53 protein-coding genes (1 of these 53 only partly in view) are annotated in these 55,356 nt (G+C 60.3%); 12 read left to right on the plus strand and 41 right to left on the minus strand.

Going from position 1 to position 55,356, the window contains the following annotated elements:
- The 7 genes from AC515T_RS28845 to AC515T_RS28875 form a co-directional block, all read right to left on the minus strand.
- Positions 1-121, minus strand: the start of a protein-coding gene (locus tag AC515T_RS28845; RefSeq protein WP_496530917.1) for a hypothetical protein. The gene continues 2,030 nt to the left of window position 1, outside the view; only the first 121 of its 2,151 coding nucleotides appear in the window; the start codon lies at positions 119-121; its stop codon lies beyond the left edge, outside the window.
- Positions 108-1,301: a DUF3142 domain-containing protein gene (locus AC515T_RS28850; RefSeq protein ID WP_496530918.1), complete on the minus strand. Its 1,194-nt coding sequence runs from the start codon at positions 1,299-1,301 to the stop codon at positions 108-110. Before AC515T_RS28850 ends, AC515T_RS28845 begins: the two co-directional genes overlap by 14 nt.
- A gap of 163 nt (positions 1,302-1,464) precedes the next feature.
- Entirely contained in the window at positions 1,465-2,277 is an 813-nt protein-coding gene (locus tag AC515T_RS28855; RefSeq protein WP_496530919.1) for a class I SAM-dependent methyltransferase, read from the minus strand.
- On the minus strand, positions 2,271-3,425 hold the full coding sequence (locus tag AC515T_RS28860; RefSeq protein ID WP_496530920.1) for an acyltransferase family protein: 1,155 nt from the start codon (positions 3,423-3,425) through the stop codon (positions 2,271-2,273). The genes AC515T_RS28855 and AC515T_RS28860 overlap by 7 nt, the downstream gene beginning before the upstream one ends.
- Positions 3,422-4,294, minus strand: a complete 873-nt coding sequence (locus tag AC515T_RS28865) for a class I SAM-dependent methyltransferase (protein WP_496530921.1) — start codon at positions 4,292-4,294, stop codon at positions 3,422-3,424. Before AC515T_RS28865 ends, AC515T_RS28860 begins: the two co-directional genes overlap by 4 nt.
- Positions 4,291-5,583 carry a glycosyltransferase gene (locus AC515T_RS28870; RefSeq protein WP_496530922.1) on the minus strand — a complete coding sequence of 431 codons (1,293 nt, stop codon included), beginning with the start codon at positions 5,581-5,583 and terminating at the stop codon, positions 4,291-4,293. Before AC515T_RS28870 ends, AC515T_RS28865 begins: the two co-directional genes overlap by 4 nt.
- Positions 5,577-7,196, minus strand: a complete 1,620-nt coding sequence (locus tag AC515T_RS28875) for a glycosyltransferase (protein WP_496530923.1) — start codon at positions 7,194-7,196, stop codon at positions 5,577-5,579. Before AC515T_RS28875 ends, AC515T_RS28870 begins: the two co-directional genes overlap by 7 nt.
- Positions 7,197-7,621: 425 nt before the next feature.
- Between AC515T_RS28875 and AC515T_RS28880 the strand changes: the two genes are divergently transcribed.
- Genes AC515T_RS28880 through AC515T_RS28915 form a run of 8 tightly spaced genes read left to right on the plus strand, consistent with a single transcriptional unit; the run spans position 7,622 to position 16,625 of the window.
- Positions 7,622-8,536: a GDP-mannose 4,6-dehydratase gene (locus tag AC515T_RS28880; RefSeq protein WP_496530924.1), complete on the plus strand. Its 915-nt coding sequence runs from the start codon at positions 7,622-7,624 to the stop codon at positions 8,534-8,536.
- On the plus strand, positions 8,533-9,501 hold the full coding sequence (gene gmd, locus AC515T_RS28885; RefSeq protein ID WP_496530925.1) for a GDP-mannose 4,6-dehydratase: 969 nt from the start codon (positions 8,533-8,535) through the stop codon (positions 9,499-9,501). Before AC515T_RS28880 ends, gmd begins: the two co-directional genes overlap by 4 nt.
- Positions 9,502-9,504: 3 nt before the next feature.
- Entirely contained in the window at positions 9,505-10,947 is a 1,443-nt protein-coding gene (locus AC515T_RS28890) for a mannose-1-phosphate guanylyltransferase/mannose-6-phosphate isomerase (RefSeq protein ID WP_496530926.1), read from the plus strand.
- Positions 10,947-11,744 (plus strand): ABC transporter permease, encoded by a 798-nt coding sequence (locus tag AC515T_RS28895; protein ID WP_496530927.1) that lies wholly within the window; start codon positions 10,947-10,949, stop codon positions 11,742-11,744. The genes AC515T_RS28890 and AC515T_RS28895 overlap by 1 nt, the downstream gene beginning before the upstream one ends.
- Complete coding sequence (locus AC515T_RS28900) at positions 11,744-13,009, plus strand: ABC transporter ATP-binding protein (protein WP_496530928.1); 1,266 nt, start codon at positions 11,744-11,746, stop codon at positions 13,007-13,009. The genes AC515T_RS28895 and AC515T_RS28900 overlap by 1 nt, the downstream gene beginning before the upstream one ends.
- Positions 13,006-14,373 (plus strand): glycosyltransferase family 4 protein, encoded by a 1,368-nt coding sequence (locus AC515T_RS28905; RefSeq protein WP_496530929.1) that lies wholly within the window; start codon positions 13,006-13,008, stop codon positions 14,371-14,373. Before AC515T_RS28900 ends, AC515T_RS28905 begins: the two co-directional genes overlap by 4 nt.
- Positions 14,364-15,494, plus strand: coding sequence for a glycosyltransferase family 4 protein (locus tag AC515T_RS28910; RefSeq protein WP_496530930.1), 1,131 nt, complete (start codon positions 14,364-14,366; stop codon positions 15,492-15,494). The genes AC515T_RS28905 and AC515T_RS28910 overlap by 10 nt, the downstream gene beginning before the upstream one ends.
- Positions 15,495-16,625, plus strand: a complete 1,131-nt coding sequence (locus AC515T_RS28915; RefSeq protein WP_496530931.1) for a glycosyltransferase family 4 protein — start codon at positions 15,495-15,497, stop codon at positions 16,623-16,625.
- Between the two features lie 195 nt (positions 16,626-16,820).
- On the opposite strand, the gene AC515T_RS28920 is transcribed toward AC515T_RS28915, so the two are convergent.
- A complete protein-coding gene (locus AC515T_RS28920; protein ID WP_496530932.1) occupies positions 16,821-17,447 on the minus strand; it encodes a glutathione S-transferase family protein in 627 nt (208 codons plus the stop codon).
- Positions 17,448-17,572: 125 nt separating this feature from the next.
- Positions 17,573-18,475: a LysR family transcriptional regulator gene (locus tag AC515T_RS28925; protein ID WP_496530933.1), complete on the minus strand. Its 903-nt coding sequence runs from the start codon at positions 18,473-18,475 to the stop codon at positions 17,573-17,575.
- A 336-nt stretch (positions 18,476-18,811) separates the two neighbouring features.
- Between AC515T_RS28925 and AC515T_RS28930 the strand changes: the two genes are divergently transcribed.
- Complete coding sequence (locus tag AC515T_RS28930; RefSeq protein ID WP_496530934.1) at positions 18,812-21,025, plus strand: LTA synthase family protein; 2,214 nt, start codon at positions 18,812-18,814, stop codon at positions 21,023-21,025.
- A gap of 52 nt (positions 21,026-21,077) precedes the next feature.
- Here the strand turns inward: AC515T_RS28930 and AC515T_RS28935 are convergent, their stop codons facing one another.
- On the minus strand, positions 21,078-22,067 hold the full coding sequence (locus AC515T_RS28935) for an aspartate-semialdehyde dehydrogenase (RefSeq protein WP_496530935.1): 990 nt from the start codon (positions 22,065-22,067) through the stop codon (positions 21,078-21,080).
- Positions 22,068-22,198: 131 nt separating this feature from the next.
- On the opposite strand from AC515T_RS28935, the gene ftrA reads away from it, so the two are divergent.
- Positions 22,199-23,185 carry a transcriptional regulator FtrA gene (gene ftrA / locus AC515T_RS28940; protein WP_496530936.1) on the plus strand — a complete coding sequence of 329 codons (987 nt, stop codon included), beginning with the start codon at positions 22,199-22,201 and terminating at the stop codon, positions 23,183-23,185.
- On the opposite strand, the gene nudK is transcribed toward ftrA, so the two are convergent.
- From nudK to AC515T_RS28960, 4 genes are read right to left on the minus strand one after another with little or no spacing between them, the layout of a single operon-like run.
- The gene (gene nudK, locus AC515T_RS28945) at positions 23,182-23,778 is read right to left on the minus strand and encodes a GDP-mannose pyrophosphatase NudK (RefSeq protein WP_496530937.1); all 597 of its coding nucleotides are present in this window, start codon (positions 23,776-23,778) and stop codon (positions 23,182-23,184) included. The two genes, ftrA and nudK, sit on opposite strands and share 4 nt — an antisense overlap.
- A gap of 37 nt (positions 23,779-23,815) precedes the next feature.
- Positions 23,816-24,652: an NAD(+) synthase gene (gene nadE, locus AC515T_RS28950; protein ID WP_496530938.1), complete on the minus strand. Its 837-nt coding sequence runs from the start codon at positions 24,650-24,652 to the stop codon at positions 23,816-23,818.
- 1 nt (position 24,653) lies between these two features.
- Entirely contained in the window at positions 24,654-25,883 is a 1,230-nt protein-coding gene (gene pncB / locus AC515T_RS28955; protein ID WP_496530939.1) for a nicotinate phosphoribosyltransferase, read from the minus strand.
- 9 nt (positions 25,884-25,892) lie between these two features.
- Complete coding sequence (locus AC515T_RS28960) at positions 25,893-26,540, minus strand: nicotinamidase (RefSeq protein WP_496530940.1); 648 nt, start codon at positions 26,538-26,540, stop codon at positions 25,893-25,895.
- A gap of 184 nt (positions 26,541-26,724) precedes the next feature.
- On the opposite strand from AC515T_RS28960, the gene AC515T_RS28965 reads away from it, so the two are divergent.
- Together AC515T_RS28965 and AC515T_RS28970 are read left to right on the plus strand one after the other, a co-directional pair.
- Positions 26,725-27,282 carry an adenylyltransferase/cytidyltransferase family protein gene (locus tag AC515T_RS28965; RefSeq protein WP_496530941.1) on the plus strand — a complete coding sequence of 186 codons (558 nt, stop codon included), beginning with the start codon at positions 26,725-26,727 and terminating at the stop codon, positions 27,280-27,282.
- Positions 27,272-27,979, plus strand: coding sequence for an NUDIX hydrolase (locus AC515T_RS28970; protein WP_496530942.1), 708 nt, complete (start codon positions 27,272-27,274; stop codon positions 27,977-27,979). The genes AC515T_RS28965 and AC515T_RS28970 overlap by 11 nt, the downstream gene beginning before the upstream one ends.
- 3 nt (positions 27,980-27,982) lie before the next feature.
- Here the strand turns inward: AC515T_RS28970 and AC515T_RS28975 are convergent, their stop codons facing one another.
- The 27 genes from AC515T_RS28975 to rpmH form a co-directional block, all read right to left on the minus strand.
- A complete protein-coding gene (locus tag AC515T_RS28975; protein ID WP_496530943.1) occupies positions 27,983-28,186 on the minus strand; it encodes a hypothetical protein in 204 nt (67 codons plus the stop codon).
- Between the two features lie 61 nt (positions 28,187-28,247).
- Positions 28,248-29,681, minus strand: a complete 1,434-nt coding sequence (locus AC515T_RS28980; RefSeq protein WP_496530944.1) for an FAD-binding oxidoreductase — start codon at positions 29,679-29,681, stop codon at positions 28,248-28,250.
- A 19-nt stretch (positions 29,682-29,700) separates the two neighbouring features.
- Positions 29,701-30,858: an L-talarate/galactarate dehydratase gene (locus tag AC515T_RS28985; RefSeq protein WP_496530945.1), complete on the minus strand. Its 1,158-nt coding sequence runs from the start codon at positions 30,856-30,858 to the stop codon at positions 29,701-29,703.
- 70 nt (positions 30,859-30,928) lie between these two features.
- Positions 30,929-32,449, minus strand: coding sequence for a tripartite tricarboxylate transporter permease (locus tag AC515T_RS28990; protein WP_496530946.1), 1,521 nt, complete (start codon positions 32,447-32,449; stop codon positions 30,929-30,931).
- A gap of 9 nt (positions 32,450-32,458) precedes the next feature.
- Positions 32,459-32,932: a tripartite tricarboxylate transporter TctB family protein gene (locus AC515T_RS28995; RefSeq protein WP_496530947.1), complete on the minus strand. Its 474-nt coding sequence runs from the start codon at positions 32,930-32,932 to the stop codon at positions 32,459-32,461.
- Positions 32,933-33,008: 76 nt separating this feature from the next.
- Positions 33,009-33,980, minus strand: a complete 972-nt coding sequence (locus AC515T_RS29000; protein WP_496530948.1) for a tripartite tricarboxylate transporter substrate binding protein — start codon at positions 33,978-33,980, stop codon at positions 33,009-33,011.
- Between the two features lie 520 nt (positions 33,981-34,500).
- Positions 34,501-36,333, minus strand: a complete 1,833-nt coding sequence (gene glmS, locus AC515T_RS29005; protein ID WP_496530949.1) for a glutamine--fructose-6-phosphate transaminase (isomerizing) — start codon at positions 36,331-36,333, stop codon at positions 34,501-34,503.
- 1 nt (position 36,334) lies between these two features.
- A complete protein-coding gene (locus AC515T_RS29010; RefSeq protein ID WP_496530950.1) occupies positions 36,335-37,111 on the minus strand; it encodes a DeoR/GlpR family DNA-binding transcription regulator in 777 nt (258 codons plus the stop codon).
- Positions 37,112-37,318: 207 nt separating this feature from the next.
- Positions 37,319-38,686, minus strand: coding sequence for a bifunctional UDP-N-acetylglucosamine diphosphorylase/glucosamine-1-phosphate N-acetyltransferase GlmU (gene glmU, locus AC515T_RS29015; RefSeq protein ID WP_496530951.1), 1,368 nt, complete (start codon positions 38,684-38,686; stop codon positions 37,319-37,321).
- Between the two features lie 115 nt (positions 38,687-38,801).
- Positions 38,802-39,227, minus strand: coding sequence for a F0F1 ATP synthase subunit epsilon (locus tag AC515T_RS29020; RefSeq protein ID WP_060739915.1), 426 nt, complete (start codon positions 39,225-39,227; stop codon positions 38,802-38,804).
- 45 nt (positions 39,228-39,272) lie between these two features.
- The gene (atpD, locus tag AC515T_RS29025; RefSeq protein WP_003187186.1) at positions 39,273-40,649 is read right to left on the minus strand and encodes a F0F1 ATP synthase subunit beta; all 1,377 of its coding nucleotides are present in this window, start codon (positions 40,647-40,649) and stop codon (positions 39,273-39,275) included.
- A gap of 27 nt (positions 40,650-40,676) precedes the next feature.
- A complete protein-coding gene (atpG, locus tag AC515T_RS29030; protein ID WP_496530952.1) occupies positions 40,677-41,537 on the minus strand; it encodes a F0F1 ATP synthase subunit gamma in 861 nt (286 codons plus the stop codon).
- Between the two features lie 50 nt (positions 41,538-41,587).
- Positions 41,588-43,132 carry a F0F1 ATP synthase subunit alpha gene (gene atpA, locus AC515T_RS29035; RefSeq protein ID WP_053126819.1) on the minus strand — a complete coding sequence of 515 codons (1,545 nt, stop codon included), beginning with the start codon at positions 43,130-43,132 and terminating at the stop codon, positions 41,588-41,590.
- A gap of 21 nt (positions 43,133-43,153) precedes the next feature.
- A complete protein-coding gene (locus AC515T_RS29040) occupies positions 43,154-43,690 on the minus strand; it encodes a F0F1 ATP synthase subunit delta (RefSeq protein WP_003187192.1) in 537 nt (178 codons plus the stop codon).
- A gap of 12 nt (positions 43,691-43,702) precedes the next feature.
- Positions 43,703-44,173 (minus strand): F0F1 ATP synthase subunit B, encoded by a 471-nt coding sequence (locus AC515T_RS29045; protein ID WP_030139033.1) that lies wholly within the window; start codon positions 44,171-44,173, stop codon positions 43,703-43,705.
- Between the two features lie 58 nt (positions 44,174-44,231).
- Positions 44,232-44,489, minus strand: coding sequence for a F0F1 ATP synthase subunit C (atpE, locus tag AC515T_RS29050; protein ID WP_003097235.1), 258 nt, complete (start codon positions 44,487-44,489; stop codon positions 44,232-44,234).
- A 130-nt stretch (positions 44,490-44,619) separates the two neighbouring features.
- The gene (gene atpB / locus AC515T_RS29055) at positions 44,620-45,489 is read right to left on the minus strand and encodes a F0F1 ATP synthase subunit A (protein WP_039593180.1); all 870 of its coding nucleotides are present in this window, start codon (positions 45,487-45,489) and stop codon (positions 44,620-44,622) included.
- 16 nt (positions 45,490-45,505) lie between these two features.
- The gene (locus AC515T_RS29060) at positions 45,506-45,913 is read right to left on the minus strand and encodes a F0F1 ATP synthase subunit I (RefSeq protein WP_053126821.1); all 408 of its coding nucleotides are present in this window, start codon (positions 45,911-45,913) and stop codon (positions 45,506-45,508) included.
- Between the two features lie 148 nt (positions 45,914-46,061).
- Entirely contained in the window at positions 46,062-46,934 is an 873-nt protein-coding gene (locus AC515T_RS29065) for a ParB/RepB/Spo0J family partition protein (RefSeq protein ID WP_060739912.1), read from the minus strand.
- A 9-nt stretch (positions 46,935-46,943) separates the two neighbouring features.
- Positions 46,944-47,741 carry a ParA family protein gene (locus AC515T_RS29070; RefSeq protein ID WP_003207100.1) on the minus strand — a complete coding sequence of 266 codons (798 nt, stop codon included), beginning with the start codon at positions 47,739-47,741 and terminating at the stop codon, positions 46,944-46,946.
- 18 nt (positions 47,742-47,759) lie between these two features.
- Positions 47,760-48,395, minus strand: a complete 636-nt coding sequence (rsmG, locus tag AC515T_RS29075; protein WP_496533204.1) for a 16S rRNA (guanine(527)-N(7))-methyltransferase RsmG — start codon at positions 48,393-48,395, stop codon at positions 47,760-47,762.
- A gap of 5 nt (positions 48,396-48,400) precedes the next feature.
- Positions 48,401-50,299 (minus strand): tRNA uridine-5-carboxymethylaminomethyl(34) synthesis enzyme MnmG, encoded by a 1,899-nt coding sequence (mnmG, locus tag AC515T_RS29080; RefSeq protein WP_122567681.1) that lies wholly within the window; start codon positions 50,297-50,299, stop codon positions 48,401-48,403.
- Between the two features lie 564 nt (positions 50,300-50,863).
- A complete protein-coding gene (mnmE, locus tag AC515T_RS29085; RefSeq protein WP_496530953.1) occupies positions 50,864-52,234 on the minus strand; it encodes a tRNA uridine-5-carboxymethylaminomethyl(34) synthesis GTPase MnmE in 1,371 nt (456 codons plus the stop codon).
- A 79-nt stretch (positions 52,235-52,313) separates the two neighbouring features.
- Positions 52,314-53,996, minus strand: a complete 1,683-nt coding sequence (gene yidC / locus AC515T_RS29090) for a membrane protein insertase YidC (RefSeq protein ID WP_496530954.1) — start codon at positions 53,994-53,996, stop codon at positions 52,314-52,316.
- 2 nt (positions 53,997-53,998) lie between these two features.
- A complete protein-coding gene (gene yidD, locus AC515T_RS29095; protein ID WP_010465488.1) occupies positions 53,999-54,244 on the minus strand; it encodes a membrane protein insertion efficiency factor YidD in 246 nt (81 codons plus the stop codon).
- Positions 54,237-54,638, minus strand: a complete 402-nt coding sequence (gene rnpA / locus AC515T_RS29100) for a ribonuclease P protein component (RefSeq protein WP_003207107.1) — start codon at positions 54,636-54,638, stop codon at positions 54,237-54,239. Before rnpA ends, yidD begins: the two co-directional genes overlap by 8 nt.
- Before the next feature lie 16 nt (positions 54,639-54,654).
- A complete protein-coding gene (gene rpmH / locus AC515T_RS29105) occupies positions 54,655-54,789 on the minus strand; it encodes a 50S ribosomal protein L34 (protein WP_003213577.1) in 135 nt (44 codons plus the stop codon).
- Positions 54,790-55,356 lie beyond the last annotated feature (567 nt).

Below are 55,356 nucleotides of genomic sequence, written 5' to 3' on the forward strand. Positions count from 1 at the left end.
GCGTCTGGGCGCGGTTATCCAGCAGGCGCATCGGGAAATCCGGCCCGCAGGCCAGCGCCGGAGCCAGCGGCAGGCACAGGCTCAGGCACAGCAGGTGACGAGGCCACTTACGGGTAAACATTGAAACCTCCTTGGTCGATTTTCGTACAGCGCGCCCAGCCGATTGCCCGTTGGGCGCCGGCAGCCAAGCGACCTTCCTGAATGCGGGTGAAGGTAAGCAGTCCGGGGGCTTGTTGCAACGTATAACCGGCCAAGGCATCGACGCCGTCACACGCGCCAACAGCCAGCGTCAGGCGCTGGGGCCAAGGGCTGTCGAGATTGCCCTGGTTGACCAGGCGGATATCGTACAAACCGCTCTGCTCCTTCCACTGCAACGCCAGGCGACTGTCCAGGGGATCGCCCCGGGCGACGGCACCGAGTGTGGTCAGGCTCCAGGCTCGTCGGTCGCCGGCCAGGGGCAGGCGAAACCAGATCAGCCCGGCGAGATGGTGCGGCGGATCAGCCCGCAAATCCGCCGCCAGCCCGGCCACTTGCCGCGGGTCGGCCAGCAGCTCCCGACGCTCGCCACCGCGATCGATCGGCACTTCGCTTTCCACCACCGGCACGCCGCTCTCCTGGGTCAGCAGCGCCACGCCGTAGGCCGGCAGGGCCAGATAGAACGGCCGCGTGGTGACATCGCTCCAGCGTTGCGCCCAGTGCCGGGCCTGTTTCGGATCGAACAGCCCTTGCCGTGGATCACTCACCGCGTGGACCTGCAGCACGCTGCTGTCCACCGCTTCCAACACCCCCGGCAAGGCGGGGCTGTCGAGCCAGGCCGGTAGCGCCGTGATGCTGAGCCGCAGGTTGGCCGGCAAGATGTGCCGCAGTTGGCCGAGGAAGTTTCCATAGGCCGGCAGCCGTGCATTGCCGGCATCGTGGTCGATCTCCACCCCTATCGGGGTCAGACCTTGGGCTTGCCAATCACCCAACACTTGCTGGATTTGCGCGATGACCTCGTCCTGGTCCAGGGCCTTGAGTTGGCCGTCCAGGCGAATCACGGCGATCAGCGGACGGCCGTCCGCCTTGAGCAGGGCCGGATCGATCCGTGCACGGCGCCAGCCCGCCCCGGGAAAAGCCTGCAATGCCAGTACCCGCAGCGTGGAAAAGTCACCCTGGCTTTGGCGCAGCGCCAGTGCGTGGGCCGGCGTCCATTGGCGTTGCCAGATATAGAGTTGTTGATCGAGGGCCGGGGCCGGGGATTGTTCGCAGCCTCCCAAAAGCAACGTGGCGAGGGCCAGGGTTAGTCGGAAAAGAAAAATCATGAAGCCTTACCACCCCGAAAAAGTGCGCAGATTAACGCCGTGCACATAATTGTGGGAGCGAGCTTGCTCGCGATAGCGGTGTGTCAGCCAACCTACATGCTGCTGATCCAACGCTATCGCGAGCAAGCTCGCTCCCACAGGGTTGGTTGCTTCAACAGCGCCATCAAGGCTTACGCGCAATAATCACCTGACTCTTGGCCACCACCGCATCCAGCGCCTGCTTGATCTGCGGGCCACGCGGCGAGTTCAGCACCGCTTGCCAGGTGTCGGCCCAATGATTGAGCAACGGGTGGTCGGCGTTGCTGAAATCGACCTTGGCCTCCCAGAACAACAGCATCCACAGTGACCAATAGAACCCGTATTGACTGTGGCTCAACACCTCCAGCCCGGCCTCGCTGACCATCGCCTTGAACTGTTCTTCGCTGATGATGCGAATGTGGTTGGGCTTGCGGAAGTACTCCGGCGCGGCGATGTCCTTTTGCAGGTCTTCGGAGCTGGGGTGCGGCACGCTCAGCAGGTACAGCGCGCCGGGCTGGCCGACCCGTACCAGTTCGGCGAGGAACTGCGCCGGGTCGTCGACGTGCTCGATCACTTCGGTGGACACCACTCGGGTGGCCGTGGCATCGGCAATCGGCAGCGGGTTGCAGTCGGTCACATGGCACTCGACGCCGCGCGCAGGGGTGTCGCTCAAGCGCTGGCGAGTGGCTTCGACCTTGGTCGCGTCGATGTCGGCGATGATGATCTTCGCCCCGCGCATCCCACAAAAATGCACGTTACCGCCATCGCCGCAGCCCACGTCCAGCAGCGTGTCTTCAGGCGTCACCGGGAAACCCGTGAACAGTTCGCCGGTTTGCTGGTTGAACCAGCCGCTGAGCATCGCATCGTGCAACCCGAGCATATACGGGTCGACTTTCTCGGCGACCGGCTCGGCAGGCGCGGGCGTGCCCGTGGTGAGTTTCTTCAAAAGGCTCAGCATGACGGGGCTCCAGAGACAGGTAGGACAGTTCGGGCGGCGGACAGGCGTTCAACCAACTGGGCGCCACGATTGCGCATGGGCATTTCGACCCAGCGGTAGTTGAGCTCGCTCAACAGTGCGATCAGCAACAACGCACAGGCCAAAGCCGGCCAGGGATGGCTTGCCGGGTCCGGCGACCCCAACGGGGCGAAACGAAACCACAACTCGCGCAACAGGAAAAACACCGGAATGTGGATCAGGTAGATCCCATAGGAACGGCTGCCCACCCAGGTCAGCGCCGTTTTCAATCGGCCGCGGGGCAACAGGTAATCCCGATCATAAGAGGCCACCCAGACCAGCACGGCACTGAGCATGGCAATGACCCCAAGACGGTAGAACGACAAATTGAAGTGCTCGGTCGCGATCCAGGCCATCACGCTGCCAAGGCCCAGCACCAGCAGCACACCCAGGGGCGGGCGGCGCAGCCACGTGGGCTCGAAGCGCCAGTAGCTGGACCGCAGGCTCCAGATGGACAACAACACACCCAGCGCCAAGGCATCGGTACGAATCACCGACAGCCACAGCGCCCGCCAGGTGAAAAACTGCACCAGCACCACCGCCAGCAGCACCCACACCAGGTAGCGACGCGAAACGAACACCAGCAACGGCAGGATCAGATAGAACTGCTCTTCCAGCGACAGCGTCCAGTACACGAAGCTCGCGCCGTATTCATACTGCATGAACGCATCGGCAAAACGCAGGTTGGCGAATTGCAGGAAACCGGCCAGGGTCGCCTGCAGGTTGGCCTGCACGCTGCCGAACGCGCCGGAACGGTTGAGGAAGAACACCGCGAACAACACCAGCAACAGCCAGAGCCAGGCCGACGGCAACAGGCGAAACGCCCGGCGAATCCAGAATTCCCGGGTGACCGCCCAGAATTCCCGGGGGCTGTCGCAGCGACGCAATTGCGGGATCAGGCTGCGCCCGATGACGAACCCGGATATCGCGAAGAACAGATCCACGCCCCACCACAGCTGGAAACTCTCGGCCAGGGCCGCCAGACGCGGCCATCCGCCAGGAAACGGCATGCCTTGCAGGTGATGGAACAGCACGCCGATCACCGCAACGGCACGCAGCAACTCGATGTCCATGATCCGCTTGCTGCTCATGAAGTACTCCCGGAAGAAGGATCGGGTTTGCGGGCAATGATGACCTGGCTCTTGGGCATGAACCGGTCCAGCACCTGCTTGATCGCCAAGCCGTCGGGTTGCGTCAGCACGTCCTGCCAGAGACTCGCCCAACGCTCCATCAACGCTGGATACGGCGCCTGGATACGGTCGCGCACGGCACCCTCGAGTTCCCGGCCAGCCGCCCGTTCGCTGGCCCAGAAGAAAATCATGCCCATGACCCAGAAAAATCCGCTGGCCTGGCGATGCTCGATCACCAGGCCGGCGTCCTCCACCAGCGCGGCGAATCGTTCGGCACTGAAAATCTGCACGTGGTTGGGCGCTTGAAAGTAGCCCGGCGGTGCGATGCCTTGCTGCAAATGCTCCCCCACCGAGGCCGGCACGCTGAGCAGATACTGCGCCCCGGGCCGGCCCATGCGCACCAGTTCGGCCATGAACGGCGCGGGCTCATGGATATGTTCGAGCACTTCCATGCAGACGATCTTGTTCGCGCAGCCATCGGCCAGGGGCAGCGGCAGGCTGTTGCTGACCAGGCCCAGGAACGGCGCGGCGGCCTGGGCTTCGACTTGGCGGGCCAGGTCGCGCACCTTGTCCTGTTCGCTGTCGGTAAAGATCACGGACGCGCCCTGGCGCATCGCAAACAGCGTCGCCACACCTTCGCCGCAGCCGACATCCAGCAAGGTATCGTCGGCCGTGATGGCAAAGCCCTTGAGCAATTCGCCGGTTTCACTGCGAAACCAGCCGTCGAGCATCGCGTCGTAGAGGCCGGCATCCCGGGGCGAAACGGCAACCGCTGGCGGTGGCGACGGCTCCACCACTGGCCTACGCCCGGCCAGCCATCGCCGGATCATGGTTGCGCCGCGTTCCGGCGCCGCTCGGACAGTTGTTCAAAAAACGTCCGCAAACGCTGCTCGGCATTGGCCTGGCTGCAGAACTTCTCCAGGCTGCGCACGGCGTGGGCCGACATGCGGCGATAACGCTCGGGATCGGTTTTGGCCACGTCATAACTGGCGCGATAGGCCGAGCACAGTGAGTCCCAATCGGTGACATAACGCAGGGTCCGATACGCCGCCCGCGGATCGTGGGGCCAGGCGGTCAATTCCTCGGTCGAATCCACTATGAAGGCGTTTTCGTAGTCGATGTAGTCGGCCATCGCCGTGTTCAGGGGCGCAATCGCAGGACGGCCGCAGGACATGAACTCCATCAGCGGCAGGCACTGCCCTTCGCCATAGGAACTGTTGACCACGTACCGGGTGGCTTCCACCAGCCGTTCGTAGTCCGCGTCTGCCAGGTAACCGTGAATCAGTACGACGCGGCAGCGGTACGACTGGTTCTTGTAGACGTGATGGAGCATGTCGGTGAGGGCGGCGGTGACATCGTGATGCGTCAGCTTGAGTACCAGGGTCGCGTCGGGAACATCGCGGAACGTCGCGCAAAAGGCGCTGATCATGTCCTTCCAGTTCTTGCGCCCGTCGTAAGGATTGAAGACGGAGGTATAGATCACACCGTCCAGCAGCAACTCGCAATCCTCGGCCGGGCCGTCCAGCACCAGCGGCGTGCCGGCCTGATGCGCCGGTGGGCCATAAGGCCGCAGGTCCGTGGTGCGGCTGTCGATCAGCAGGCCCCGCAATTGCAGACGCATGTGCTCCACCGTCGGCCGCTGGGCCAGCATCGCGCCGCGAGCGGCAAAACGGTCCCATACCGGCGCCGCGATGGCGGCGATGGGGAAGTCCGCGCCCATCACCTCGCGAACGGTGTTGACGGTGAAGCTGGAATGGGTGATCGCCATGCCGGTTGCGCCCAGGACCACCCGCCAATCGTGCCGGGGTTCGCCCTGCCAGCTTTCGGTGGGGATGGTGCTGAACTCCCAGGCGAACACTGGAATTGTCGGGCAGGCGTAGTGGGCGGCGGTGCGATGAGGGGGGGAAAACGACAGGAATACGCAATCCTCGCCACGCCCCAGGCACTCGGCGTACAGCTGATCGACCTCTTCGTCAGGCCGAGTCACTTCGACGACCCGCCCCAACCGCCCCAGCACCGGGCGAAACTCCTTGAGCACGAAGTAATAGCTGTACTCGGGCTTGCCGAGGTTTTCCAGAATGTTGCTCTGGTTGGTTTCCGAATAAATGATGATCAACATGAGGCGGCACCTGCCTGGACCGCCAGCGGCAGCCCTTCGTCACAGCCTGGCCCAGCCAGGAAATCCGCCAGGCGCCGCTGCACCGGGGCGAATGCGCAATAGCCGCGCATCCGCTCGTTCGCGGCAACGGCCATGGCCTGGTAGGCCTGCGGCTGGTGCTTGGCCATGGCGTAGCTCTGCTGGTAGGCGAGTTTCAATGAACCCCAATCGGGCCGATGGCGCAGGGTGCGATACAAAATGCGTGAGTCTTCCGGCCAGATGGTCGGTTCGCGGCTGGACTTGACGATAAAAGCCACCTCGGCGTCGATGTAATCGCGCATCGCCGTGTGGTCCGGCGCGATGACCGGGCGTGCACAGGACATGAACTCCATCAACGGCAGGCACAGACCTTCGCAGCGGGACGCGTTCACGTAGAAACTCGCCGCGCCGTACAGCCGGGCGAATTGTTCGTCCTCCAGGTAACCGTGCATCACCACCACCCGGCAACTGAACGGCGACAGCTGGGACAGCAGCGTCAGCAACTCGACGTAGTAGGTCGACAGATCGTTCTGGGTCATTTTCAGCACCAGCGTGGCGTCCTCGACGTCGCGCAAGGCCCAACAGAAGGCGGTGATCAACTGATGCCAGTTCTTGCGACCGTCATCGGGGTTGAACACACTGACGTACACCACACCGCTGACGTCGATCTCCACCACCTGGCTGGTGTCCGGCAGAACGGCCTGGGGATGTTTCGGTGGCGCCGGCTCAGGGACAGGTTCTGGAACAGGCTCCACGGCTGCCGGCGCCGGTGCCTGCCCCCTCAGGATCCTGCTGATGGCAACGCGTACCGGTACGGGTACCAGGTCGCGGACCGCCTCGCGATACCAGCACAGCAGGTTGTGCTTGCACAGCCACACGGGGCCCTGCTCGGTCTTGCCGGTGAAGGCGCGGATCACTTCACGCAGGTAATGGCGGGAAATGAATGCACGCCGCCGCCAAGTCAGGAGGGGCGGCTCGATGATCGGTTCTGGTTCCGGTTCTGGTTCCGGCACTGCTTCGATGATCGGCGCGATCAAACCATCGGCCGACAGCCCGAGGGGTCGGCTGTCGATGATGCAGCCCTTGATCTGCAAGGTCGTTCCCGGGTTGACCGGCAGGCTCGGATATTGCTCCCGAACCGCCGCGAAACGCTCCCACAGCGGTGTGGGCAGTACCAATACCGGGAAGTCCTCGCCCAAGGTCCGACGGATCGCCTCGGCCGTGTGGCTGGACAAGGTAATCACCCGGCCATGACGGGCCAGCGTGCGGCTCCAGTCATGCCGCAGGTCGTCGTCCCAGTGCTCGGCCGGGATCGAATCGAACTCCCAGGCCACCACGCAGACCATCGGGCAAAGCAGGTCCAACGGCGTCTTGTGCGGGGGTGAAAACGAAAGGAACAAGCAGTCCTGCCCGGCCTGCCGCAATGTCTGGTACAGCGGATCGACCTCGGCGACCGACGACACCACATGCACCGGCCCCAGGCTTTCCAGCACGGGACGATAGGCCTTGAGCACGAAGTAATAGCTGTACTCAGGGCGGCCAAGGCTCTGGCTGATGGAGTGATCGTTTACGTCCGAGTAAAGAATGAAATTCATGGCATCCCATCATGGCGCCGCCATCCTGGCAGCCCAACTTCATGACGGTCGAATCACGCATCGAGTCGGCCCGGGGGCCGCACGCGTCGTTCATCTTGCTACCCGTCTCGTTCTTGTTTTTTTAAGGTCCGCCCCTGGAGTCTATCTTGAAGATCGAAACCAGGGACAGCGTGACGAGGGGCATTCTAAACACATCCGCCAAGGGTTCGTGAACCGCTCGACGTGAATAAACCCGCTATAAATATGAGAACTGACCAGTCACGGTTCGCGCTGTTGAAATTGCTGCGAAATTGGCACAGATTGGCAGCCAAACAACTACAACAAACGCTTCTCTAGGCTGAGAGTTGAGGTGATTTTTCCGCGATCTTACGGAAATTTCCCACTCAGTTCGCAATAGACGAAGCAACCGTCAAGGGGGCTGGTGCTTGAAAAAACGTCTGTTCGTTACGGGCCTCAGCGGTTTCGTTGGACGTCACCTCAAATCTCGACTGAACGGTCATGATTCGGCGTGGCAGGTGATGCCTGTCGCCGCGCGCTATGACCTGACGGACGCCAAGACCCTGGAGGGCCTCTGGCCCGAGCTTCCCGACGCCGTGATCCATCTGGCGGGCCAGACCTTTGTCCCTGAAGCCTTCCGCGATCCGGCGCGCACCCTGCACATCAACCTGATGGGCACCTTGAACCTGCTCCAGGCCCTCAAGGCCCGGGGTTTCACCGGGACGTTCCTGTATGTCAGCTCCGGTGATGTCTATGGCCAGGTCGGCGAAGACCACCTACCGATTACCGAACTGCAACCGCCCGCCCCGCGCAACCCGTATGCCGTGAGCAAGTTGTCGGCCGAACTGCTGAGCCTGCAATGGGGCATGAGCGAAGGCTGGCCGGTGCTGGTGGCCCGCCCGTTCAATCACATCGGTCCCGGCCAGAAGGACAGCTTCGTCATCGCCAGTGCCGCCCGGCAAATCAGCCGGATCAAGCTGGGCCTGCAACCGGCCCGGCTGCAGGTGGGCGATATCGACGTGACCCGCGACTTCCTCGATGTCGGCGATGTGCTTTCGGCCTACCTGGCCCTGCTGGACAAAGGCGCCCCGGGGCAGGTCTACAACATCTGCTCGGGGCGCGAGCAGAGCATTCGCAGCCTGATCGAACAACTGGGCGACATCGCCCAGGTCGATGTGCAACTGATCCAGGACCCTGCGCGACTTCGCCGCGCAGAACAGCGTCGCGTCTGTGGTAGCCCAGCCAAGCTACGACAGGCCACCGGATGGACGCCCGAAACAACAACACAACAATCCTTGCGGGCGATCCTGTCCGACTGGGAGATACGGGTACAACAAGAATGAAAAGTGCACTGATCACAGGGATCACCGGCCAGGACGGCGCGTATCTGGCCAAGTTGCTGCTCGACAAGGGTTACAAGGTCCACGGCCTGGTGGCGCGACGAAGCAGCGACTCGCGCTGGCGGCTGCGAGAGATGGGCATCGAACAGGACATCGTTTACCTGGACGGTGACATGGCCGATGCCTGCTCGGTGCAACGGGCGGTGATCAAGTCGGCGCCGGACGAGGTATATAACCTGGCCGCGCAAAGTTTCGTCGCGGCCTCCTGGGACCAACCGGTGACCACCGGCATCGTCGACGGGCTGGGGGTTACCCACCTGCTCGAAGCCATTCGCCAGTTCAGTGTGCAGACCCGCTTCTACCAAGCCTCCACCAGCGAAATGTTCGGCCTGATCCAGGCCGAGCAACAGGACGAGCACACCCCGTTTTATCCGCGCAGCCCCTATGGCGTGGCGAAACTGTACGGCCACTGGATCACCGTCAACTACCGGGAAAGCTTCGGCCTGCATGCCAGCAGCGGCATCCTGTTCAACCACGAATCACCGTTGCGTGGCATCGAGTTCGTGACTCGCAAGGTCACCGATGCCGCTGCGCGCATCAAGCAGGGCAAGCAGCAGGAATTGCGCCTGGGCAATATCGACGCCAAGCGCGACTGGGGCTTTGCCGGCGATTACGTCGAGGCCATGTGGCTGATGCTGCAACAGGACAACCCCGACGATTACGTGGTGGCCACCGGCGTCACCACCACCGTGCGCGAGATGTGCAGGATTGCCTTCGAGCACGTGGGCCTGGATTACCGTGACTTCGTCAAGATCGACCCGGCGTTTTTCCGCCCGGCCGAAGTCGAGGTGTTGCTTGGCAACCCGGCCAAGGCACAACGCGTCCTGGGCTGGAAACCCCGGACCGACCTCGACACCCTGATCCGCATGATGATGGATGCGGACATGAAACGCGTCGCCAAGGAGTAGGCCATGCTCATTCCCGTGATTCTTTCCGGCGGTGCCGGGACGAGGTTGTGGCCGGTGTCCCGCGAGGGCCATCCCAAGCCGTTCATGCTATTGCCCGACGGCCAGTCGCTGCTGAGCAAGACCTACCGGCGTGCCGCGGGGTTGTTCGACGGCCGGGGCGACATTGTCACCGTCACCAATCGCGAGTACTACTTCCAAAGCCGCGACCACTATCAAAGCGCCCACCTGGAGCGTTATCGCGGCCACTTCGTACTCGAACCCACGGGCCGCAACACCGCACCTGCCATCGCCACGGCCACTCTCGCGGTGCAGGCTCTGCACGGCGACGAGGCGATCCTGGTGGTCATGCCTGCCGATCACTTGATCAAGGACGAGGCGGCCTTCAAGACATCCGTCGAACATGCCGTGGAACTGGCCAAGAATGGCCATCTGGTGACCTTCGGCGTGCTGCCCTCGACGCCGGAAACCGGCTTTGGCTATATCGAACGGGGCCAGCCCCTGGATACCAAGGGCGCGGCAAAGGTCGTACGTTTCGTCGAAAAACCCGATTTGCCGACCGCTACGCACTATCTGGAAAGCGGTCGCTTCCTGTGGAATTCGGGGATGTTCTGCTTCTCGGTCAAAACCCTGCTGGCGGAGCTGCATATCCACGCTCCCGAGCTGTTGGAACAGGCGCGCGCCTGTGTCACGGCCAGCACGGCGGTGGAAACCTCCGGTTGTGTGCAGCAGGAGTTGTCCGCGGCGCATTTCGCTGAAATGCCAGACATCTCCATCGACTATGCCTTGATGGAACGCTCCGCCAACGTCGTGGTGATCCCGGCCGCCTTCGATTGGAGCGATATCGGTTCCTGGAGCGCCATCGCCGACCTGGTGCCCGCCGACGGGCAAAACAACCGCGCCACCGGCGAAGCCCTGTTTATCGACAGCCAGAACAACTACGTCCAGAGCGAAGGCCGCCTGGTGGCCGCCCTGGGCGTGGAAAGCCTGATCATCATCGACACCGCCGACGCCGTGCTGGTGGCCCATGCCGACCGCGCCCAGGATGTTCGCCGCGTCGCCCGGCAACTCAAGGACAAGGACCACGAAGCCTATCGCCTGCACCGCACGGTCAGCCGTCCATGGGGCAGTTATACCGTCCTCGAAGAAGGGCCACGCTTCAAGATCAAGCGCATCGTGGTCAAGCCTGGCGCGTCGCTGTCGCTGCAAATGCACCATCACCGCAACGAACACTGGGTAGTGGTCGAAGGCATGGCCAAGGTCACCAACAACGGCTCGGGCTCGCACCTGGTCGCCAAGAACGAATCGACCTTCATACCCGCCGGCCACAAGCATCGCCTGGAAAACCCCGGTGTCATCGACCTGGTCATCATCGAGGTCCAGAGCGGCGAATACCTCGGGGAAGACGACATCGTCCGCTTCGAAGACCATTACGGCAGGGCCGTCTGATGTTGCTGAGCTTGCAACGCACACTGTGGAGCTACCGCGGCTTCGTCCTTGGCAGCGTCAAGCGCGAGTTCCAGGCACGCTATCGCAATTCGTTGTTCGGCGCGTTGTGGACGGTGCTCAACCCGTTGTCGATGATCCTCGTCTACACGGTGATTTTTTCCCACATCATGCGTGCCCGCCTGCCCGGGGTCGAAGATGGCATGGCCTACAGCGTCTACCTCTGCGCCGGGCTGCTGACCTGGGGGTTGTTCGCGGAAATCACCACCCGCAGCCAGGGCATGTTCCTGGAAAACGCCAACCTGCTGAAAAAGATCAGCTTCCCCCGGATCTGCCTGCCGGTGATCGTGCTGTTCAACGCCGGGATCAACTTCGCGATCATCCTCGGGTTGTTCCTCGGCTTCCTGCTGATCACCGGGCGCTGGCCAGGCATGACCTTGCTGGCCCTGGTGCCGCTGCTGGCCCTGCAAGTGATGTTCGCCGCCGGGCTGGGCATGCTGCTGGGAATCCTCAATGTGTTTTTCCGCGATGTCGGGCAGTTGTTTGGCATTTGCCTGCAATTCTGGTTCTGGCTCACGCCGATCGTTTACCCGATGAGCATCCTGCCGCCATCGATCCAGCACCTGCTCGCCTTCAACCCCATGACCGCCTTGATGCAGAGCTACCAGAACCTGTTTCTCTACAACCAGTGGCCGGTCTGGAGCTCGCTGGTGCCATTGCTGGTGGTCGCCCTGTTGTTGTGCGCCTTGGGCCTGCGCATGTTTCGCCGGCGCGGCGGTGAAATGGTGGATGAACTCTGATGGGGCATTTGCGCGTCACCGGCCTGGGCAAGGCCTACAAGCAGTACCCGAACCGCTGGAGCCGGCTGTTCGAGTGGTTGATCCCCTTTTCCCGCCAGCGCCATCAACTGCACTGGATCCTGCAAGGTGTGGATTTCGAGATCCAGCCCGGGGAAGCCGTCGGCATCGTCGGGGTCAACGGTGCCGGCAAAAGCACCTTGCTCAAGATGATCACCGGCACCACCCAACCCACCTGCGGTCACATCCAGTTGCAAGGCCGCGTCGCCGCGTTACTGGAATTGGGCATGGGCTTTCATCCCGACTTCACCGGCCGCCAGAACGCATTCATGGCCGGCCAGTTGCTGGGCATGCAAGTGGAGGAAATCGAAGCCTTGATGCCCGAGATCGAGGGATTCGCCGAAATCGGCGAGGCCATCGACCAGCCGGTACGCACCTACTCCAGCGGCATGCAGATGCGCCTGGCGTTCAGCGTCGCCACCGCCCGGCGCCCGGACATCCTGATCGTCGACGAAGCGCTGTCGGTGGGCGATGCCTACTTCCAACACAAGAGCTTCGAACGCATCCGCAGCTTCCGCAAGGCCGGCACCACGCTGCTGATCGTGTCCCACGATCGCTCGGCGATCCAGTCGATCTGCGACACCGCCATCCTGCTTGAACACGGGCGCATGGCCATGCGCGGCAAGCCGGAAGAGGTGATGGATTACTACAACGCGATGCTGGCCCAGCGCGAGGGCCAGGTGGTTCGCCAGGAGATGCTCGCCAACGGCCAGGTCCGCACCATTTCCGGCACCGGCGAGGCCGGCATCGTCGATGTGCAACTGCTCAACAGCCAGGGGCAGTCGGTGGAAGTGGCCGAGATCGGCCAGCCGATGGTGTTGCAAGTACGGGTTGAAATCCGCCAGGACATCGAGCGGCTGGTGCTGGGCTTTTTGATCAAGGACCGGCTTGGCCAGCCCATGTACGGCATCAACACCCATCGCCAGGACAAAGCCGTGACCGACCTCAAGGCCGGCGAACAGATCACCTTCCGTTTCAGCTTCGACATGCGCCTGGGCAAGGGCAATTACTCCGTCGCGCTCAGCCTGTCGCGGCTGGACTCGCACCTGGACCGTAATTTCGAATGGCGCGACTACGGGTTGGTGTTTCACGTCATCAATAATCGCCAGGAGGATTTCGTCGGCTGTTCCTGGCTCCAGGCCCGGACCAGTATCCAGCGTTCGAGCCAGACTGCCGTCGAGGCGTTGCCGCAAAAGGAGTTGCCATGAGCCGTCTGTTGGTGGAATGCACCTATGTCTATGAAAATCCAAAGGCAAACTCCGGGATCCAGAGGGTCGTGCGCAATGTCATCCGCGAGCTGCCCGCCAAAGACCTGGAGCGCGAATGCATTCCCGTCGTGATGCTGCAAGGCAAGCTCTACGAGGTTAAAAGCCTGGCACCACCGCCCAAAAAAGCATGGGACCTGGCCAGCCTGCGCGCACGGCTGGAGCAAGCAGCCAATCTGTTCTGGCTCAGGCACCGGACGCTGGAATCGCGCTTCCCCTTCAGCCAGTCGGTCTGGGCTCGCCGCCTGCTATATGTCGGCTGTCGGCTGTTTGTCTTTGGCTGCCTGAGCCTCCCGATTCGTCTGCTCAATCTGCTTCTCAGGCACCGGCAAATCCCGGCGCGCATCGTGCCGCTACAACACCGGGCCGGGGACCAGTTGGTGTTGCTGGACTCCTCCTGGCACGCCGATTTCTTTCCTCTGGCCGAACAGCTCAAGCGTGATGGCGTCGGGATCATCTCGGTGGTCTACGACCTGATTCCCCTGACCCATCCACAATTCTGCGACGCCGGGCTGGTGAGGGTGTTCAACCGTTGGTTCGATTGGATCGCCCGCACCGCCGACGGCTACATCGCCATCTCCACCACCATCCGCGACCAGCTTCGCCAGGAAATGGTCCGGCGCATTGGCGAACAACAGGTGCGCGAGCGCTGGTTCGACTATTTCCACCTGGGCAGCGAACTGGACCTGATTGACGCCACTCAACCCGTCGACCCCAACCTGCTGCGCCTGTTCAAGCGCCCCGAACCGGTGTTCCTGATGGTCAGCACCATCGAGCCGCGGAAAAACCACGCCTACCTGATCGACGCATTCGAGCGGGCCTGGGCCGCCGGTTCACAGGCGCGGTTATGCATCGTCGGGAAGATCGGTTGGAAGTGCGAGGCCCTGATCGAACGTATCGAGCGTCATCCACAACTCGACAGCCGTCTGTTCATGTTCAACAACCTGGCGGACCATAGCCTGGAACACGCCTATCGACATGCCACTGCGCTGGTGTTCCCGTCCTACGTGGAGGGCTTCGGCCTGCCGTTGGTGGAGGCCATGCAACGCGGCTTGCCGGCCATGGGCAGCGACATCGCGGTGTTTCGAGAAATCGGCGGTGACTTCATGGCCTACTTCGATCTCGCTGAACCCCAAAGCCTGGCGGACCTGGTCATCGACATGGAACACACCGGGGTATTTCCGGCCAAGCGCAACCTGGATCAATGGCAATGGCTGAGTTGGCGCCAGGCCAGTGCGCAATTGGTGGAGCGGATCGAGCGACACATCGACGAAGCCATCGTCGACAGGGAAACAGCATGCGGATAGCCCTCAACGCGCGCATTCTGCAGGCGCCACGCACCGGCATCGGCCACTACGTAGCCGAACTGGCGACGGCCTTGGCCCGGGAGCCGGATGTTCAGTTGTCCCTGTTCCACGGTTGGGGCTGGAGCCCGCAGTTGCCGCCAACAGCCAAGCCTGGTTATTCAAAACTCAGCCCCTTGCTGCGACGGGTTCCGGGCGCCTATCAGGCGCGGCGCTGGCTGGAACAGAAACGCTTCGATCAAAGTCGTTCGAAGGCTATCGACCTGTATCACGAACCCAGCCTTTGGCCGCTGGCCTTCGAAGGGCCGACGGTGATCACCCTCCATGACCTCACGCACCTGCGTTACCCCGAGACGCAACCGCCGGCACGCCTGAAGGAAATCGAGCGACGGCTCAGCCGCGCGGTGGAACAGGCGCAACTGATCCTGACCGACTCACAGTTCATCGCCGATGAAGCCCAGCAGCATTTCGGCCTGCCCGCCGAGCGCCTGCAGGTCGCGCCGCTGGGCGTAGCGGCACGTTTCCACCCGCGCGAACCGGAAGCGATCGACACCGTGCTCAAGGCCCATGGCCTGGAGTACGGCCGATACTTTCTCTGCGTCGGCACCCTGGAGCCACGCAAGAACCTGTCGTTGGCCCTGCGCGCCCATGCCGGGCTCCCTGAGTCCGTGCGTCAGACCTTTCCTTTGTTCATCGTAGGAATGAGCGGATGGCAGCAGGCACAGCTCAATGATGAGTTGAAACGCGCCCTGGCTGGCGGTCATGTTTGTCTGGCGGGTTATCTGCCTGACGAACAGGTCGCCCAACTGTTGGCGGGGGCACGGGCACTGGTGTTCCCGTCGTACTACGAAGGCTTTGGCCTGCCGGTGCTTGAAGCCATGGCCAGTGGCACGCCGGTGATCACCACCCGCTGCTCGGCGATGCCGGAAGTGGCCGGGCCAGCCGGTGTCTATTGCGAGTCCGACGATCCGCAAGGCATGCGCGACGCCATGGCGCGCTTGATTGAAGATCGCCTGCACTGGCAGGCATGTCGGGAAGCGGGATTACAACAAGCCGCGCTGTTTTCCTGGGAACGCTGTGCAAAAGTCACTGCCCACGCGTATCGCCAGGTCTTGGGAGGTTGAATGCGAGTCCTGCACTTTTACAAAACCTATTTGCCAGACTCCATGGGCGGCATCGAACAGGTCATCTTCCAGCTGTGCGACAGCACTGACCGGTTGAGTATCGATAACACCGTGTTGGCCCTGAGCAGGCAGCCGGCCCCCGAGCCGATCAAGATCCGTCAGCATGTCGTGCATCAAGCCCGAATGGACTTCCAACTGGCGTCCACCGGTTTCTCCTACAGCGTTTTCAAGAAATTCCGTGAGCTGGCCGCCGAAGCGGACGTGATCAATTACCACTTCCCTTGGCCGTTCATGGACTTGGTGCACTTTTGCAGTGCCGTGAAAAAACCTTACGTCGTGACCTACCATTCCGACATCGTGCGCCAGCGACACCTGCTCAAGCTCTATCGGCCGCTGATGCGACGCTTCCTGGACGGCGCTGATCGTATCGTCGCGGCCTCGCCGAACTATGTTCATACCAGCGATGTGCTCAAGGAATACCGTGCCAAGACCCGGGTCATCACCTACGGGCTGAACAAGAGCAGTTATCCACAGGCTGACGCCGAACGCATGGCTATGTGGAAAGCAAAACTGGGCGAGCGCTTCTTTTTGTTCGTGGGGGTGATGCGTTATTACAAAGGCCTGCACATCCTGCTCGACGCCCTCAAAGGCGTGGATTACCCCGTGGTCATCGTGGGCGCCGGCCCACTGGAAACACAACTGCATGCCCAGGCCGCTGCACTGGGCCTGCGCAACCTGCATTTCCTCGGACGCCTGGGAGACGAAGACAAGGTCGCATTGCTGGAACTGAGTTATGCCATCGTGTTCCCTTCGCACCTGCGCTCCGAAGCCTTTGGCATCTCCCTGCTCGAAGGCGCGATGTTCGGCAAGCCGATGATTTCCAGCGAAATCGGCACCGGCACCAGCTACATCAATATCAATGACGAAACCGGCCTGGTGGTGCCCCCGAGCAACCCCGAGGCATTCCGCGAGGCGATGCGCACCCTGTGGGAAAACCCGACGCAGGCCCAGGCAATGGGCGCCAGGGCTGAAGCTCGTTACCGCCAGCTGTTCACGTCCGAAGAGATGGGCCAAAAATGGGTGCAGTTGTACGAGGAACTGCTGGAGGAAAAGGCGCTTTCCTATGCCTGATCCCCCAACTGGATCCGTGTTTCTACCGGGACATAGCTCACCCTGTGGCGAGGGAGCTTGCTCCCGCTGGGCTGCGCAGCAGCCCCAAAGCCGACACCGCAGCCATGCCAGGCACACCGCGCGCCCTTTTCAGGGGGTTGCTTCGCAACCCAGCGGGAGCAAGCTCCCTCGCCACACAGCCCCCCATTCAAATGCTCAGGCGTGCTTTTGCAACCCGACAACCGTACGCGGCATGCCCACGAACCCGGGCAAGGCTTCGATCCGTGCCAGCCAGGCCCGCACGTTGGCATAGTCCTCCAACGACACATTGCCTTCCGGTGCGTGGGCGATGTAGCTGTAGCCGGCGATGTCCGCGACGGTCACCGTATCTCCCGCCAGAAAAGCACGGCTGCTCAATTCCTGATCAATGACTTTCAACACAGTGTGAGAACGGGCAATCACATCCTCGGCGTTGTAGGCCGCGCCAAACACCGTGATCAGTCGCGCCGTGGCCGGCCCCGCATGGATCGGTCCGGCCGCCGCCGACAACCAGCGCTGCACCCGGGCGGCGCCGACCGGATCGGTGGGAAGCCAGCGGCCCTTGCCATATTTATGCGCCAGGTACACCAGGATCGCGTTGGAATCCGCCAGCACCACACCGTCATCGGCAATGACCGGCACCTGGCCAAACGCATTGAGCGCGAGGAAATCCGCCTGTTTGTGCGCGCCCTTGGCCAGGTCGACGAAGACCTCCTCGACCGGTAACCCGAGCAGCGAAAGCATCAGTTGGACGCGATGGGAATGGCCGGAAAGCGGGAAGTGATAGTGCTTGATAGGGTTCATGGTCGACTCCGCTGGAAGTGACGCCATCAGCACAACGGCGTCGATGGGGTCATCTTCCGCTCCGGGCCAACACAAGAGAATCACCCGCAAATGCAATCCATTGTTTCAGCCAGGGAAATAATACTTCAGCCGCTCAAGGCCGGATGTTCGCGCAACGCGCTGACGACGAAGTCGACAAAACTGCGGACCCGCACCGGCGCGTTGCGTCCGCCCTGGTACACCACATGGATCGGCAGAGGTGGCAACTCGAAATCGGCCAGGACGATTTCCAGTTCACCGGCGGCCACATTGCCCGCCACCTGGTAAGACAGAACTCGCGTCATTCCCAGCCCCTGGCAGGCGGCGGTGATTGCCGCCTGGTTGGCCGTCACCACCAGCCGAGGCACGGGTCGGACGGACAACGGTTGGCCTGAATCGATGAAGGTCCAGCTTTTGACCTGGCCAGTGGCCGACGACGCCACCACGGGCATTTGCTCTAGGTCATCCGGATGCCGGGGCCGCCCGTGGCGTGCGAAGAAATCCGGGGAGCCGCACACCACTCGCCGCACTTCACCGACCCGCACGGCGTGCAGGTTGCTGTCCGGCAGCTCGCCAATGCGCAGGGCAACGTCGATGCCCTCCTCCACCAGGCTGACCGTACGATCCAACAACAAGGCGTTAATGCTGACCTCGGGGAACCGGTGCAGGTAATCCACCAGCAACGGCGTGACGAACAACTGGCCAAACAGCACCGGCGCGGTAATCGTCAATTGCCCGCGGGGCTGGACGTGACTGCCGGCCGCCGAATCCTCGGCTTCCTGCAAATCGCTCAGGATCCGCCGACAGTCCTCGAGAAAGCGCTGGCCGGCTTCGCTCAAGTACACATTGCGAGTAGTGCGCACCAGCAATGGCGTGCCGATACGTTGCTCCAACCCCGCCACCGCCCGCGTGACACTGGCCGCCGACAGGCCCAGGCGCCGCGCCGCCGCCGAGAATCCCGACTCCTGGGCCACGGCGAGAAAAACCTGCATTTCCTGGAACCTGTCCATCCATCCCCCGATGAGAAATCCTGATACAAGTTTTCCGCGCGCCTTAAAACAGCGCCACGCGGCCATTGTAGAGGCCTGCGCCAGTGAACCACAGCGTAGCGCAGCCAGACACCGGGACATTGGCCCGTCCAGGGGCGGCAGCCCTTGGTACCATCCCTCCTTATGACAATTTCATGACCGAAGGAAGACTCCCCGGTGGGAGCGAGCTTGCTCGCGATAGCGTCGGGTCAGCCGCAATCCATATGGACTGACATACCGCTATCGCGAGCAAGCTCGCTCCCACCGGGTGAGTGGTGTTGTTCAATGGATTGGCTTCAACCGAAAGGCCTGTTTCTTGTGAATATTATTTATCGCGCTTCAACCCACCCTCGCGCCGCCCTTATCACCCTGATTGGCTGCGTATTACTCGTCCCCATGGGCCTGCGTCTCGCCTTGGGCTGGTCCGACCCGCTGGGCTATCTATCGGACCTGGGCATCGGTGGATTAATGATCGCGCTGCTTTACCGTCGTCCCTGGTGGCTGGTACTGCCAGTATTGCTGGCCTGGAGCGCGTTGACACTGGCCAGCATCGAGTTGGTCAGTGCGGTCGGGCGGATGCCCAATCCTTCGGACATTCATTACCTGACCGACCCGCAGTTCGTTGAAAACTCCACCAGCGGCGGCTTCGCCCATCCGTGGCTGGCCGCGATCCAGTTGGCTGCGCTGGCGTTCTGGCTGGTGACCCAATGGACCCGCCGCCCACGCCTGTCGCCACGCTTGCCGCGCCACGCCTGGGCCGTGCCGGTGTTACTCCTGCTGAGCCATGGCGCGCTGCAAGCCTGGCGTCCCAGTGAAGCGGACCAATGGAACGTGTTCAACCTGCCTCACCAACTCGTCACCGCAGGTATCGCCGCCGGGCAGGACCAAGCCCGGCAATGGCTCGACGGCGATGCCGTGGACCCCGCCCCACCCATGGCGGGGCTGACCCGCCTGGACCTCGATGGCAACAGGCTGCTGGCCGAACCGGGGCGAGCGCGCAATGTCCTGATCATCGCCCTGGAGGGCATTCCCGGCGCCTATGTAAGCGCCAACCGCCAAGCCTTGAAAAGCAGCTACCAGGACAACCTGATGCCGCACCTCAGCGCCTGGGCCGAGCGCGGCATGAACACCCCCGATTACGTCCTGCACAGCCACCAGACCATCCGTGGTTTGTACGCGATGCTGTGTGGCGACTACGACAAGCTCGACGACGGCACGCCCAAAGGCGTCGAAATGCTCAACCAGACCCAGCGCAACCAAGCCTGCCTGCCGGCCCAGTTGCGCCAGAACGGCTTTTCCACGCATTTCCTCCAGGGCGCGGGCCTGCGGTTCATGGCCAAGGACCGGATCATGCCGCACATCGGCTTCGACACGACCCTGGGCATGGAGTGGTTCACCCGCCCCGCCTATCTGGAATTCCCCTGGGGCAAGGACGACAAGACCTTCTTCGAAGGCGCGCTGGACTACGTCGGGCAACTGCAACAAGCCGACAAGCCCTGGATGCTGACCTTGCTGACCGTGGGCACGCATCAGCCCTACTCGGCGCCGGATGACTACCTGCAACGCTACGACACCGCCAAGCAGGCAGCGGTGGGTTACCTGGACGACGCACTGGCGAGCTTCCTGGCGGGCCTCGAACGCCAGGGCATCCTGGACAACACCCTGGTGGTCATCACCTCGGACGAATCCCATGGCATCGACGATGTGCGGCTGGCCTCGTCCTGGGGGTTCAACCTGACGCTGGCGCCGGAACCGTTGCCCCGGATCAAGTCAGGCACCTACGGCCATGTGGACCTGACCGCCTCGATCCTCGATTACTTCGGTTTTACGGTGCCCATGTCGTTGTCCGGTCGCTCGCTGTTCAGGGACTACCCGACGGGCCGGGAAATCATGTCGTTCACCAACGGCAAGCTGCGCTACCACGACGGCAAGGCCACGTTTACCGAGTGCGATTTCCTCCAGCATTGCCGTTACTACAGCAGCCCAGGCTTCATCGCCGACCGCGCCACCTACGGCGGGCAATACAGCGGCCAGCGCGCCCGATTGATCAGCGCCCGGGCCACGGCCCTGGACCAGACTCTGTTGCGCACGCCCCTGAACCAGCATTATCAGTTCGGCAGCGCCGATCAAATCCCGCTGCCGGCCCAGGTCACCAACGACTGGACCGACAACCTGATCGGTGCCCAATACCTGGAAATGCCCAAGGGTTCACAGACCCGCGTCAGCCTGACCATCCGCACCGTGGAGGCTGACCATGCCGCCTACATATCCCTCAAGGCCAAGGAGTTCGAGCAGGATGTGTCGATGGACCTGCCGACCGAGGTGGCGGTGACACCCGACCAGCCCCTGGTGATGAACATCAGTTTCGACAACCCGCAACAGCGCAAGGCGTTTTCCTTCCATTTGCTCGGTCATGGGGTCGGCGCCATCGAGATCAGCGACTTCAGCGTCGTGACCGAACTGCCGGACCAGACGGATCAGCCGCAATACCTGGACGATATGCAGGAAGACAGCGAGGCCCAATCCAGCTGAACAAAAAACGCGCAGCCATGGTTGCGCGTTTTCATGTCCGAGGTGGACTTGATCAATGCTTGATCAATTGCATGATTTCGAACGCGTTCAATGCGGCTCCTCGCAGTAACTGGTCGCCGCTGATGAACAAGTCCAACCCGTACTCGCCATAGATCAGGTTGTAGCGAATCCGCCCGACTTCCACCGCGTGCTTGTAGGTTGAAGTCATGGGCATCGGATAAGCGCCGTACTCCGGCTCGTCCACCACTTCAACCCCCGGTGCGTTGCGTAACAGTTCGCGCACCTGCTCCAGCGACTGGATGGGTGTGTTGAACCGCAGGCTGAGGCTCTCGGCATGGGAGCGCAAGGTCGGCACCCGCACCGCGGTCGTGCTGATCGCCAGCGTCGGTTCGTCGAGCACCTTGCGCAACTCCCAGACCACTTTCATTTCTTCGCGGGTGTAACCATTGGCTTCGAACGAATCGACCTGGGGAATCACGTTGAAGGCCAGGTTATGGGCGAAGTACTCGCTGTCATCGCGGTCGCCATAGTCGCTGAAGGACTTGGCCTTCTCCCGCAGCTCCAGCATCGCCGGCTGCCCTGCCCCACTGGCCGCCTGATACGTAGAAATGATCGCGCTCTGCAGCCCGAACGCGTCATGCAGCGGACCCAGCACCATCAACGCAATAGCAGAGGAGCAATTGGGGTTGGCGATCAGTTTTTCACCCTTGTAACGCTGACCGTTGATGGGTGGCACCAGTAGCGGAATCGCCGGGTGATAACGGAAGGCCGAGGAGTTATCGATGACATAGGCGTTCTCAGCCAGACGCTCGCCGTATTCCAGGGCAAAGGCCCCGGAAACACACAGGAAGACGATATCGCACGAGGCACAACTCTCGACCGAAAAGGCTTCGATCAGGTGTTCGACATGACCCACCTTCAAGCGCTTGCCGGCCGAACGGCCCGAGGCCATGCACCGCACTTCATAATCGGTATCTTCAAGCAATTGCAGCATGGTCATGCCCACTGCACCGGTGCAGCCCACCACGGCGACTTTCTTCATTTCCCGTCCCTTATCCACCTGTGCAAAGGCTCAACCGTCTTGGTTTTCCTGATTGCCTGGGATCGATTGTAGGGAGACGGGCCTGTCCGCTACAGTGCAGCGCAAGACAATAAACGGTGGAATCACGCCAAATGCACGCTCACCCCGGAACCGTGGCGATCCTCGTTTATGAAGGCCTGTGCGTATTCGAGTTTGGCATCGCCCTGGAGATCTTCGGCCTGCCGCGTCCGGAACTGGATATACCGTGGTACGGCCATCAAATCGTCGCCGTCGATCCAGGACCGATGCAGGCGCTGGGCGGCCTTCGGATAGCCGTCGACGCGGGGCTCGAAGCCCTGGACAGCGCGCGAACCATCATCATCCCCGGCTGGCGCAGCCACCACGAACCGCCTCCCGAAGCGCTGTTACAAGCACTGCGCCGCGCCCACGCCCGCGGCGCACGCCTGCTGTCGATCTGCTCGGGGGTGTTTGCCCTGGCCGCTACCGGTCTGCTCGACGGCAAGACCGCGACCACCCATTGGCAATTCTGCGCGGAACTGGCCGAGCGATTCCCGCTGATCAAGGTTGACCCGAATGTGCTGTATGTCGACTCCGGGCCATTGATCACCTCAGCCGGCAGCGCGGCGGGCATCGACGCCTGCCTGCACCTGATTGCCCGGGACTTCGGCACGCACATCGCCAACTCAGTGGCTCGTCGCCTGGTCATGGCACCGCAACGGAGCGGTGGCCAGGCACAATTCATCGTCGCGCCCGTGAGCAAGTCGCCACGCAACGAACTGACCCGCGTCCTGCAGTGGCTTCGCGAGCATCTGGATCAGCCCCTGAGCGTCGGCGACATGGCCGCCCGCGTCGCCATGAGCGAGCGCACCTTCCTGCGGCGCTTCGTCGAGACCACCGGCCTGCCGCCCAAGACCTGGCTGCAACAGGAACGCCTGAACCGGGCCCGGGCCCTGCTGGAAAGTACCGACCAGAGCACGGCCGGCATCGCCCAGGCCTGCGGCTATCGGTCGGTAGAGAGTTTTCGGGCCGCGTTCCGGAACGCTATCGGTTTGCCGCCCACCGCCTATCGCGAAAGATTCGGCGGCGGTGCGGTCCCTCCACAACAGGCCTGGGGTTAATCCAGCAACCGATGCAACTTGGCGTACTGCAACAGCATGATGGTCTTGCCGTCGCAAATCTCCCCGGTCTCGATCATGCCCAAGGCGTGGTCGAGGGACAGCTCCAGCACTTCGATCTCTTCGCCCTCGGCTTCAAGGCCACCGCCTTCGTGCAGTCTGTCTTCGTCGAAATACTCGCCGACGAAAAAATGCACCCGCTCAGTCACCGAGCCCGGGCTCATGAAGGCTTCAAACACCTTGCGCACGTCTTGGATGATATAGCCGGTTTCCTCCTGGGTTTCCTTGCGGATGCAGGTGTGCGGGTCGTCGTTATCCAACAGGCCGGCGCAGGTTTCTATCAACAGGTCATCGTGGCCGTTGACGAAGGCCGGGAAGCGGAATTGCCGGGTCAACACCACCGTTTGCTTGGCCTTGCTGTACAGCAGGATGGTGGCGCCGTTGCCCCGGTCATAGGTCTCGCGCGTCAGTTCGCGCCATTGGCCGTTGCGGCCGAGGTAGTCATAGGTGGTCTTGCGCAGCACGTACCAATCGTCCGAGAGGACTTCGACGTGCTTGATGCGTACGCGATCCTTGATGCTGATTGCCTGTGTCATTTGCCACTCCGTTCGAGGCCAAAGGTCCCATTAAACCCTATTGCGGCGATACCGGAACGCGTGGCAATGCTCGTTTGTGGGCCGTCTTGAGGTAGGCGCGTTCGATGATCTGTCGCGCCTGGGGCGACACCTCTTCGCCCATCAGGTACGCATCGATTTCCTCGTAGCTGCAGCCATACGCCACTTCATCCAACTTGCCGGGCGCCAGGTCTTCCAAATCCGCGGTCGGCGCCTTGCGCACCAGGTACGCGGGGGCGCCCATCGCGTCGGCCAACCCTCTCACCTGGGTCTTCGTCAACCCGGACAGCGGTGCCAGGTCGCACGCGCCGTCACCGAACTTGGTGAAAAACCCCATCACCGCCTCTGCCCCATGATCGGTGCCGACCACCAACCCGTTGCTCAGATTGGCAATGGCGTACTGCGCCAGCATCCGCGCCCGGGCCTTGGCGTTGCCTTTGGCAAAGTCGGTGAGCTCGGCCGAAGGCTGCAAGCCATCGATGGCGATACTGCCCATCAGCCCGTCGACACACGCGGCGATGTTGCTGGTGGTGATCGCGTCCGGCCGGATGAAGTCCAGGGAAGCCTGGGCGTCTTGCTCATCGGCCTGGGCCTTGTACGGCAGCCGGACTGCGATAAATCGCGCCGCGTAGTCTTCCCCCCGCAGTTGCTCCACCGCCAACTGGCAGAGGCGGCCGGCGGTGAGCGAATCGACGCCGCCACTGATCCCCAGGACCAGGGACTGGCAACCCGACTCGCGCACGATCTGCTTGATGAATTCGACGCGGCGGGCAATCTCGGTGGCTACGCCAGCCTGGGTGAGTTGGCGGTCGATGCCCAGTTCCCGGGCAATGCGGTCTTGCGCAAGCAAAGTCATATCAGGCTCCCAATTGTGGATTGATCAGGGCGACGTTGAACACTTGGGCGGCGTACCGCAGAAACGAGGCATCCTCGCAGACGTTCTTGATCGGGTCGTCGGAGAACTTCACCACCGGCTCGCCGTGGACCCGCACCAGTTTCATGACGATGCTCAGCGGTTCGACACCGTCCACATCGCAGGCCAGGCTGGTGCCCATGCCAAAACCGAATTTGGCCTTGCCGCGAACATGACGCAGGATCGGCAGGCACTTCTCGAAATTGAGACCATCGGAGAACATCAGGTCCTTGGTCCGCGGATCGATGCCCAGTTCCTGGTAACGCCCCAGCACCTTGTCGGCCCAGACAATCGGGTCACCGGAATCCTGGCGCAGGCCGTCATAGAGCTTGGCAAAGTACAGGTCGAAATCCTTGAGGAAAAAGTCGGTGCTGATGCAGTCCGTCAGGGCGATACCGAGGCGGCCGCGATACTCGCGCACCCAGTTTTCCAACGCCGCGTTCTGGCTCTCGCGCAAGCGCCCGAGTTGCTGGTGCACCATCAGCCATTGGTGAGCCATTGTGCCGATCAACGGGAGATCGAATTCGTAAGCCAAGTGCGCGTTACTGGTGCCGACAAAGACCCCAGGAAAATCGCTGCGCATCACATTCACCACTTCACGCTGGGCCCTGAACGACAGCCGCCGCCGGGTGGAGAAGTCTGAAACGCGAAACTCGGCGAGTTCTTCACGACTGGCATTTTTCTCCAGCCATTCGAACTTCTGGTACAGCTTGCGGGTGACGTCGGCCAACTCGACTTCGGGGTATTTCTCGCGGTTGCGCAGTTCGCTGACCATCGCCAATACCGGCTGCTCGAACATGATGCAGTGCAGCATCGGCCCACGGACGCGGATGTGCAGTTGGCCGTCGACTTCCGAAACGTGTATGTAGCGCAAATTGAAGCGAAACAGGCCGAGAAACTGTTCGAAGTCCGGTGTCAGGTACTCACGGAAACGCTTGTTGAACAGAAACCGCTGCTCCCCCTCGCGCAGTTGCAACCCGGCGAGCTTCTCCAGCTCGACACGAATGTCCGGGATCAGGTGACCGAGCCGCTCCTTGGAACGCACGATGAACTGGTATTCCACCTCGACATTCGGATGCTGGTGCAAGACCGCCTGCATCATGGTGAAGGTGTAGTAGTCGGTATCCAGAAGACTCTGGATGGTGCCGCTGTTTGAATCGAATGCACTGTCCATGTCTCTTCCTTATGCGTTTGCCAGGCGGATGGTTTCTTCGCGAGTCGCGGCAACCGAGACGCCCGCTTGCCGCATGTCGTGAATGGATTGGACGGCCCCCTCCTCACTGATGGCCCGACAGGCCGGGAGGTGAATGATCACCTTGAAGCCAGCGGCGGCCAGTTGCAGCGCGGTGGTCTTGACACAGAAACCCAGCGCCAGCCCGCCCACAATGACCTGCTCCACACCCAGGCTTTTGAGGTACTCGATCACCCCAGTGGACAGCTTGCCGTGCAGGTCGTGGTAGCAGGCGCCGTACGGGTGCAAATCCGGCTCGACACCCTTCCAGACGAAATAGTCGTAGTCGTAAGGGGTCGGCAATTGATCCAGCAAGGCGAAACCTTCAGTCCCAGGAACGCAGTGGCTGACCCAGGTGATGTCAGCGTGTTCGAGCCCGGTCGGCACGAACATCTGTGCGTGATCGGAAACCACCCACGGAGCCAGGGGCGTATGGGCGTCCTTGCTGCCGATACGGAGGCTGGCCAGGGACGCGATGAAATTCAGCTCGCCAGCAATCTGGTCACCGCCCGGCACCGGAAGCTCATCGGGGCATAGCGGCGTGAAGCTCTTTTGCGCATCGACATCGAAGGAAGCGGTTTTCCGGGTCAGGCTGTTCATGCTGGGTTTCTCCTCTTTCATGGCCACGAGAGTACACAAGGTGTACTTTCATAACAAGCTACTCACAGAAAATATTTTTGTTGAGTCTTTTTAAAAGCAATAGCTATGGCTACGCACAAAGCAGGTTTTCATCAAAAAGATTTTGCTGTTAGAGTACATGTCATGTACCAAACAAGGATAAGCCATGTTCGAGATAGCCCTTTATGGCGGCGCCTTCAATCCCCCGCACGCCGGTCACGCCCAGGTGATGATCGAGGCCTCACGCCAGGCCAGACGCGTATTGGTGGTCCCCAGCTTGCGGCATCCCCACGGCAAGCAAATGGTCGACTATGAGGTGCGCCTGAACTGGCTGGAATCGATCGTCGAGAAGGTTCAGCCGCTGTGCTGCGCCGAAGTGCGGGCAAGCCGGGTGGAGCAGGTCGTGGCCCGTGGTGTCGAAGGCGCCATCTACAGCTACACCCTGCTCACCCACCTCGCCGACAGCCTGGCCCTGGACGGCAAGCGGATCGCGTTGGTGGTGGGCCAGGATGTCGCGGATCAGTTGCCGACTTTCTATCGCGGGCAAGAATTGCTGGAGCGTTTTTCCATCCTTTGCGTGGAGGAAAAGATCCACGTGCGCAGTACGGGGGTTCGCGAACGACTGGCCTTGGGCAAGCCGCTTCCCAGCGACTGGATGGCACCCGGCATGAACCCGTTAAACTATGACCTTTACGCTACCCACGGAAATCGACATGCCCACTAGCACAGCCCCCGCCCGCGGTTATCTGCACACTATCGACCTCTGTGTGCTGCGCTTCTGCCGGGAGACCCAGGCGTTGGAAATCCTCCTGAACCGACGGGAAGCCGAGCCGTTCGCCGGCCATTGGGCGCTGCCCGGGATCGTGGTCAATGGTGGCGTCGAAGACCTCACGCTGAATGACGCCGTGGAGCGCCTGCGCAATTCAAACAAGGTCGGCATGCCGCTGGCCTGGATCGAACAGGTCGGCACCGTCGGCGACGCGTTCCGCGATCCACGCTGCTGGTCATCCTCGACGTTCTACCTGGCGATTGTCAGCGATGCGGTCCAGCTCGCCGAACACCAGGGATTTTTCCCCCTCAAGGACGTCGCTGACGCCTCGATCAAACTCCCTTTCGACCACAACAGCCTGGTGGCGGCGGTCCAGGAGCGGTTGCTATCCAAAGCCCTCTACAGCAGCCTGCCGCTGATGTTCCTGGGCCCGGAATTCAGCGCGCCGGAAGCAGTGAGCATTTTCTCCGTGGTGCTCGATCGCCCGGTGCTCAAGACCAGCATGCGCCAGCGCTTGCTGAAGATGACCGAGGCGGGTTATTTGCAGGAAACCGGTCGCAAAAAAAACGGCGACGGCGGCCGTCCGCAACGCACGGTGGAAAATCTCAAACCGGGTAGCGTTTATCTGTTTGATCGGTGTTTTCTGGAGTAGCGCTTAGCGGGCAAGCGCAAATGCTGGCGCCATACCCGCCCGCGCAGCCATTTGCGCCGCAGTGATCTTACGGCGCTTACGAGCCAACTCGATCCGTTCGCCAAACTGGCGCAGGAGCCGCTCAGCTGAGGGCATGAGGGACGCTGTTTTTTTTAGGCATGTCAGTATTTTTTCAGATTCTTCGTTAATTTGAAAAAATACTTGCACACCGCTTTCCTTCAGAGCCGTCTGATATTCGAGCGAGGAAGGCCAGCAGCGACCTACTCGTTCACTCCAGTCCGGCAGTGAAGACCTTACCGGGGTTCATTAGCCCGGTCGGGTCCAGCGTGCGTTTGATGGCACGCATCAGCTCCATCTCCAGAGGATCCTTGAAGCGGACCGCCGCGCCGGGTTTGGCTTGTCCCAGCCCATGTTCAGCACTGATGCTGCCGTTGAAAGCACGGGTCATACGGTAGATGACTTGCATGATCGCGTGTTCGCGGGCCTTGAACGAAGCGTCCGCATCGCCGACCGGCTTGCTGATGTTGTAGTGCAGATTGCCGTCGCCCATGTGGCCATAGGAGACGATGCGCACGCCTGGGAAGTCCTGTTGCAGGGCTTTGTCGGTGCGTTCAATGAATTCCGGTATCCGGCTCACGGGCACGCTGATGTCGTGCTTGAGGCTCGGCCCCTCATGATTCTGCGCCTCGGAAATACCTTCGCGCAGTGCCCACAGCGCCGCAGCCTGTGCCTGGTTGCTGGCGAGTACCGCATCGGTAACCCAACCCTGCTCAAAAGCATGAGCCAGGCCGTTTTCAAGCAACAGCGTCAATGGCGCATCGGGCACCGTGTCACGTAGCTCGATCAACGCGTACCAGGGATGTTTGGTTTCCAGTGGATCACTGCAACCCGCCACATGGTCCAGGACAAAGTCCAAGCTCTGGCGCGACATCATCTCGAAGCCCGTCAGGCGGTCGGCGCACAGGCTGCGAACATGGCCGATCAAGTCCACCGCCGCTTGCGGCGAAGGCAGCGCCACCCAGGCTGTCGCCGTGCTGTGGGTCGCCGGATACAGTTTCAGCACCGCCGCCGTGATGATGCCCAGCGTGCCCTCCGAACCAATGAATAACTGCTTCAGGTCATAGCCGGTGTTGTCTTTACGCAAGCCCCGCAAGCCATTCCAGACGCGACCGTCAGGCAGCACCACTTCCAGGCCAAGGGTCAGCTCACGCATGTTGCCGTAGCGCAGCACCGCCGTGCCGCCGGCATTGGTCGCCAGGTTACCGCCCACCGTGCAGCTGCCCTGAGCCCCCAACGACAGCGGAAACAGGCGACCGGCCTGGCTGGCGGCGTCCTGTAGCTGCTGCAATATCACCCCGGCCTCGACCGTGATGGTTTCATTGGCCAGGTCGATCTCACGGATGCGCTTCATCCGGGTCAAGGACAGCACCACTTGGTTACCAGAGGAATCAGGGATCGAGCCGCCGCACAAACCGGTATTACCGCCCTGTGGCACCAAGGCAATCCCGGCCTCATGACAGAGCCGTACAACGTCGGCTACCTCTGCGGTGGTGGCCGGGCGTACCACCAGGGCAGCATGGCCCTGGTAGGCGTTACGCCAGTCTGTCAGATAGCCGCGCATCAGCTCGGGATCACGCACCACTCCTGACGGTCCGACCACCTGCGTGATGCGTTGGATGACTTCATGGCTCAACGCCGACATGCCTCTGTCCTCACATCGGTTACGGACGCTTTCCGAACTCAGCCTGGTTCGCCGTCCATCCCGCCACACGCTCGCTCAAGGACAGCCCGAGACCAGGCCGGGTGGGCACCAACATGCGTCCATCGCGGGTTTGCATACGTTCGTTGAACAACGGCTCCAGCCATTCGAAATGTTCCACCCAAGGCTCGCGGTTATAAGTAGCGGCCAGATGGATGTGCAGTTCCATGGCAAAGTGCGGCGCGATCATCAGCCCAGCCTGCTCGGCCAATGCCTGGACCCTGAGATAAGGGGTGATGCCACCGACACGGGGCGCGTCGGGCATCAGGTAATCGGCCGCGCGCAGCTTGATGAATTCCCAGTGCTCGGCAACGCTGGTGAGCATTTCACCGGTCGCGATCGGCGTATCGAATTGCTGGGCCAGCGCGGCATGACCTTCGGCGTCGTAGCAATCCAGCGGTTCCTCGATCCAGACCAGGTTGAGTGGTTCAAGGCGTCGGCACATGCGCTGCGCAGTGGGTCGGTCCCATTGCTGGTTGGCGTCGACCATCAAGGGGAAGTCATCTCCAAGGTGTTTGCGGATGGTGCTGACCCGGTGCAGATCCAGCGCCTGGTCAGGCTGGCCGACCTTGAGCTTGATCCCCCCGATACCCTTTTCTCGGGAGAGGTCGGTATTGATCATTAATTGTTCAAGCGGGGTGTGCAGGAAGCCACCCGACGTGTTGTAGCACTGGACAGAATCGCGATGGGCGCCAAGCAAGCGAGCCAGGGAAAGATTGGCCCGCTTGGCTTTCAAATCCCACAGGGCGACATCAAACGCACCGATCGCCTGGGTGGCCAGGCCGCTGCACCCCACCGAGGCACCCGCCCAGCAGAGCTTGTCCCACAGTTTGGAAATGTCGCTGGGGTTCTCGCCAATGAGGCTGGGAGCGACTTCCTGGGCGTGGGCAAATTGCCCGGGGCCACCGGCGCGCTTGGAATAGCTGAAACCCAGGCCACGGTGGCCGTCCCTGGTTTCGATTTCCACAAACAGAATGGCGATTTCGGTCATGGGCTTTTGCCGACCGGTCAGCACCTTGGCATCGCTGATGGGGTTGGCCAGTGGCAGGAAAACCGAGGCCACGCGCACCCAGGCAATGCGATCGTCATCGGCAGAAGGCAGTTGAGGTGTATCTTGCATGGCTATGCTCCGAACGTTTGGGTTCGGCTGCTGCAACACGGGTTCGTGTTACAGCAGCAATTGCAATGGGCTAGCTGCGCATCAATTCGATAGCAGCGCTTTTCCTGTTGCGAATGACCGTCACCAGATGCCAGGAGATGGAGGCGGCGGCCAAGATGAGAAAGCCCGCTGAGATGGGATTGGTCAGGAAGCCGACGAAGTTGCCATCGGACAGCATCAAGCCACGACGCAAGTTGGTTTCAGCCATCGGACCGAGGATGAAGCCGATGATGAACGGTGCGATCGGCAAACCGGCTTTGACGAACCCGTACCCCAGCAAGCCAAACAGCAACACCGCCCAGACGTCGAAGATCCGGCTGTTCAGGCCAAAGGCGCCGACCACACAGAGCACCAGGATAATCGGCAACAGAATGTGCTTGGGCACCGCCAGCAGTTTGATGAACATGCGCAGGCCGTAGAATTCGAGCACCAGCATCAGCACGGAAGCGAGGATCAGCGCGGCGAAAATCGTGTAGACCAGCGGTGCCTGGCTGATGAACAGCAGGGGCCCGGGCTGGATGCCGTGGATCATGAAACCGCCCAGCATCACCGCCGTGGTGGTATCGCCGGGAATGCCCAGCGTCAGCAGCGGAATCATCGCGCCACCGATGCCGGCATTGTTAGCGGTCTCGCTGGCGACCACGCCGTCGATCTTGCCTTTGCCGAATTCCTCAGGGGTTTTCGAGCGTTTCTTGGCCACGATGTAAGAGACGATGTTCGACGTACCGGCACCGATGCCGGGCAAGATGCCGATACCAAGGCCAATCAGGGATGAACGAGTGGCGTTGGGCAGTTGGCCGACAAATTCCTTCATTGAAAAGCCGAAACCTTTCACGCCTTTCATGCTGACGTGCTGTGGTTTGGCCCGGTGGCTCAAGCGCGCACTCTCAGCAAACTTCAGCACTTCGGCGACGGCGAACATACCGATCATGACCGTCAGCATGGCGAAGCCGCCATTGAGGCTCGGCAGGTCAAAGGTAAAGCGACGAATGGCCTCGACCGGGGCGATCCCCACCGTGGAGAAGGCAAAGCCCAGGGCCCCGGCAAACAAACCTTTGACCAGCGAGCCGGTGGACAGTGTGGCGATCAATGTCAGCGAGAAAATCGCGATGGAAAAGTATTCGTGTGGGCCGAAGCTCAGGGCCAGTTCCGCCAGGATCGGGGCGATGAACATCAGCGCGGCGATACTGAAAATCGTGCCGAGAAACGAGAACACCACGCCAATCCCAAGGGCCTTGACGCCATGGCCTTGTTTCATCAACGGCCAACCATCGAACGTCGTCGCGATGGAGGCCGGCGTTCCCGGTATGTTGAGCAATATCGCCGATATCAGCCCTCCCGAAGTGGCACCGACGAACAACGCTACCAGCAGCGCCAGGCCAGTACCGGGCCCCATCGAATAGGTCAGCGGCAAGCACAGCGCGATCGCCATGGTGGCCGAAAGCCCGGGCACCGCACCAAAAACGATCCCCACCGCAACGCCGAGGGTGATCACGATAAAGACGTAGGGTGTCAGTACGGCCGCGAAGCCTGTTTGCATGAGTTCAATCATGGCCGTCTCCTAGAAATCCAATAAACCGACAGGCAGGAGCAAGTCGAAGCCATGGCGAAAGATGTAGAAGATCAGCACAGCCGAGACGACCGCTATCAGCCCATACCGCAGGTGCTTGACCTTTTGATCCGCAGGGGTCAGTACGATGAACTGGGCATAGAGATAAAGCCCAGTCATGAGCAGAAAACCAACGGTCTCCATCAGCGCCGTGTAAAGCAGCACCAATGCCACGGATTTGATGACCGTTGGGTAATCGATCGCTTCGGTTTTTTCCGCGGGCTCGGCACTTTTGTCCGGCAGCTTTCGCCACGCCCACAATTGCAAGGCGCCCAACAGGCATAACGCGACGGCGAGCACCCAGGGCACAAACGCGGCATCGACCGTCCCGCGACGCGGCAGGTTCATGGTCAACACCAGATAAGCTACGCCGGCGCCGAGCATGGCCAGGCCGGCAATCAGCTCTTTTCTTTTATAGGAATCCATACAGGCTCCTCTTGCTGGGAAGGACTGGTTGTCGGGCGCTGGCCAGCGTGGCGCGCACCCGAGCCGTTACGCAAAATTATTTCGCTTTACGCATCTCGTCCTTGAACGCCAGGAAGCTGTCGCGGGTTTTGTTCAAGGTAGCGACGGCTTCTTCGGTGCCCTGGAAGCTGACCGGCTGCTTGAAGGACTTCTTCAGTTCCTCGGCATATTCCGGCTCTTCGGTGATTTTTTTCATGGTGTCGGCCATTTTCTTGACGATGGCCGGGTCCGTACCTTTCGGGAAGGCAACGACGTAAGGCTTGTCCAGGATCAGGTCCACGCCTTGTTCCTTGAAGGTCTTGACGTCGCCCAGCAGCGCGTTGCGCTCAGCGTTGGGCTGGCCCAGGGCGGTCATCTTGCCGCTGGAAATGTAATCCTGGACCGAGCCATAGCTGATGGCGCCGAGGTCGATGCGCTTGCCCAGCAAGGCAACGATTTTTTCGGACACCGTGCCGCTGTCGACCATTTTCAGTTTCACGCCGGCGAGCTTCTCGAACATCAGGCCCTGCAGATGAGAGAAGTTGCCCATCTCGGTGCCGTAGGTGATGGTGCCGGGCTTGGCCTTGGCTTTTTCAATCAGTTGGTCAAGGCTGTCGATGCCCGAGCTTTTCGCCGAGACGAACACCGCACCCTTGTCGATACCGGCGATGCAGGAGATATCAAACGCATCAAAGCGGTCCTCCGACAGTCCCGCGACCTCGTTGACGATCAACTGGCCGGTGTGAGTGAACAAGATGGTATTGCCATCCGGCGCCGCGCTCTTGACCGCATCGGCGGCAATCGTCCCGCCCCCACCGGCCATATTGGTCACCACCATGGATTTGCCGGTGAGCTTGGTGAAGTACTTGGCCATCATTCGTGCGTTGAAATCCGTGTCACCGCCGGCGTTGGCAATCACCACCACCTGCACCGGACGGCTGGGCCAATCGCTGGCGTCGGCGGCCATTGCCGTGCCAGCGGTCAAGCTCAGGAAGGAGGCGATCAAAGAGGCGCAGAGTGTTTTCTTCATTATTGTTCTCCGGGTGCAGCCATTCATTGTGGGATTGAAGCCGGGCAGGAAACGAACACGTCCGGCGCTAACGCCGGGCGAGACAGGCGAGGATGCTTGGACGCTGAGATTGGGGAGTTCGAATGCGCAGGTGACCTCCAGCGGGACTTTTCGGGAGGTAAAGGAGATAGTTGGCACGCAGTGATAACGCGTGGGGACGGTGAGCTGTCAATTCGCGGGGCGGCAAATGTATAAGACATGGCTGCGCCTTTCGTTTTTATTATTTTAGATGTCATACGTTGTCGTATGACTTGATATCACCACCTATGTCCCCTGTTGTCAACGCGGTTGTTCAGCGGCTCGCCGTGAATACGACGAACAGGGCTGGCGACCGAGGCGCAATTGAATCTCTGTTCTTGGCCTACGCCGGCATAAAACTTTACTGTCGGCTATAAAAAACCCCCTGAATTCAGGGGGTTGTTTTCTGCGAGCGTTTTTCGGGTCCCTGTCGACAGGTTGGCTCCATTGCCCGGCTACAGCCTTACTCAACCGTTACCGATTTCGCCAAATTACGCGGCTGGTCCACATCAGTGCCCTTGAGTACCGCGACGTAGTACGACAGCAGTTGCAGCGGGATGGTGTAGAGAATCGGCGACAGGATGTCGTGGATGTGCGGCATGTGCACCACGTGGGTGCCTTCGCCATTGGTCATGCCGGCCTTCTCATCGGCAAAGACAATCAGCTGACCGCCCCGGGCGCGGACTTCCTGCAAGTTGGACTTGAGCTTTTCCAGCAGCTCGTTGTTCGGCGCCACGGTGACCACCGGCATGTCGTTATCCACAAGCGCCAGCGGGCCGTGCTTGAGTTCGCCGGCCGGGTAGGCCTCGGCGTGAATGTAGGAGATTTCCTTGAGCTTCAAGGCCCCTTCCATCGCCACCGGGAATTGCGCGCCACGGCCCAGGAACAGGGTGTGGTTCTTCTCGGCGAACAACTCGGCGATTTTTTCCACGGTGCTGTCCATGGCCAAGGCTTCGCCCAGGCGGGCCGGCAGGCGACGCAGTTCTTCCACCAGCGTGGCCTCGACGCCCTCACCCAGCGTACCCCGCACCTGGCCCAGGGACAGGGTCAGCAGCAGCAGGCCCACCAGTTGCGTGGTGAACGCCTTGGTCGACGCCACGCCGATTTCACGGCCGGCCTGGGTCAGCAGGGTCAGGTCGGACTCACGCACCAGCGAGCTGATGCCGACGTTGCAGATCGCCAGGCTGGCGAGAAAACCCAGTTCCTTGGCGTTGCGCAGGGCGGCCAGGGTGTCGGCGGTTTCGCCGGACTGGGAGATGGTGACGAACAGCGAATCGGGTTGCACGACCACTTTGCGATAGCGGAACTCACTGGCGACTTCGACCTGGCACGGAATACCCGCCAGTTCCTCGAGCCAGTAACGAGCGACCATGCCGGCGTGATAACTGGTGCCGCAGGCCACAATCTGCACATTGCGGACCTTGGCGAACAACTCGGCTGCCTGTGGACCGAACGCCTGGACCAAAACCTGGCTCTGGCTCATCCGGCCTTCCAGGGTGCGTTGCACCACGGCCGGTTGTTCGTGGATTTCCTTGAGCATGAAGTGGCGGAACTCGCCCTTGTCGGCGGCTTCGGCACCGTCGCGGTACTGGACGGTCTCACGCTCCACGATTTTGCCATCGAGGTCCCAGATCTGCACGCTGTCGCGGCGAATGTCGGCGATGTCGCCCTCTTCCAGGTACATGAAGCGGTCGGTGACCTGACGCAGCGCCAATTGATCGGAAGCCAGGAAGTTTTCCCCCAGGCCCAGGCCGATCACCAATGGGCTGCCGCTGCGGGCTGCGACCAGGCGATCAGGTTGTTTCGCGCTGATGACCGCCAAGCCATAGGCACCGTGCAGTTCCTTGACGGTGGCCTTGAGGGCGACGGTCAGGTCCGGCAGGTCCTTGAGCTTGTGGTTGAGCAGGTGGGCGATGACTTCAGTGTCAGTGTCCGAAGTGAATACATAACCGAGCGCCTTGAGCTGTTCACGCAGGGCTTCGTGGTTTTCGATAATGCCGTTGTGCACCACCGCCAGATCGCCGGAGAAATGCGGGTGAGCATTACGCTCGCACGGCGCGCCATGGGTGGCCCAACGGGTGTGGGCGATGCCCAGGCGGCCGAGCAGCGGTTCGGCGTCCAACGCCTGCTCCAGCTCGCTGACCTTGCCCGGACGCCGCATGCGCTCGAGCTTCTCGTCGTTGGTGAACACCGCCACACCGGCGCTGTCGTAGCCGCGGTATTCCAGGCGCTTGAGGCCTTCGAGCAAGATTGCTGTGATGTTGCGTTCAGCAACGGCGCCGACAATTCCACACATGCTATTTCTCCTGGCTGACAGGCGCGCAGATCAGATTAATGCCGCGGGCCTGTATTTGATCGCGTGCCTCCACGGGCAGGCGATCATCGGTAATGAGGGTATGGACGCTGCTCCACGGCAGTTCCAGGTTGGGGATTTTGCGACCGATCTTGTCGGCCTCCACCATCACGATCACTTCCCGGGCAACCTCAGCCATCACGCGGCTCAGGCCCAGCAGTTCGTTGAAGGTGGTGGTACCTCGAACCAGATCGATGCCGTCGGCGCCGATGAACAACTGGTCGAAATCGTAGGAACGCAGAACTTGCTCGGCCACCTGCCCCTGGAATGACTCGGAGTGAGGGTCCCAGGTGCCGCCGGTCATCAACAACACCGGCTCGTGCTCCAGTTCGCTCAAGGCATTGGCGACGTGCAGGGAATTGGTCATCACCACCAGGCCCGGCTGTTGGCCGAGTTGAGGGATCATGGCAGCGGTGGTACTGCCGCTGTCGATGATGATCCGCGCGTGTTCGCGGATCCGCTTCACGGCGGCCCGGGCAATGGCGAGTTTGTACTTGGAGACGGTTTGCCCGTTATCGGCCACCAACTCCTGCGGCATCGGCACCGCGCCACCGTAGCGACGCAGCAGCAGGCCATTGGTTTCCAGGGCGGCGAGATCCTTGCGAATCGTAACTTCCGAGGTTTCGAAGCGCTTGGCCAGCTCATCCACACTGACCTCGCCCTGCTCCTGGAGCAAAGCAAGGATGTTGTGACGGCGCTGTGGCGTGTTGCGCTTTGACATGACGGGATAAGTTTCGATTCGAAAGATAACGTAAGCAATCAAAACCTATTGAAGGGATATCGTCAAGGCGGGAGAAGAAAAATTCAGAAATCCCCAATCGCTGTGGGAGCGAGCTTGCTCGCGAAGAGGCCAGGTCGGGCAATGCTGCTTTACCTGATACACCGCCATCGCGAGCAAGCTCGCTCCCACAGGGGGCTGTGGATAACTTTAGGACTTCTTGATCTTCTCCGGTCGCTTCCAGCCATCAATGTTCTTCTGGCGCGCTCGTCCCACCGCCAACTGTGCGTTATCCACATGCTGGGTGATGGTCGAACCGGCCGCCGTGGTCGCGCCGCTGGAGATATCCACAGGCGCCACCAAGGAGTTGTTGGAGCCGATGAAGACATCGTCACCCATGACGGTTTTCCACTTGTTGGCGCCATCGTAATTGCAGGTGATGGTGCCGGCGCCAATGTTGGTGCGGGCGCCGACTTCAGCGTCACCCAGGTAGGTCAGGTGGCCGGCTTTGGCATCTTCACCCAAATGAGCGTTCTTGAGTTCGACGAAGTTACCCACATGGGCCCTGGCTTCCAGCACGGAGCCGGGACGCAACCGCGCAAACGGGCCGGCATCGCTGCCTTCGCCCATGACCGCGCCATCGAGATGGCTGTTGGCCTTGATCACCACGCCTTTGCGCAGGGTGCTGTCCTTGATCACGCAGTTCGGACCGATGACCACGTCGTCTTCGATGACAACCTTGCCTTCGAGGATGACGTTGATATCGATGACCACGTCGCGCCCCACACTGACGTCACCACGCACGTCGAAACGGGACGGATCGCGCAGGGTCACGCCTTGGGCCATCAGGCAGCGGGCAGCGCGTAATTGATAATGGCGCTCCAGCTCGGCCAGTTGCCGGCGATCGTTGGCGCCCTGCACTTCCATGGCGTCCAACGGCTGCTCGGTGGCGACGACCAGGCCGTCAGCAACGGCCATGGCAATCACATCGGTCAGGTAGTACTCGCCCTGGGCATTGTTGTTCGACAGACGACTCATCCAGTCGCCCAGGCGCTCGGCCGGCACGGCAAGAATTCCGGTGTTGCCCTCGGTGATCGCGCGCTGGGCTTCGTTGGCATCCTTTTGCTCGACAATCGCCGTCACCTGGCCGTCGGCGCTACGCACAATGCGGCCGTAACCGGTGGGGTCATCCAGCTCGACGGTCAGCAGGCCCAACTGCTGTGGCGCGACGTGCTTGAGCAGGCGCTGCAAGGTTTCGACTTCGATCAGCGGCACATCGCCATAGAGAATCAGCACCGTATCGGCAGTAATGAACGGCACGGCCTGGGCCACGGCATGGCCGGTACCCAACTGTTTGTCCTGCAGGACGAAATTCAGGTCATCCGCCGCCAGGCGTTCGCGCACCGCGTCGGCACCGTGGCCGATGACCACGTGAATGCGCTGTGGATCAAGTTGCCGCGCGCTGTGGATAACATGACCGAGCATGGAATTGCCGGCGACCGGGTGCAACACCTTGGGCAACGCCGAACGCATGCGGGTGCCTTGGCCGGCCGCGAGGATAACGATTTCAAGAGACATGACTGGCTACCAATCCTGGGTGGTCAGCGGCTGCGACCAGATAATGAATGTCGGGAAAAGAAAAAAGGGTAGCCGAGGCTACCCTTTTTAATCAATCGCACAGAAAGCAGGCGGCTTAGCCGCCGAACTTCTTGCGGATCTGCTGGACGGTACGCAGCTGGGCTGCGGCCTCGGCCAGACGTGCGGCAGCAGAACCGTAGTCGAACTCCGCGCCACGCTCGTGCAGGGCCTTCTCGGCGGCCTTGACGGCCTCCTGAGCGGAGGCTTCGTCCAGGTCGGCAGCACGTTGCACGGTGTCGGCAAGGACCTTGACCATGTTCGGCTGAACCTCGAGGAAACCACCGGAGATGTAGAACACCTCCCTTTCCCCGCCCTGCTTGGTCAGAGTAATCGGACCTGGCTTCAAGCTGGTGATCAGCGGTGCGTGACCCAGGGCGATACCGAGATCACCCAGCTCACCGTGCGCAACCACAAACTCGACCAGACCGGAGAAGATTTCCCCTTCCGCACTGACGATATCGCAATGGACTGTCATAGCCATCTGATTGCCTCAACCTAAATTAGCGCCCGTTGCCGGGCGCCGGGATTACAGTTTCTTGGCTTTCTCGATCGCTTCTTCGATGCCGCCGACCATGTAGAACGCTTGTTCTGGCAGGTGGTCGTAGTCACCGTTGAGGATGCCTTTGAAGCCAGCAATGGTGTCTTTCAGGGAAACGTATTTACCCGAGGCACCGGTGAAGACTTCAGCCACGAAGAACGGCTGCGACAAGAAGCGCTGGATCTTACGAGCACGGTTTACCAACTGCTTGTCGGCTTCCGACAGCTCGTCCATACCCAGGATCGCGATGATGTCCTTCAGTTCCTTGTAACGCTGCAGCACGTACTGAACGCCGCGAGCGGTGTCGTAGTGCTCCTGGCCGATCACGTTCGGGTCCAGTTGGCGCGAAGTCGAGTCCAGTGGGTCTACCGCTGGGTAGATACCCAGGGAAGCGATGTCACGGGACAGAACGACGGTGGCGTCCAAGTGGGCGAAGGTGGTCGCTGGCGACGGGTCGGTCAAGTCGTCCGCAGGTACGTATACCGCTTGGATCGAGGTGATCGAGCCTTGCTTGGTCGAAGTGATGCGCTCTTGCAGCACGCCCATCTCTTCAGCCAGGGTCGGCTGGTAACCTACTGCCGAAGGCATACGGCCCAGCAGTGCGGATACTTCGGTACCGGCCAGGGTGTAACGGTAGATGTTGTCGACGAACAGCAGAACGTCGTTACCTTCGTCACGGAACTTCTCGGCCATGGTCAGGCCGGTCAGGGCTACGCGCAGACGGTTTCCCGGCGGCTCGTTCATCTGGCCGTAGACCAGTGCCACTTTGTCCAGAACGTTGGAATCCTTCATCTCGTGGTAGAAGTCGTTACCCTCACGAGTACGCTCACCCACACCGGCGAACACGGAATAACCGCTGTGCTCGATGGCGATGTTACGGATCAGTTCCATCATGTTTACGGTCTTGCCTACACCGGCACCACCGAACAGACCGACTTTACCGCCCTTGGCGAACGGGCAAACCAGGTCGATAACCTTGATGCCGGTTTCCAGCAGTTCGTTGCCACCGGCCTGTTCAGCGAAGGTTGGCGCAGGACGGTGAATGCCCCAGCGCTCTTCGGTGTCGATCGGGCCAGCTTCGTCGATCGGGTTGCCCAGTACGTCCATGATCCGGCCCAGGGTCGCTTTACCGACCGGTACGGAGATGGCTGCGCCAGTGTTGTTGACGTCCAGACCGCGCTTCAAGCCCTCGGTGGAGCCCATCGCAATGGTACGAACCACGCCGTCGCCCAGCTGCTGCTGAACTTCCAGGGTGGTTTCGGCGCCTTGAACCTTCAAGGCGTCGTAGATGCTCGGTACGCTGTCGCGTGGAAATTCCACGTCGATAACGGCGCCGATGATTTGAACGATACGTCCGCTACTCATAGCTGGATCCTCTGAATATTTGAACCGTTAAACCGCGGCAGCGCCGCCGACGATTTCCGAGATCTCTTGGGTGATCGCAGCCTGACGCGCCTTGTTGTAGATCAGCTGCAAATCGCTGATCAAATCACCGGCGTTGTCGGTAGCGTTCTTCATCGCGATCATCCGCGCCGCTTGTTCAGCTGCGTTGTTCTCGACCACCGCCTGGTAGACCTGCGACTCCACGTAGCGGACCATCAAGCCGTCAAGCAGCTCCTTGGCATCCGGTTCGTAGAGATAGTCCCAGTGGTGCTTGAGTTCCTGTTCCGGGGTCGCCACCAGTGGAATCAACTGCTCCACGGTCGGCTGTTGCGTCATGGTGTTGATGAACTTGTTGGATACCACGGACAGGCGGTCGATCCGGCCTTCCAGGTAAGCATCCAGCATCACCTTGACGCTGCCGATCAGGTCATTGATCGACGGTTCTTCACCCAGGTGGCTGATAGCAGCGACGACGTTACCGCCGAAGTTGCGGAAGAAAGCCGCACCCTTGCTACCGACCACGCACAGATCGATCTCGACGCCTTGTTCGCGGTTTGCCGCCATGTCCTTGACCAGGGCCTTGAACAGGTTGGTGTTCAAGCCACCGCACAGACCACGGTCACTGCTCACCACAACGTAACCGACGCGCTTGACGGCGCGGTCGATCATGAACGGGTGGCGGTATTCCGGGTTGGCGTTGGCCAGATGACCAATCACCTGGCGGATGCGCTCCGCATAAGGACGGCTAGCAGCCATGCGCATTTGTGCCTTGCGCATTTTGCTGACCGCCACTTTTTCCATGGCGCTGGTAATCTTTTGCGTGCTTTTGATGCTCGCAATCTTACTGCGAATCTCTTTTGCGCCTGCCATGTAACACCTATCAGGTTAGCAAGCGGGAGCCTTGCGGCTCCCGCTGCGGCTTACCAGGTTTGGGTGGCCTTGAACTTCTCGATACCGGCTTTGAGGCCAGCGTCGATTTCGTCATTGAAGTCACCTTTAACGTTGATCTTGGCCATCAAATCGGCGTGATCGCGGTTGAAGAAAGCGATCAGCGCTTGTTCGAAGCTGCCGATCTTGGCGATTTCAATGTCAGTCAGGAACCCACGCTCAGCGGCATACAGCGACAGCGCCATGTCAGCGATCGACATCGGTGCGTATTGCTTCTGCTTCATCAGCTCGGTAACGCGCTGACCATGCTCAAGTTGCTTACGGGTCGCTTCGTCCAGGTCAGAAGCGAACTGGGCGAATGCCGCCAGTTCACGGTACTGGGCCAGGGCGGTACGGATACCACCGGACAGCTTCTTGATGATCTTGGTCTGAGCGGCACCACCCACACGGGATACCGAAACACCGGCGTTCACAGCAGGACGGATGCCCGAGTTGAACATGGCCGATTCCAGGAAGATCTGACCGTCGGTGATGGAAATCACGTTGGTCGGAACGAACGCGGAAACGTCGCCAGCCTGGGTTTCGATGATCGGCAGAGCAGTCAGGGAACCGGTCTTGCCAGTCACGGCGCCGTTGGTGAACTTCTCTACGTACTCTTCCGAAACGCGGGATGCGCGCTCCAGCAGACGGGAGTGGAGATAGAACACGTCGCCTGGGTAGGCTTCACGGCCCGGTGGACGGCGCAGCAGCAGGGAAATCTGGCGGTAGGCCACTGCTTGCTTGGACAGATCGTCATAAACGATCAGCGCGTCTTCACCGCGGTCGCGGAAGTATTCGCCCATGGTGCAACCGGAGTACGGTGCCAGGAACTGCAGTGCGGCCGATTCGGAAGCACTGGCGGCAACGATGATGGTGTTAGCCAGTGCACCGTTCTCTTCCAGCTTGCGAACCACGTTGGCGATGGTCGATTGCTTCTGACCGATTGCCACGTAGACGCAGAAGATGCCGCTGTTTTTCTGGTTGATGATCGCGTCGATCGCCAGAGCGGTCTTACCGATCTGACGGTCACCGATGATCAGCTCACGCTGGCCACGGCCGACAGGGATCATGGCATCGACAGCCTTGTAGCCAGTCTGTACAGGCTGGTCTACCGACTTACGCCAGATCACGCCTGGAGCAACTTTCTCGACCGCGTCGGTCTCGGTGTTGTTCAGCGGACCTTTGCCGTCAACAGGGTTACCCAGTGCGTCGACAACGCGACCCAGCAGTTCCTTACCTACCGGAACTTCGAGGATGCGGCCGGTGCACTTGGCGCTCATGCCTTCAGCCAGCGTCGTGTACGCGCCCAATACAACGGCACCTACAGAGTCTTGCTCCAGGTTGAGGGCCATACCGTAGACGCCGCCCGGAAACTCGATCATCTCGCCGTACATGACGTCGGCCAGACCGTGAATCCGCACGATGCCGTCAGATACGCTGACGACAGTGCCTTCGTTACGGGCTTGGGAGGTCACATCGAGTTTGTCGATGCGGCCCTTGATAATTTCACTTATTTCGGAAGGATTGAGTTGCTGCATTGCTCTGCTGCCCCTTCAAACTCAAGATTTCAATGCTTCGGCAAGTTTCGCGATTTTGCCGCGAATCGAGCCATCGATAACCAGGTCGCCGGCGCGGATGACAACGCCCCCAATAAGGGACTTGTCTTCCTCGACTTGCAGGCGCACTTCCCGGTTGAGTCGTGCACTGAGAACCTTGGCGAGTTTGTCTTGCTGTTCTTGGTTCAATGCGAAAGCACTGGTGACTTCCACGTCTACCGATTTCTCTTGCTCGGCCTTGTACAGGTCGAAAAGAGCGGCGATCTCCGGCAGAAGCGGGAGACGGTCGTTTTCGGCAACGACGTGAATGAAATTCTGTGCCTTGGCATCGAACTTGTCGCCGCACACGTCAATGAACGTGGCGGCCTTTTCTGCGCTCGTCAGTCGCGGGGCCTTGAGCACGCGCTGCATGGTGTCGTCTTGCGACACCGCTGCTGCCAGGCCGAGCATGGCTGACCAATTGGCCAGTTGCTGGTGGGCCTGAGCGTGCTCGAAGGCCGCCTTAGCGTAAGGTCGGGCCAACGTGGTCAGTTCTGCCATGATCGCCCTCGCTTAGATTTCAGCAGCCAGTTGGTTAACCAGCTCTGCGTGCGCGTTTTGATCGATTGTGGCACCCAGGATCTTCGAAGCACCGCCAACGGCCAGGCTACCCACTTGGGCACGCAGCGCGTCTTTGACACTGTTGAGTTCCTGTTCGATCTCGGCTTGAGCCTGAGCCTTCACACGGTCAGCTTCGACGCGAGCCTGTTCACGGGCTTCGTCGACAATCTGGGTACCGCGTTTCTTGGCTTGCTCGATGATTTCAGCTGCCTGAGCTTTCGCTTCGCGCAGTTGCTGACCCACTTTCTCATGGGCCAACTCCAGGTCGCGAGCTGCACGGCTGGCAGCGTCCAGACCATCAGCGATCTTCTTTTGACGTTCGTGCAATGCCGCAATGACCGGAGGCCATACGAACTTCATGCAGAACAGTACAAAAATCAGGAACGCAACGGACTGGCCAATCAGGGTCGCATTAATGTTCACGCCAACACCTCGCAGTTACGTTGTCCATCACACCAATCTACTCGAGACATCCGAGTAATTAGCCAGCGATTTGACCAACGAACGGGTTCGCAAAGGTGAAGAACAGCGCGATACCAACACCGATCATGGTCACGGCGTCGAGCAGACCGGCCACGATGAACATTTTGACTTGCAGCATTGGAACCATTTCTGGCTGACGCGCTGCGCCTTCCAGGAACTTGCCGCCCAACAGGCCGAAACCAATTGCGGTACCCAGTGCGCCCAGGCCGATCAACAGTGCAACAGCGATAGCGGTTAGACCAACTACAGTTTCCATCTTTCCTCCCGACTTTTACGTCGTATGGTTTAGGTTTTTTAGATTAAAGCGGTAAAACAAATCGTTTCATGCCCTGGTCGGGCCCCTTCCCGTTTGACCGGGAAGGACATCAGACTAGTCGAGACTGGCCTTAATGGTTTTCTTCGTGCGCCATCGACAGGTAGACGATGGTCAGCATCATGAAGATGAACGCCTGCAGGGTGATGATCAGGATGTGGAACACAGCCCACGCCCACTGCAGAACTACACCCAGGCCGCTGAGCCACAGCAGGCCGCTGCCGAACATCACAGCGATCAGGATGAACACCAGCTCGCCGGCATACATGTTGCCGAACAGACGCAGTGCCAGAGAAATCGGTTTGGCGATCAGGGTCACGAATTCCAGCAGGAAGTTCACCGGGATCAGCAGGGCTTGAACCAGGATGTTCTTGCTGCCGAACGGGTGCAGGGTCAGTTCGCCGATGAAGCCGCCGATGCCCTTGACCTTGATGCTATAGAAAATGATCAGTGCGAAAACCGAGAACGCCATGCCCAGGGTCGCGTTCGGGTCGGTGGTCGACACGGCGCGGAATGGGATGTGTGCATCACCGGAGATCAGGATGGCCAGCTGAGGAATCCAGTCGACCGGTACCAGGTCGATGGCGTTCATCAGGAACACCCAGACGAAGATGGTCAGTGCCAGCGGTGCGATCACCGGGCTGCGGCCATGGAAGCTGTCTTTCACGCTGCCATCGACGAATTCGACCAGTACTTCAACGAAATTCTGCAGTGCACCTGGCTGACCAGAGGTCGCCTTCTTGGCCGCCATGCGGAAAAGAAGAACGAAAATCAGGCCCAGTGCGACCGACCAGCCGAGGGTATCGACGTGGAAAGCCCAGAAGCCCATTTCCTTGGCTTCTGCTGCGGTGTGGGCAAAGCCCCAGCCGCCGTTGGGTAGCTGACCGAAGGTCAGGTTCTGCAAGTGGTGCTGGATATAGCCCGAAGCGGTTGTCTCTGCCATGGTTGCCTCAAACGCCCTAAGGTCTCGAAAGTCTTGTTCTCATTAGCAGGGGAGCGAACCAGCTGACCAGTTGGGTCAGCACGAAGACGCCGAATACAGCCAGCGGCGCCAATGGCTTCACACCTGCGAACGTCAGTGCAAACAGCACTGCCGTCAAAATCAGTTTCCCCGCCTCGCCGGCATAAAAAGACCGGACGATAGCCTGGGCTGCTCGGGCGCCGGAAAACCGAAAGGCCCTGTGAGCAAAGTAAATATTGGGAAGCAAGGCTATCAGGCCTCCGCAAAGTCCTGAGTATCCGGCGACGACTCCTTTCCATTGCCAGAGCGCCAATGTGGCGATCAGTACGACGGTGAATTGAGCCATCAGAACCGGGAAAACTGCCAGACGATGGAACGGCAAGCGGTTTGGCGTGCGGGTTTCCATCGCTTTTGCTCTCCAATAGTCGGCCGCCATAATTCAATAACTTGGCATAATTTGTGCCGACAAAATGCGCGCAGAGTATAGGGGCGGTTCTGCCCCTATTCAACTGCCAGGTAGTGATTTCCGACTGCGCGCTACAAGAGCAATTGTTTCAGCGAATGTGTGCAAGGACACCTTGCAACTCATCGAGGGAGTTATAACCGATCACCAACTGGCCTTTGCCCTTCTTCCCGTGGCGAATCTGCACCGCAGAGCCCAGGCGCTCGGCCAGGCGTTGTTCGAGGCGGGCGATATCCGGATCGATCTTGGGTGCCTCGACAGGTGCCGGTTTGCCACTGAGCCACTGGCGAACCAGTGCCTCGGTCTGGCGCACGGTGAGGCCGCGTGCGACAACGTGTCGCGCCCCTTCAACCTGTTGATTTTCCGGCAAACCGAGCAATGCCCGGGCATGACCCATTTCCAAGTCGCCATGGGACAGCATGGTCTTGATGACTTCCGGCAACGCAATCAGGCGCAGCAGGTTGGCCACGGTCACGCGGGACTTGCCCACCGCCTCGGCAACCTGTTGCTGGGTCAGCTGGAATTCCTGCTGCAAGCGCTGCAGGGCCACCGCTTCCTCGATCGGGTTGAGGTCTTCGCGCTGGATGTTCTCGATCAGCGCCATGGCGATGGCCGTTTCATCCGGTACATCACGGACCATTGCCGGAATGGTTTCCTGGCCGGCCTGCTGGCTGGCGCGCCAGCGACGTTCGCCAGCGATGATCTCGAAGCGCCCATTGGCGATCGGCCGGACCACGATCGGCTGCATCACGCCCTGGCTCTTGATCGACTGGGCCAATTCTTCCAACGCTTGCGGGTCCATGTCCCGGCGCGGCTGGTATTTGCCGCGCTGGATCAGGTCCAGGGGCAGATGCTGCAACTCGCGCTGGTCGGCCTGCACGGCCTGTTCTTCCAGCGAGCTGACAGTCGGACCGCTGAGCAGTGCATCCAGTCCACGTCCGAGACCTCGTTTCTTGACGGCCATGGGGTTTCCTTAAGTTGGCTGGGCTGCAGCGGTGCGTGGGTTGCGGCGCTGGCGGCGAACCATCTCGCCCGCCAGGGCCAGGTAAGCCAGCGCGCCACGGGATTGTTTGTCGTAGGCCAGGGCCGGCATGCCGTAGCTCGGCGCTTCGGCCAGACGGATGTTACGCGGGATGACGGTGTCGTAGAGCTGCTCGCCGAAGTGTTCCTTGAGCTGGGCCGAGACATCGTTCATCAGGCTCAGGCGCGGGTCGTACATGGTCCGCAACAGACCTTCGACCTTCAGGTCCGGGTTCAGCAGTTCGGCGATGCGCTTGATGTTATCCACAAGGTCGCTCAACCCTTCCAGGGCGAAGTACTCGCACTGCATGGGGATAATAACCCCATCGGCCGCCACCAGGGCGTTGAGGGTCAGCATCGACAGCGACGGCGGACAATCGATCAGGATGTAATCGTAGTTTTCCCGGATCGGCGCCAAGGCGCTGCGCAGGCGGCTTTCCTTCATCTGCATTTCCAGCAGCACCACTTCGGCCGCCGTCAGGTCACGGTTGGCCGGCAGCAGTTGATAACCGCCATGTTCGGAGAAGTGCATGGCCTGGCCCAGATCGCATTCGCCGATCAGGACGTCGTAGATGGAATTTTCCAGGCCATGTTTATCCACACCGCTGCCCATGGTGGCGTTGCCCTGTGGATCGAGATCGATCAACAGCACCCGGCGCTTGGTCGCGACCAGGGATGCTGCGAGGTTGATGCAGGTGGTGGTCTTGCCCACACCACCTTTCTGGTTCGCTATCGCGAATACCTTAGCCATTCTTGCTTGTGTTCCCAATCATGCCGTGCGGCGCAGTATCAGCAGATGGCGTTGGCCTTGGCAACCGGGTACGGCCAAGGCGTGTTCGCTATCGAGGTGGAAGTCTGCCGGCAATGCTACCAGCTCATCGGCCGGATGAACGCCCTTCATTGCCAGCCAGCGCGTATCGGCATCGCCCAGGTGGCGAGTCCAATTGCTGAAGTTCTCCATGCTGCTGAACGCCCGGGAGATGATCCCGTTGAACGGCTCGGCAGGCTGGAACGCTTCGACGCGGCTGTGGATAACTTGCAGGTTATCCAGTTTGAGTTCGAGTTTGACCTGGGTCAGGAAGCGAGTCTTCTTGCCATTACTGTCCAGGCAGGTCACTTGCGAGTCGGGGAACAGGATCGCCAGCGGGATGCCCGGCATGCCGCCGCCACTGCCGACGTCCAGCCAACGACCGTTTTCGATGAAGGACATCACGCTGAGGCTGTCGAGCAAATGCCGCGAGACCATTTCATCCGGATCGCGCACGGCGGTCAGGTTGTAGGCCTTGTTCCATTTGATCAACAGCGCCAGATAACCCAGCAATTGCGTGTGCTGGGCTTCGGTCAGGCTGACGCCGAGCTGACGGGCACCTGTGGATAACTCTTCAGCGTGTTGCGAGGTGACCATCGAACTCAAGCGCTTTGCTCCAACTGGCGGCCCGCGCCGCGTTTTTTCAAATGAATCATCAACAGGGAAATCGCCGCCGGCGTGACGCCAGGAATGCGCGAGGCCTGGCCCAGGGTCTCTGGACGGGTCGCACCGAGCTTGCTCTGGATTTCTTTCGACAACCCGGAAATGCCGGTGTAATCGATATCCACAGGCAGCTTGGTGTCTTCGCTGGCGCGCAGGCGGGCGATTTCATCCTGCTGGCGGTCGATGTAACCGGCGTACTTGGTCTTGATCTCGACCTGTTCGGCCACCTGCGGATCTTCCGCGCCCTGGCCGGTCACTTCCACCAGCCCGGCGTAATCGATTTCCGGACGGCTCAGGAGGTTGAGCAGGTTGTATTCGTGGGTCAGCGGGGTGCCGAATTTCGCCGCAATGGCATCGCCCTGCTCGGTACCGGGACGAACCCAGGTGCTTTTCAGGCGCTGCTCCTCCAGTTCGATACTCTCGCGTTTCTTGCAGAACGCGGCCCAGCGCACGTCATCCACCAGCCCCAGCTCGCGACCTTTCTCGGTCAGGCGCAGGTCGGCGTTGTCTTCACGCAGGATCAGGCGATATTCAGCGCGGGATGTGAACATCCGATACGGTTCCTGGGTCCCCAGGGTAATCAGGTCGTCCACCAACACACCGATGTACGCCTCATCGCGGCGCGGGCACCAGGCTTCTTTGCCCTTGGCGAGCAGTGCGGCGTTGGCTCCGGCGAGCAAACCCTGGGCACCCGCTTCTTCGTAACCGGTGGTGCCGTTGATCTGCCCGGCGAAGAACAGACCGCCGATAGCTTTGGTTTCCAGGCTGTACTTCAAATCGCGCGGATCGAAGTAGTCGTACTCGATCGCATAACCCGGACGCACGATGTGCGCATTCTCCATGCCACGGATCGATTGCACGATCTGCAATTGCACGTCGAACGGCAGACTTGTGGATATCCCGTTCGGATATAGCTCATGGGTGGTCAAACCTTCCGGTTCGATGAACACCTGGTGGCTTTCCTTGTCGGCAAAGCGATGGATCTTGTCTTCGATCGACGGGCAATAGCGCGGGCCGACACCTTCGATTTCACCGGCAGCGGAATACATCGGCGAACGATCGAGGTTCGCCGCGATGATTTCGTGGGTGCGGGCGTTGGTGTGGGTGATCCAGCAACTGACTTGCCGTGGATGCTGTTCCTTGTTGCCCATGAACGACATCACCGGGATCGGCGTATCGCCAGGCTGCTCGGTCATCACCGAGAAATCCACGGACTTGCCGTCGATGCGAGGTGGCGTACCGGTTTTCAGGCGCCCGACACGCAATGGCAATTCACGCAGACGGTGAGCCAGAGCAATCGACGGTGGATCACCGGCGCGACCGCCAGAAAAATTCTGCAAACCGATGTGGATAAGTCCGCCGAGAAAGGTCCCGGTAGTCAACACCACGGAATCGGCGAAGAAACGCAGGCCCATTTGCGTCACGACACCGCGCACCTGGTCCTGCTCGACGATCAGGTCATCGGCCGCTTGTTGAAATATCCACAGGTTCGGCTGGTTTTCCAGGATTTCACGGACCGCAGCCTTGTACAGGACTCGGTCGGCCTGGGCGCGAGTCGCACGCACGGCTGGGCCTTTGCGGCTGTTCAATACGCGAAACTGGATACCACCCTTATCGGTGGCCATGGCCATCGCGCCCCCCAGGGCGTCGATTTCCTTGACCAGGTGGCTTTTGCCGATGCCACCAATGGCAGGGTTGCAGCTCATGGCGCCGAGGGTTTCCACGTTATGCGTCAGCAACAGGGTTTTTGCCCCCATGCGTGCTGATGCAAGTGCTGCCTCGGTACCGGCATGACCGCCGCCGATGACGATCACTTCAAAACGGGAAGGGAAATCCACCACGCACCTCGTGCCTGCTTTATTCAGGTAATTCGGAAATAGGTTTTGAGTCTGGCCCTGGGCGTTTTTCGAGCCAGGTCGGCAAGTATAGGGACTTCGCCCTTTCTAAAGAACCCTTTGCACAAAATTTAACCAGCTGTGGAGAACTCGCGGTTAAAAAAATAAAAAAGAAAGAAATTTATAAATTCTTTGTTTTTATGTTTATTCTTACTGACCCACCTATCTGTGGATAACGTTCTGTAGGCCTTTATCTACACTGTGTACAGAGATTCAAAACCCTGTGGTCATGTGGCAGTGAGGGGCTTGGATAACCGGTGTAAGCCTGTGGATGAATGAGGTGGTTATCCACAGAGGCGGTTATCTTCAGTTTTGAAGGCCGCTTATCAACCGACCTTAATGGCAGTTATTCACAGGGCTTAATCCACAGAAAACAGCCGCTAGGGGCGCAGCAGCATCCACAGGCAAGCCGCCATCAAGGGCAATCGGTTTAAAAAAGAGAAGAGGAACCGGGTTTGCGTTGCACTCGATTGGCTTTCGAGGACAAACCCGGTTGCAAAGGCGGGGCTATTTACCGATGCAGAAGCTGGAAAAGATCCGGCCCAGCAAGTCATCGGAGCTGAAGGCACCGGTAATTTCCCCAAGGGACTGTTGCGCCTGGCGCAGGTCTTCGGCCAACAACTCACCAGCCCCCGCCAAGGTCAACTGCGCGCGACCGTGCTCCAGGGCCGAGCTGGCATGGCGCAGCGCTTCCAGGTGCCGCCGGCGAGCGCTGAAGCTGCTTTCCGAGGTCTGTTCGTAGCCCATGCAGGCCTTGAGGTGTTCGCGCAGCAGCTCCAGGCCTTCACCCGCCGACTTCGCGCTCAGGCTGATGGTCACGTGCCCGTCATCGCTGACGTCCAGGGCAATCGCTTCCCCGGTCAAATCGGCCTTGTTGCGAATCAGGGTGACTTTCGCCGGATCTGGACGGACCTCAAGGAACTCAGGCCACAAGGCAAAGGGATCGTCCGCTTCCGGCGCGGTGGCATCCACCACCAGCAGCACCCGGTCGGCTTCACCGATGGCCTTGAGCGCCCGTTCGACGCCGATTTTTTCCACCTGGTCCTCGGTGTCGCGCAAACCGGCCGTATCCACTACGTGCAGCGGCATGCCGTCGATGTGGATATGTTCACGAAGGATGTCCCGGGTGGTGCCGGCGATCTCGGTGACGATCGCCGCCTCGCGGCCGGCCAGGGCATTCAACAGGCTGGATTTGCCGGCATTCGGTCGCCCAGCGATCACCACGGTCATCCCGTCGCGCAACAAGGCACCCTGCCCGGCTTCGCGCAGTACTGTGGATAACTCATCGCGCACCTTATCGAGCATGCTCAGCACGTGGCCATCGGCGAGGAAATCGATTTCCTCTTCCGGGAAGTCGATTGCGGCCTCGACGTAGATCCGCAGGCCGATCAATTGTTCGGTGAGGTTATGCACACGCAGGGAAAACGCTCCTTGCAAGGAACGCAATGCGTTGCGGGCAGCCTGTGCAGAACTGGCTTCGATCAAATCGGCAATCGCCTCGGCCTGGGCCAGGTCGAGTTTGTCGTTGAGGAACGCCCGTTCGCTGAACTCACCCGGACGGGCCAGGCGGCAGCCCAATTCAAGGCAACGCTTGAGCAGCATGTCCAGCACGATGGGACCGCCGTGCCCTTGCAGTTCCAGTACATCTTCGCCGGTGAACGAGTTTGGCCCTGGGAAATACAAGGCCAACCCTTCGTCGAGCACCTGCTGGTCATCACTGAAAAACGGGCCGTAATGCGCGAACCGCGGCTTGAGTTCACGACCGCTGATAGCCTTGGCCGCGGCACTGGCCAACGGGCCCGAAATACGGACGATGCCGACACCACCGCGACCTTGGGCGGTGGCAACGGCGGCGATGGTTTCACGCGGTGCGCTCATAAACCGGTATCCAGACAAAAGTGGCAGATAGCAAAACGCCCCACTAGGGGGCGTTTTGTGTGGTTATCCACAGAGCAAGTTACGCCTCGGCTTTTTTCGTCGCCGCTTCGATCTTACGCGTGATGTACCACTGCTGGGTGATGGACAACACGTTGTTCACAACCCAGTACAGCACAAGACCCGCCGGGAACCACAGGAAGAAGAAGGTGAAGATGATTGGCATCATTTTCATGACCTTCGCCTGCATCGGGTCCGGAGGCGTTGGGTTCAGCTGCTGCTGGATGAACATGGTCGCGCCCATGATGATCGGCAGGATGAAGAACGGATCCTTGATCGACAGGTCGGTAATCCACAGCATGAACGGTGCCTGACGCATCTCCACGCTTTCCAGCAGAACCCAGTAAAGCGCGAGGAACACCGGCATTTGCACAAGAATCGGCAAGCATCCACCCAGCGGGTTGATCTTCTCTTTCTTGTACAGCTCCATCATGGCCTGGGACATTTTCTGCCGGTCATCGCCATGTTGTTCTTTCAGGGCGGCCAGTTTCGGCGCCACCGCACGCATGCGCGCCATCGACTTGTAGCTGGCGGCCGACAACGGGAAGAAAATCCCCTTGATCAGCATGGTCAGGAAAATGATCGACCAGCCCCAGTTACCGACGATGCTGTGGATATGTTGCAGCAACCAGAAGATCGGCTGGGCAATGAACCACAGGAAACCGTAGTCCACGGTCAGTTCGAGGCCTGGGGACAACTCTTTCAGTACGGCCTGGCTTTTTGGACCGGCATACAGAACGGCGCTGGTTTCGGCTTTTGCACCTGGCGCGGCAGTCAATGTCGGGCCGGTGTAACCGATGATGAAGTTGCCCTTGCTGTCTTTACGCGTCTGGACGACGTTGCTGTCGCCTTTCTGCGGGATCCACGCTGTTACAAAATAGTGCTGCAGCCAGGCAACCCAGCCACCTTGGACAGTTTCCTTGAGCTGGCCCTTATCCATGTCCTTCATGGACACTTTTTTGTACGGCTCCGAACTTGTCCACAGGGCAGCGCCCAGGTAAGTCGCGGTACCGGTGGCCGTGCTGGAAGAAGGATCGTCGCTGGCGTCACGCTTGAGTTGCGCGAACATCGCGCCGGACCAAGGCTGGGCGCTCTGGTTGTCGATCAGGTAAGAGACGGTTACGTCATACAAGCCACGTTTCACGGTGAAACGCTTGATGTAGTTGACACCATCCTTGCTGAACTTCAGATCCACGACCAGTTGGTCCTGACCGTCAGCCAGTTGATAAGTCTTCTTCTCGGCAGAGTAGACCGGGCGACCCGCCGGGTTCGAATCCGGGCCGTTGGTGCCGATCAGGCCACTTTGGGCCAGATAGGTGCGCTCGTTACCGTTGTCGAACAACTGGAACGGGATTTCCGGATGATCCTGGCGACGCGGGTACAGCGGCAGCTTCAGCTGGGCGATGTCACCACCTTGTGGATCGATTGCCAGCTCGAGCACGTCCGTCTTGATCTGGATGAGATCTTTGCTTACGGCCACAGGGGCTTCGGCGGGAGCGCTGGTATCGCTTGCCGCGCGGGGGATGTCGTCATTGTTGGCAGCGTTGTTGCCAACTGGAGCATCCGGCAGGCTCGGTGCGGTATTGCTGGCTGCAACATTCTGAGTCGGCAAGGCAGCCTGGCCATAGTCCTGGTTCCATTTAAGGACCATGACGTAGGACACGATTGCCAGGGCGACGATCAGGATCGTGCGTTTGATATCCATGATTACTCGGCCATCGAAGAAGAACGGGAGGTAGGGATAGGCGGAACCGGGTCATAACCGCCGGGATTCCACGGATGACAGCGACCTAAACGACGAAAGGTCAGCCAGCCACCGCGCAGGAGGCCATGATTTTCTATGGCTTCGTACGCGTAGCAGGAACAACTGGGGTAGAAACGACAGTGACTGGCCATCAAAGGACTAATGGCATAGCGATAAAACTGGATCGGAACGAGTGCCAGTTTACGCATCGGGACTGTCTACCCCTACAGTTTCGGTGTTGACTGCTGGTACTGGCTTGTTGCGTGCCAGACGCTTCCAGAGCTTGCCGAAATGCTGAATCAATTCGGGGTTTTCTACGTCACCCAAACCTTTGCGCGCGACGATAACGATGTCCCATCCAACCAGTGAATCCTGGTTCAGGCGAAACGATTCGCGCATCAGACGTTTGAGGCGATTGCGCTGAACGGAGAGCTTGACGCTCTTTTTCCCGATAACCAGCCCTAGTCGGGGGTGATCGAGATCGTTACTGCGCGCAAGGAGCAGGAGATTTTTCCCCGGAACCTTGCCGGTAGGGGAGTCAAAGACTGCCTTGAAATGCCGGGGTGTAAGCAGACGCTTTTCCCGACTGAAGTCCTGACTCACCTCCAGTGCCGGATTATCAAACTGCCAGACGCGCACGACCTTTGGCGCGACGACGCGACAGGACGGCACGACCATTCTTGGTAGCCATGCGAGCACGGAAACCGTGGGTACGAGCGCGTTTGATAGTGCTTGGTTGGAAAGTACGTTTCATGTCGTGTTACCTGGTTCGTCCACAACGGGCCGGAATGGCCCCCGTTTTAAGAGACCGGGGATTCTAGAGAAAGCAAGCCTCTAGGTCAATTTCCAACCAGCGTTTCCTTTAAATAGATATCCAGCCGCTTTTGGCGGATTCATCACACAGCGCTAGATATAGAAATAAAGAAGGGAATTATTTAAAGCTTTTCTGTAAAGCTTATAAAAGCAAGGTCGCCACCTGTCTGTGGATAACTATGTCAAGGCCTTGTAATCCGCCATGTACAGAGAATGACAACTACAGGGGAAAGCAGTGGCCAGCCTGTGCTGCGCTGTCGGATAAGCTGTGGGTGGAATGGGTGGTTATCCACAGGGCGGTTATCCACCGAGTTTCGCCCCCACTTGTGCAACGACCTCAGGCACGGTTATCCACAGAGCTTATCCACCGACCGTCGGTCGTCTTTCTCTCAGTTAACGCGTTGATAAATCATGGCCGATGAGCAACCTGCGTGTGGATAAGTGCACGGCTGCTCGCTACAATGGCCGCTTGTTTTTGCCTCACCGGCTTTCAACTTAGGGGATATCC

It is taken from the genome of Pseudomonas sp. FSO-7, from assembly GCF_059579345.1.

Excerpts from the sequence above, each read along its gene's own strand:
- rpmH (WP_003213577.1), bottom strand. The coding sequence starts at position 54,789 with ATGAAACGTACTTTCCAACCAAGCACTATCAAACGCGCTCGTACCCAC.
- AC515T_RS28990 (WP_496530946.1), bottom strand. The coding sequence starts at position 32,449 with ATGATTGAACTCATGCAAACAGGCTTCGCGGCCGTACTGACACCCTAC.
- AC515T_RS29040 (WP_003187192.1), bottom strand. The coding sequence starts at position 43,690 with ATGGCAGAACTGACCACGTTGGCCCGACCTTACGCTAAGGCGGCCTTC.
- AC515T_RS28895 (WP_496530927.1), top strand. The coding sequence starts at position 10,947 with ATGTTGCTGAGCTTGCAACGCACACTGTGGAGCTACCGCGGCTTCGTC.
- AC515T_RS28860 (WP_496530920.1), bottom strand. The coding sequence starts at position 3,425 with ATGAGCAGCAAGCGGATCATGGACATCGAGTTGCTGCGTGCCGTTGCG.
- AC515T_RS28850 (WP_496530918.1), bottom strand. The coding sequence starts at position 1,301 with ATGATTTTTCTTTTCCGACTAACCCTGGCCCTCGCCACGTTGCTTTTG.
- pncB (WP_496530939.1), bottom strand. The coding sequence starts at position 25,883 with ATGGACAGTGCATTCGATTCAAACAGCGGCACCATCCAGAGTCTTCTG.
- AC515T_RS28875 (WP_496530923.1), bottom strand. The coding sequence starts at position 7,196 with ATGAATTTCATTCTTTACTCGGACGTAAACGATCACTCCATCAGCCAG.
- nudK (WP_496530937.1), bottom strand. The coding sequence starts at position 23,778 with ATGACACAGGCAATCAGCATCAAGGATCGCGTACGCATCAAGCACGTC.
- yidC (WP_496530954.1), bottom strand. The coding sequence starts at position 53,996 with ATGGATATCAAACGCACGATCCTGATCGTCGCCCTGGCAATCGTGTCC.
- AC515T_RS29065 (WP_060739912.1), bottom strand. The coding sequence starts at position 46,934 with ATGGCCGTCAAGAAACGAGGTCTCGGACGTGGACTGGATGCACTGCTC.
- AC515T_RS28890 (WP_496530926.1), top strand. The coding sequence starts at position 9,505 with ATGCTCATTCCCGTGATTCTTTCCGGCGGTGCCGGGACGAGGTTGTGG.
- AC515T_RS28965 (WP_496530941.1), top strand. The coding sequence starts at position 26,725 with ATGTTCGAGATAGCCCTTTATGGCGGCGCCTTCAATCCCCCGCACGCC.
- atpE (WP_003097235.1), bottom strand. The coding sequence starts at position 44,489 with ATGGAAACTGTAGTTGGTCTAACCGCTATCGCTGTTGCACTGTTGATC.
- AC515T_RS28920 (WP_496530932.1), bottom strand. The coding sequence starts at position 17,447 with ATGAACCCTATCAAGCACTATCACTTCCCGCTTTCCGGCCATTCCCAT.
- AC515T_RS29010 (WP_496530950.1), bottom strand. The coding sequence starts at position 37,111 with ATGTCAAAGCGCAACACGCCACAGCGCCGTCACAACATCCTTGCTTTG.
- AC515T_RS28980 (WP_496530944.1), bottom strand. The coding sequence starts at position 29,681 with ATGTCGGCGTTGAGCCATGAAGTCATCCAACGCATCACGCAGGTGGTC.
- AC515T_RS28855 (WP_496530919.1), bottom strand. The coding sequence starts at position 2,277 with ATGCTGAGCCTTTTGAAGAAACTCACCACGGGCACGCCCGCGCCTGCC.
- AC515T_RS28995 (WP_496530947.1), bottom strand. The coding sequence starts at position 32,932 with ATGGATTCCTATAAAAGAAAAGAGCTGATTGCCGGCCTGGCCATGCTC.
- atpA (WP_053126819.1), bottom strand. The coding sequence starts at position 43,132 with ATGCAGCAACTCAATCCTTCCGAAATAAGTGAAATTATCAAGGGCCGC.
- atpD (WP_003187186.1), bottom strand. The coding sequence starts at position 40,649 with ATGAGTAGCGGACGTATCGTTCAAATCATCGGCGCCGTTATCGACGTG.
- AC515T_RS28935 (WP_496530935.1), bottom strand. The coding sequence starts at position 22,067 with ATGAAGAAAGTCGCCGTGGTGGGCTGCACCGGTGCAGTGGGCATGACC.
- glmU (WP_496530951.1), bottom strand. The coding sequence starts at position 38,686 with ATGTCTCTTGAAATCGTTATCCTCGCGGCCGGCCAAGGCACCCGCATG.
- mnmE (WP_496530953.1), bottom strand. The coding sequence starts at position 52,234 with ATGAGCGCACCGCGTGAAACCATCGCCGCCGTTGCCACCGCCCAAGGT.
- atpG (WP_496530952.1), bottom strand. The coding sequence starts at position 41,537 with ATGGCAGGCGCAAAAGAGATTCGCAGTAAGATTGCGAGCATCAAAAGC.
- AC515T_RS28960 (WP_496530940.1), bottom strand. The coding sequence starts at position 26,540 with ATGAACAGCCTGACCCGGAAAACCGCTTCCTTCGATGTCGATGCGCAA.
- ftrA (WP_496530936.1), top strand. The coding sequence starts at position 22,199 with ATGCACGCTCACCCCGGAACCGTGGCGATCCTCGTTTATGAAGGCCTG.
- AC515T_RS28900 (WP_496530928.1), top strand. The coding sequence starts at position 11,744 with ATGGGGCATTTGCGCGTCACCGGCCTGGGCAAGGCCTACAAGCAGTAC.
- AC515T_RS28910 (WP_496530930.1), top strand. The coding sequence starts at position 14,364 with ATGCGGATAGCCCTCAACGCGCGCATTCTGCAGGCGCCACGCACCGGC.
- AC515T_RS28915 (WP_496530931.1), top strand. The coding sequence starts at position 15,495 with ATGCGAGTCCTGCACTTTTACAAAACCTATTTGCCAGACTCCATGGGC.
- rsmG (WP_496533204.1), bottom strand. The coding sequence starts at position 48,395 with ATGGTCACCTCGCAACACGCTGAAGAGTTATCCACAGGTGCCCGTCAG.
- AC515T_RS29060 (WP_053126821.1), bottom strand. The coding sequence starts at position 45,913 with ATGGAAACCCGCACGCCAAACCGCTTGCCGTTCCATCGTCTGGCAGTT.
- AC515T_RS28925 (WP_496530933.1), bottom strand. The coding sequence starts at position 18,475 with ATGGACAGGTTCCAGGAAATGCAGGTTTTTCTCGCCGTGGCCCAGGAG.
- gmd (WP_496530925.1), top strand. The coding sequence starts at position 8,533 with ATGAAAAGTGCACTGATCACAGGGATCACCGGCCAGGACGGCGCGTAT.
- AC515T_RS28870 (WP_496530922.1), bottom strand. The coding sequence starts at position 5,583 with ATGTTGATCATCATTTATTCGGAAACCAACCAGAGCAACATTCTGGAA.
- AC515T_RS29070 (WP_003207100.1), bottom strand. The coding sequence starts at position 47,741 with ATGGCTAAGGTATTCGCGATAGCGAACCAGAAAGGTGGTGTGGGCAAG.
- AC515T_RS29000 (WP_496530948.1), bottom strand. The coding sequence starts at position 33,980 with ATGAAGAAAACACTCTGCGCCTCTTTGATCGCCTCCTTCCTGAGCTTG.
- AC515T_RS28865 (WP_496530921.1), bottom strand. The coding sequence starts at position 4,294 with ATGATCCGGCGATGGCTGGCCGGGCGTAGGCCAGTGGTGGAGCCGTCG.
- AC515T_RS28985 (WP_496530945.1), bottom strand. The coding sequence starts at position 30,858 with ATGCAAGATACACCTCAACTGCCTTCTGCCGATGACGATCGCATTGCC.
- nadE (WP_496530938.1), bottom strand. The coding sequence starts at position 24,652 with ATGACTTTGCTTGCGCAAGACCGCATTGCCCGGGAACTGGGCATCGAC.
- yidD (WP_010465488.1), bottom strand. The coding sequence starts at position 54,244 with ATGCGTAAACTGGCACTCGTTCCGATCCAGTTTTATCGCTATGCCATT.
- AC515T_RS29020 (WP_060739915.1), bottom strand. The coding sequence starts at position 39,227 with ATGGCTATGACAGTCCATTGCGATATCGTCAGTGCGGAAGGGGAAATC.
- AC515T_RS28970 (WP_496530942.1), top strand. The coding sequence starts at position 27,272 with ATGCCCACTAGCACAGCCCCCGCCCGCGGTTATCTGCACACTATCGAC.
- atpB (WP_039593180.1), bottom strand. The coding sequence starts at position 45,489 with ATGGCAGAGACAACCGCTTCGGGCTATATCCAGCACCACTTGCAGAAC.
- AC515T_RS28905 (WP_496530929.1), top strand. The coding sequence starts at position 13,006 with ATGAGCCGTCTGTTGGTGGAATGCACCTATGTCTATGAAAATCCAAAG.
- glmS (WP_496530949.1), bottom strand. The coding sequence starts at position 36,333 with ATGTGTGGAATTGTCGGCGCCGTTGCTGAACGCAACATCACAGCAATC.